The organism is Cryobacterium sandaracinum (assembly GCF_004403415.1).
In the GTDB taxonomy this organism is placed as follows: domain Bacteria; phylum Actinomycetota; class Actinomycetes; order Actinomycetales; family Microbacteriaceae; genus Cryobacterium; species Cryobacterium sandaracinum.
Genome location: NZ_SOGO01000020.1, coordinates 1 through 56,923 on the forward strand (window position 1 = coordinate 1; position 56,923 = coordinate 56,923).

The 56,923-nt window shown below is 65.5% G+C and carries 54 protein-coding genes, 1 tRNA gene, 2 rRNA genes and 3 pseudogenes; 47 read left to right on the top strand and 13 right to left on the bottom strand.

Going from position 1 to position 56,923, the window contains the following annotated elements; all coding sequences use genetic code 11:
- A 23S ribosomal RNA gene (locus E3T25_RS06145) occupies window positions 1-1,851 on the top strand; the annotation flags it as partial.
- Window positions 1,852-1,985: 134 nt separating this feature from the next.
- A 5S ribosomal RNA gene (gene rrf, locus E3T25_RS06150) occupies window positions 1,986-2,102 on the top strand.
- Between the two features lie 649 nt (window positions 2,103-2,751).
- On the opposite strand, the gene E3T25_RS06155 is transcribed toward rrf, so the two are convergent.
- Window positions 2,752-3,786, bottom strand: a complete 1,035-nt coding sequence (locus tag E3T25_RS06155) for a hypothetical protein (protein ID WP_134373076.1) — start codon at window positions 3,784-3,786, stop codon at window positions 2,752-2,754.
- Between E3T25_RS06155 and E3T25_RS17055 the strand changes: the two genes are divergently transcribed.
- The 9 genes from E3T25_RS17055 to xerD all read left to right on the top strand — a co-directional run bounded on the left by E3T25_RS17055 (window position 3,751) and on the right by xerD (window position 12,945).
- On the top strand, window positions 3,751-4,701 hold the full coding sequence (locus E3T25_RS17055; protein ID WP_241980679.1) for a hypothetical protein: 951 nt from the start codon (window positions 3,751-3,753) through the stop codon (window positions 4,699-4,701). The two genes, E3T25_RS06155 and E3T25_RS17055, sit on opposite strands and share 36 nt — an antisense overlap.
- On the top strand, window positions 4,676-5,707 hold the full coding sequence (locus tag E3T25_RS06165) for an HAD-IIA family hydrolase (protein ID WP_134373079.1): 1,032 nt from the start codon (window positions 4,676-4,678) through the stop codon (window positions 5,705-5,707). The genes E3T25_RS17055 and E3T25_RS06165 overlap by 26 nt, the downstream gene beginning before the upstream one ends.
- A gap of 10 nt (window positions 5,708-5,717) precedes the next feature.
- Complete coding sequence (locus tag E3T25_RS16695) at window positions 5,718-5,888, top strand: hypothetical protein (protein ID WP_158250237.1); 171 nt, start codon at window positions 5,718-5,720, stop codon at window positions 5,886-5,888.
- Window positions 5,889-5,983: 95 nt separating this feature from the next.
- A complete protein-coding gene (locus E3T25_RS06170) occupies window positions 5,984-6,790 on the top strand; it encodes a TlyA family RNA methyltransferase (RefSeq protein WP_134341968.1) in 807 nt (268 codons plus the stop codon).
- Complete coding sequence (locus E3T25_RS06175) at window positions 6,787-7,707, top strand: NAD kinase (protein WP_104100385.1); 921 nt, start codon at window positions 6,787-6,789, stop codon at window positions 7,705-7,707. The genes E3T25_RS06170 and E3T25_RS06175 overlap by 4 nt, the downstream gene beginning before the upstream one ends.
- 9 nt (window positions 7,708-7,716) lie before the next feature.
- Window positions 7,717-9,414 carry a DNA repair protein RecN gene (recN, locus tag E3T25_RS06180; protein ID WP_134373082.1) on the top strand — a complete coding sequence of 566 codons (1,698 nt, stop codon included), beginning with the start codon at window positions 7,717-7,719 and terminating at the stop codon, window positions 9,412-9,414.
- A gap of 11 nt (window positions 9,415-9,425) precedes the next feature.
- Window positions 9,426-11,147, top strand: a complete 1,722-nt coding sequence (locus tag E3T25_RS06185; protein ID WP_134373085.1) for a CTP synthase — start codon at window positions 9,426-9,428, stop codon at window positions 11,145-11,147.
- 84 nt (window positions 11,148-11,231) lie between these two features.
- Window positions 11,232-11,855 (top strand): NUDIX domain-containing protein, encoded by a 624-nt coding sequence (locus E3T25_RS06190; protein ID WP_174720203.1) that lies wholly within the window; start codon window positions 11,232-11,234, stop codon window positions 11,853-11,855.
- Between the two features lie 22 nt (window positions 11,856-11,877).
- Entirely contained in the window at window positions 11,878-12,945 is a 1,068-nt protein-coding gene (xerD, locus tag E3T25_RS06195) for a site-specific tyrosine recombinase XerD (RefSeq protein WP_420898230.1), read from the top strand.
- A 757-nt stretch (window positions 12,946-13,702) separates the two neighbouring features.
- On the opposite strand, the gene E3T25_RS06200 is transcribed toward xerD, so the two are convergent.
- The gene (locus E3T25_RS06200) at window positions 13,703-14,521 is read right to left on the bottom strand and encodes a PIG-L family deacetylase (RefSeq protein WP_166785960.1); all 819 of its coding nucleotides are present in this window, start codon (window positions 14,519-14,521) and stop codon (window positions 13,703-13,705) included.
- Window positions 14,518-15,789, bottom strand: a complete 1,272-nt coding sequence (locus E3T25_RS06205) for a glycosyltransferase (protein WP_241980681.1) — start codon at window positions 15,787-15,789, stop codon at window positions 14,518-14,520. The genes E3T25_RS06200 and E3T25_RS06205 overlap by 4 nt, the downstream gene beginning before the upstream one ends.
- A 207-nt stretch (window positions 15,790-15,996) precedes the next feature.
- Between E3T25_RS06205 and E3T25_RS06210 the strand changes: the two genes are divergently transcribed.
- From E3T25_RS06210 to der, 7 genes are all read left to right on the top strand, one after another.
- A complete protein-coding gene (locus E3T25_RS06210) occupies window positions 15,997-16,884 on the top strand; it encodes a ParA family protein (protein WP_233191344.1) in 888 nt (295 codons plus the stop codon).
- Entirely contained in the window at window positions 16,868-17,677 is an 810-nt protein-coding gene (locus E3T25_RS06215; RefSeq protein ID WP_134373093.1) for a segregation and condensation protein A, read from the top strand. Before E3T25_RS06210 ends, E3T25_RS06215 begins: the two co-directional genes overlap by 17 nt.
- Window positions 17,678-17,738: 61 nt before the next feature.
- Entirely contained in the window at window positions 17,739-18,362 is a 624-nt protein-coding gene (scpB, locus tag E3T25_RS06220; protein ID WP_134373096.1) for an SMC-Scp complex subunit ScpB, read from the top strand.
- The gene (locus E3T25_RS06225) at window positions 18,359-19,156 is read left to right on the top strand and encodes a pseudouridine synthase (RefSeq protein WP_104100394.1); all 798 of its coding nucleotides are present in this window, start codon (window positions 18,359-18,361) and stop codon (window positions 19,154-19,156) included. Before scpB ends, E3T25_RS06225 begins: the two co-directional genes overlap by 4 nt.
- A gap of 19 nt (window positions 19,157-19,175) precedes the next feature.
- Window positions 19,176-20,258: a prephenate dehydrogenase gene (locus E3T25_RS06230; protein ID WP_134373099.1), complete on the top strand. Its 1,083-nt coding sequence runs from the start codon at window positions 19,176-19,178 to the stop codon at window positions 20,256-20,258.
- A gap of 2 nt (window positions 20,259-20,260) precedes the next feature.
- Complete coding sequence (gene cmk, locus E3T25_RS06235) at window positions 20,261-20,947, top strand: (d)CMP kinase (RefSeq protein WP_104100396.1); 687 nt, start codon at window positions 20,261-20,263, stop codon at window positions 20,945-20,947.
- Window positions 20,944-22,461, top strand: a complete 1,518-nt coding sequence (gene der, locus E3T25_RS06240; RefSeq protein ID WP_104100397.1) for a ribosome biogenesis GTPase Der — start codon at window positions 20,944-20,946, stop codon at window positions 22,459-22,461. The genes cmk and der overlap by 4 nt, the downstream gene beginning before the upstream one ends.
- Window positions 22,462-22,543: 82 nt before the next feature.
- Here the strand turns inward: der and E3T25_RS06245 are convergent, their stop codons facing one another.
- Window positions 22,544-23,014, bottom strand: coding sequence for a hypothetical protein (locus E3T25_RS06245; RefSeq protein ID WP_134373102.1), 471 nt, complete (start codon window positions 23,012-23,014; stop codon window positions 22,544-22,546).
- A 174-nt stretch (window positions 23,015-23,188) separates the two neighbouring features.
- Between E3T25_RS06245 and E3T25_RS06250 the strand changes: the two genes are divergently transcribed.
- From E3T25_RS06250 to E3T25_RS17360, 5 genes are all read left to right on the top strand, one after another.
- Window positions 23,189-23,265, top strand: a tRNA-Pro gene (locus tag E3T25_RS06250).
- 177 nt (window positions 23,266-23,442) lie between these two features.
- On the top strand, window positions 23,443-23,706 hold the full coding sequence (locus E3T25_RS06255; protein WP_134373105.1) for a helix-turn-helix domain-containing protein: 264 nt from the start codon (window positions 23,443-23,445) through the stop codon (window positions 23,704-23,706).
- A gap of 21 nt (window positions 23,707-23,727) precedes the next feature.
- Window positions 23,728-24,900: a tyrosine-type recombinase/integrase gene (locus E3T25_RS06260; RefSeq protein WP_241980683.1), complete on the top strand. Its 1,173-nt coding sequence runs from the start codon at window positions 23,728-23,730 to the stop codon at window positions 24,898-24,900.
- 336 nt (window positions 24,901-25,236) lie between these two features.
- Entirely contained in the window at window positions 25,237-26,121 is an 885-nt protein-coding gene (locus tag E3T25_RS06265) for a pentapeptide repeat-containing protein (protein ID WP_241980687.1), read from the top strand.
- A gap of 455 nt (window positions 26,122-26,576) precedes the next feature.
- Complete coding sequence (locus E3T25_RS17360) at window positions 26,577-26,795, top strand: tyrosine-type recombinase/integrase (RefSeq protein WP_233194054.1); 219 nt, start codon at window positions 26,577-26,579, stop codon at window positions 26,793-26,795.
- Between the two features lie 596 nt (window positions 26,796-27,391).
- On the opposite strand, the gene E3T25_RS06275 is transcribed toward E3T25_RS17360, so the two are convergent.
- The 3 genes from E3T25_RS06275 to E3T25_RS17670 all read right to left on the bottom strand — a co-directional run bounded on the left by E3T25_RS06275 (window position 27,392) and on the right by E3T25_RS17670 (window position 31,404).
- Complete coding sequence (locus E3T25_RS06275; protein ID WP_198415641.1) at window positions 27,392-29,116, bottom strand: formate--tetrahydrofolate ligase; 1,725 nt, start codon at window positions 29,114-29,116, stop codon at window positions 27,392-27,394.
- Window positions 29,117-29,345: 229 nt separating this feature from the next.
- Complete coding sequence (locus E3T25_RS06280) at window positions 29,346-31,247, bottom strand: ABC transporter ATP-binding protein (protein ID WP_134373114.1); 1,902 nt, start codon at window positions 31,245-31,247, stop codon at window positions 29,346-29,348.
- Between the two features lie 31 nt (window positions 31,248-31,278).
- Complete coding sequence (locus tag E3T25_RS17670) at window positions 31,279-31,404, bottom strand: hypothetical protein (RefSeq protein ID WP_255408687.1); 126 nt, start codon at window positions 31,402-31,404, stop codon at window positions 31,279-31,281.
- Window positions 31,405-31,577: 173 nt separating this feature from the next.
- On the opposite strand from E3T25_RS17670, the gene E3T25_RS06285 reads away from it, so the two are divergent.
- The 8 genes and pseudogenes from E3T25_RS06285 to E3T25_RS06320 all read left to right on the top strand — a co-directional run bounded on the left by E3T25_RS06285 (window position 31,578) and on the right by E3T25_RS06320 (window position 41,060).
- Entirely contained in the window at window positions 31,578-32,222 is a 645-nt protein-coding gene (locus E3T25_RS06285; RefSeq protein WP_104194499.1) for a helix-turn-helix domain-containing protein, read from the top strand.
- Entirely contained in the window at window positions 32,219-32,947 is a 729-nt protein-coding gene (locus tag E3T25_RS06290; RefSeq protein WP_134373117.1) for a hypothetical protein, read from the top strand. Before E3T25_RS06285 ends, E3T25_RS06290 begins: the two co-directional genes overlap by 4 nt.
- 81 nt (window positions 32,948-33,028) lie before the next feature.
- Window positions 33,029-33,172, top strand: a pseudogene (locus tag E3T25_RS17675) (FAD-dependent oxidoreductase); the annotation flags it as partial.
- Between the two features lie 128 nt (window positions 33,173-33,300).
- Entirely contained in the window at window positions 33,301-34,551 is a 1,251-nt protein-coding gene (locus E3T25_RS06300; protein WP_241980685.1) for an ROK family transcriptional regulator, read from the top strand.
- A 164-nt stretch (window positions 34,552-34,715) separates the two neighbouring features.
- Window positions 34,716-36,086: an extracellular solute-binding protein gene (locus E3T25_RS06305; RefSeq protein WP_134373120.1), complete on the top strand. Its 1,371-nt coding sequence runs from the start codon at window positions 34,716-34,718 to the stop codon at window positions 36,084-36,086.
- Between the two features lie 54 nt (window positions 36,087-36,140).
- The gene (locus E3T25_RS06310; RefSeq protein WP_420898231.1) at window positions 36,141-37,091 is read left to right on the top strand and encodes a carbohydrate ABC transporter permease; all 951 of its coding nucleotides are present in this window, start codon (window positions 36,141-36,143) and stop codon (window positions 37,089-37,091) included.
- Window positions 37,092-37,094: 3 nt separating this feature from the next.
- Window positions 37,095-37,979 carry a carbohydrate ABC transporter permease gene (locus tag E3T25_RS06315; protein ID WP_134373123.1) on the top strand — a complete coding sequence of 295 codons (885 nt, stop codon included), beginning with the start codon at window positions 37,095-37,097 and terminating at the stop codon, window positions 37,977-37,979.
- Window positions 37,980-38,033: 54 nt separating this feature from the next.
- Window positions 38,034-41,060 carry an alpha-mannosidase gene (locus E3T25_RS06320; protein WP_134373126.1) on the top strand — a complete coding sequence of 1,009 codons (3,027 nt, stop codon included), beginning with the start codon at window positions 38,034-38,036 and terminating at the stop codon, window positions 41,058-41,060.
- A gap of 272 nt (window positions 41,061-41,332) precedes the next feature.
- Here the strand turns inward: E3T25_RS06320 and E3T25_RS06325 are convergent, their stop codons facing one another.
- The gene (locus E3T25_RS06325) at window positions 41,333-42,067 is read right to left on the bottom strand and encodes a DNA polymerase III subunit alpha (RefSeq protein WP_134373129.1); all 735 of its coding nucleotides are present in this window, start codon (window positions 42,065-42,067) and stop codon (window positions 41,333-41,335) included.
- Window positions 42,068-42,270: 203 nt separating this feature from the next.
- On the opposite strand from E3T25_RS06325, the pseudogene E3T25_RS17895 reads away from it, so the two are divergent.
- The 5 genes and pseudogenes from E3T25_RS17895 to E3T25_RS06345 form a co-directional block, all read left to right on the top strand.
- Window positions 42,271-42,408: pseudogene (locus tag E3T25_RS17895) on the top strand (helix-turn-helix transcriptional regulator); the annotation flags it as partial.
- Between the two features lie 141 nt (window positions 42,409-42,549).
- Complete coding sequence (locus tag E3T25_RS17370) at window positions 42,550-42,846, top strand: hypothetical protein (protein ID WP_158250240.1); 297 nt, start codon at window positions 42,550-42,552, stop codon at window positions 42,844-42,846.
- Entirely contained in the window at window positions 42,819-43,181 is a 363-nt protein-coding gene (locus tag E3T25_RS06335) for a hypothetical protein (RefSeq protein WP_134373132.1), read from the top strand. Before E3T25_RS17370 ends, E3T25_RS06335 begins: the two co-directional genes overlap by 28 nt.
- A complete protein-coding gene (locus tag E3T25_RS06340; protein ID WP_134373135.1) occupies window positions 43,178-43,474 on the top strand; it encodes a hypothetical protein in 297 nt (98 codons plus the stop codon). Before E3T25_RS06335 ends, E3T25_RS06340 begins: the two co-directional genes overlap by 4 nt.
- Window positions 43,475-43,553: 79 nt before the next feature.
- On the top strand, window positions 43,554-44,138 hold the full coding sequence (locus E3T25_RS06345; RefSeq protein ID WP_104100427.1) for a chlorite dismutase family protein: 585 nt from the start codon (window positions 43,554-43,556) through the stop codon (window positions 44,136-44,138).
- 110 nt (window positions 44,139-44,248) lie between these two features.
- Here E3T25_RS06345 and E3T25_RS06350 read toward each other — a convergent pair whose 3' ends face one another.
- Complete coding sequence (locus E3T25_RS06350; RefSeq protein ID WP_104169362.1) at window positions 44,249-44,641, bottom strand: hypothetical protein; 393 nt, start codon at window positions 44,639-44,641, stop codon at window positions 44,249-44,251.
- A 300-nt stretch (window positions 44,642-44,941) separates the two neighbouring features.
- On the opposite strand from E3T25_RS06350, the gene E3T25_RS06355 reads away from it, so the two are divergent.
- Both E3T25_RS06355 and E3T25_RS06360 read left to right on the top strand, forming a co-directional pair.
- A complete protein-coding gene (locus E3T25_RS06355; protein ID WP_134373138.1) occupies window positions 44,942-45,598 on the top strand; it encodes a histidine phosphatase family protein in 657 nt (218 codons plus the stop codon).
- A gap of 793 nt (window positions 45,599-46,391) precedes the next feature.
- Window positions 46,392-46,946 (top strand): SRPBCC family protein, encoded by a 555-nt coding sequence (locus E3T25_RS06360; RefSeq protein WP_134373141.1) that lies wholly within the window; start codon window positions 46,392-46,394, stop codon window positions 46,944-46,946.
- 405 nt (window positions 46,947-47,351) lie between these two features.
- On the opposite strand, the gene E3T25_RS06365 is transcribed toward E3T25_RS06360, so the two are convergent.
- Complete coding sequence (locus tag E3T25_RS06365) at window positions 47,352-47,600, bottom strand: hypothetical protein (RefSeq protein WP_134373144.1); 249 nt, start codon at window positions 47,598-47,600, stop codon at window positions 47,352-47,354.
- Between the two features lie 85 nt (window positions 47,601-47,685).
- On the opposite strand from E3T25_RS06365, the gene E3T25_RS06370 reads away from it, so the two are divergent.
- The gene (locus tag E3T25_RS06370) at window positions 47,686-47,979 is read left to right on the top strand and encodes a hypothetical protein (protein WP_134373147.1); all 294 of its coding nucleotides are present in this window, start codon (window positions 47,686-47,688) and stop codon (window positions 47,977-47,979) included.
- Here the strand turns inward: E3T25_RS06370 and E3T25_RS06375 are convergent.
- Window positions 47,945-48,529 (bottom strand): helix-turn-helix domain-containing protein, encoded by a 585-nt coding sequence (locus E3T25_RS06375; protein WP_134373150.1) that lies wholly within the window; start codon window positions 48,527-48,529, stop codon window positions 47,945-47,947. The two genes, E3T25_RS06370 and E3T25_RS06375, sit on opposite strands and share 35 nt — an antisense overlap.
- A gap of 102 nt (window positions 48,530-48,631) precedes the next feature.
- On the opposite strand from E3T25_RS06375, the gene speB reads away from it, so the two are divergent.
- The 4 genes from speB to E3T25_RS06395 are packed head-to-tail and all read left to right on the top strand — an operon-like array spanning window position 48,632 to window position 52,135.
- Entirely contained in the window at window positions 48,632-49,630 is a 999-nt protein-coding gene (gene speB / locus E3T25_RS06380; RefSeq protein WP_104100434.1) for an agmatinase, read from the top strand.
- A 42-nt stretch (window positions 49,631-49,672) separates the two neighbouring features.
- Window positions 49,673-50,068, top strand: a complete 396-nt coding sequence (locus E3T25_RS06385) for a YybH family protein (RefSeq protein WP_104100435.1) — start codon at window positions 49,673-49,675, stop codon at window positions 50,066-50,068.
- Between the two features lie 29 nt (window positions 50,069-50,097).
- Window positions 50,098-51,474 (top strand): purine-cytosine permease family protein, encoded by a 1,377-nt coding sequence (locus E3T25_RS06390; RefSeq protein WP_134373153.1) that lies wholly within the window; start codon window positions 50,098-50,100, stop codon window positions 51,472-51,474.
- Window positions 51,455-52,135, top strand: coding sequence for a cyclase family protein (locus tag E3T25_RS06395; RefSeq protein WP_134373156.1), 681 nt, complete (start codon window positions 51,455-51,457; stop codon window positions 52,133-52,135). The genes E3T25_RS06390 and E3T25_RS06395 overlap by 20 nt, the downstream gene beginning before the upstream one ends.
- A 461-nt stretch (window positions 52,136-52,596) precedes the next feature.
- On the opposite strand, the gene E3T25_RS06400 is transcribed toward E3T25_RS06395, so the two are convergent.
- On the bottom strand, window positions 52,597-53,220 hold the full coding sequence (locus E3T25_RS06400) for a TetR/AcrR family transcriptional regulator (RefSeq protein ID WP_198415646.1): 624 nt from the start codon (window positions 53,218-53,220) through the stop codon (window positions 52,597-52,599).
- Between the two features lie 137 nt (window positions 53,221-53,357).
- Between E3T25_RS06400 and E3T25_RS06405 the strand changes: the two genes are divergently transcribed.
- The 3 genes from E3T25_RS06405 to E3T25_RS17175 all read left to right on the top strand — a co-directional run bounded on the left by E3T25_RS06405 (window position 53,358) and on the right by E3T25_RS17175 (window position 55,045).
- Window positions 53,358-53,933 carry a DUF4386 domain-containing protein gene (locus E3T25_RS06405; RefSeq protein ID WP_104100439.1) on the top strand — a complete coding sequence of 192 codons (576 nt, stop codon included), beginning with the start codon at window positions 53,358-53,360 and terminating at the stop codon, window positions 53,931-53,933.
- Window positions 53,934-54,077: 144 nt separating this feature from the next.
- Entirely contained in the window at window positions 54,078-54,434 is a 357-nt protein-coding gene (locus E3T25_RS17170; protein WP_198412245.1) for an alcohol dehydrogenase catalytic domain-containing protein, read from the top strand.
- Complete coding sequence (locus E3T25_RS17175) at window positions 54,431-55,045, top strand: NAD(P)-dependent alcohol dehydrogenase (RefSeq protein ID WP_198415644.1); 615 nt, start codon at window positions 54,431-54,433, stop codon at window positions 55,043-55,045. Before E3T25_RS17170 ends, E3T25_RS17175 begins: the two co-directional genes overlap by 4 nt.
- Window positions 55,046-55,367: 322 nt before the next feature.
- On the opposite strand, the pseudogene E3T25_RS06415 reads toward E3T25_RS17175, so the two are convergent.
- Window positions 55,368-55,901, bottom strand: a pseudogene (locus E3T25_RS06415) (IS110 family transposase); the annotation flags it as partial.
- Between the two features lie 188 nt (window positions 55,902-56,089).
- Between E3T25_RS06415 and E3T25_RS06420 the strand changes: the two are divergent.
- Window positions 56,090-56,893, top strand: coding sequence for a LysM peptidoglycan-binding domain-containing protein (locus E3T25_RS06420; RefSeq protein WP_134373159.1), 804 nt, complete (start codon window positions 56,090-56,092; stop codon window positions 56,891-56,893).
- Window positions 56,894-56,923 lie beyond the last annotated feature (30 nt).

A 56,923-nucleotide genomic window follows, 5' to 3' on the forward strand; every position in this document is an offset into this window, starting at 1 on the left:
CCCTTGTGGTGTTGGTTCAGCCGTGTTGATGGGTAGGAGAGCGTCGTGTGGCCAGCGAAGCGGCGGTGTAAACCAGCCGTGGAGGCTACACGAGTGAGAATGCAGGCATGAGTAGCGAAAGACGGGTGAGAAACCCGTCCTCCGAAAGATCAAGGTTTCCAGGGCCAGGCTAATCCGCCCTGGGTAAGTCGGGACCTAAGGCGAGGCCGACAGGCGTAGTCGATGGACAACGGGTTTATATTCCCGTACTGGCGAAAAACCGCCCAAACTAATCCAGAAATGCTAAGCATCTGAATCCTCTAGATGGATCCCTTCGGGGTGAAGCGTGGGGCCTAGCGTGCGACCCTATGCTGGTGCGGTTAGCGTATTAACAGGTGTGACGCAGGAAGGTAGCTGAGCCGGGCGATGGTTGTCCCGGTCTAAGGATGTAGGCCGAGAGATAGGCAAATCCGTCTCTCATGAAGGTTGAGACCCGATGGGTAGTCCTCACGGACGAAATCAGTGATCCTATGCTGCCAAGAAAAGCATCGACGCGAGGTTTTAGTCACCCGTACCCCAAACCGACTCAGGTGATCAGGTAGAGAATACTAAGGAGATCGAGAGAATCGTGGTTAAGGAACTCGGCAAAATGCCCCCGTAACTTCGGGAGAAGGGGGGCCTGAGGCGTGAAGGGATTTACTCCTGGAGCGTTCGAAGGCCGCAGAGACCAGTGGGAAGCGACTGTTTACTAAAAACACAGGTCCGTGCCAAGTCGCAAGACGATGTATACGGACTGACGCCTGCCCGGTGCTGGAAGGTTAAGAGGAACGGTTAGCCGCAAGGCGAAGCTGAGAATTTAAGCCCCAGTAAACGGCGGTGGTAACTATAACCATCCTAAGGTAGCGAAATTCCTTGTCGGGTAAGTTCCGACCTGCACGAATGGCGTAACGACTTCCCAGCTGTCTCAACCGCGAACTCGGCGAAATTGCATTACGAGTAAAGATGCTCGTTACGCGCAGCAGGACGGAAAGACCCCGTGACCTTTACTACAGCTTGGTATTGGTGTTCGGTGTGGCTTGTGTAGGATAGGTGGGAGACTGTGAAGCTTGGACGCTAGTTCAGGTGGAGTCAACGTTGAAATACCACTCTGGTCATATTGGATATCTAACTTCGAACCGTGATCCGGTTCAGGGACAGTGCCTGGTGGGTAGTTTAACTGGGGCGGTTGCCTCCTAAAAAGTAACGGAGGCGCCCAAAGGTTCCCTCAACCTGGTTGGCAATCAGGTGTCGAGTGTAAGTGCACAAGGGAGCTTGACTGTGAGACTGACAAGTCGAGCAGGGACGAAAGTCGGGACTAGTGATCCGGCAGTGGCTTGTGGAAGCGCTGTCGCTCAACGGATAAAAGGTACCTCGGGGATAACAGGCTGATCTTGCCCAAGAGTCCATATCGACGGCATGGTTTGGCACCTCGATGTCGGCTCGTCGCATCCTGGGGCTGGAGTAGGTCCCAAGGGTTGGGCTGTTCGCCCATTAAAGCGGTACGCGAGCTGGGTTTAGAACGTCGTGAGACAGTTCGGTCCCTATCCGCTGCGCGCGCAGGAAATTTGAGAAGATCTATCCCTAGTACGAGAGGACCGGGATGGACGAACCTCTGGTGTGTCAGTTGTTCCGCCAGGAGCACCGCTGATTAGCTACGTTCGGAACGGATAACCGCTGAAAGCATCTAAGCGGGAAGCCGGCTTCGAGATGAGATTTCCATCCCTTCGGGGGAGAGGCTCGCAGCTAGACTACTGCGTTGATAGGCCGGATGTGGAAGAGGGGACTAAAGACCCTCGGAGCTGACCGGTACTAATAAGCCAATAATTTGATAACACACCAGTTTGAATAAGCTGCAAGCGTCCACTATGTGGTTCTCGATGTACGGTCGAGAACAACGCCCCACGGTGACTCATAAACACTGAGGGCTCTATAACTAAAAAATATAGATTCGATTCATCGAAAGATGTTTCGGCGGCTATAGCGAGAGGGAAACGCCCGGTCACATTCCGAACCCGGAAGCTAAGACTCTCAGCGCCGATGGTACTGCAGGGGGGACCCTGTGGGAGAGTAGGACACCGCCGGACTCAACGTAGCAACACACACAATGGCCACCCCAACGGGTGGCCATTGTGCGTTAACCACCACCGCCCCGCCCGGCGCCCACCAACAGCGACGCCCCCGCCCCATCCACCCCGCGGCGCACATCCAGCAGCGGTCGTGGCCAACTCAGGAGATCCAGCCGGGCCGTGCCGGGCATCCGCACCAATGCCGCACTAACCCGCGGCGGCCGTCTACTGCGGGCAACAGATGTCCTGAGTTAGCCACACACACACGGGCCCTGGCCAAGCCGCCCCGCGGCGCACGCTCTACCTGCGCCCACCTCCATACCGTGCGTCCACCTCCACACCTTGCGCCACGAACCACACCACCCCGTGGGAGGGCACACCTGCACCAACGACAGTTGGCCACCCCTCGAGGTGAATTCCATGTGGTGAGCGAGAGTGAATGTCTTCATTCCGGTCGAAAGTGCCCGGTAGAGCCACCACTCTCGACCGGAGAGGGACACTCGCCGCGACCCGGTATGACACCGCCGGACTCGATTCAGAATCAACCAAAATGGCCTCCCAGACGGGTGGTCATTTGGCGTTGAGTTACTGTTGATAGGTCTGTCGAAATGACAGGTCAAATTACACAGGAGACACAGTGAGCCCTTCAGGAACGCACGATAACGAATCACGCGACGGCGGACGAGACGATCGTCGTTCCAACGGGGGTTACCAGGGCCGGTCCGACCGTCCGCAGCGTGACGGTGAGCGTCCCCCTTACCGCGGTAATTCCGAGCGTCCGAAGCAGGGAGGCGAGCGTCCTCCCTACCGCGGGAACTCCGATCGTCCCTCCACGGGCGGTTACCGTGCAAATTCCGAGCGTCCGGCCAACGGTGGCGAGCGTCCTTCGTACCGTGGCGATACCGAGCGTCCGCAGCGTGATGGTCAGCGTCCCCCTTATCGTGGCAACTCCGACCGCCCGGCCACGGGTGGTTACCGTGGCAATACTGACCGTCCCCAGCGTGATGGTGAACGTCCCCCTTATCGTGGCAACTCCGAGCGTCCGCAGCAGGGTGGCGAGCGTCCCCCTTATCGTGGCAACTCTGTCCGCCCGCAACAGGGCGAGCGTCCTCCCTACCGTGGCAATTCGGACCGTCCCTCTACCGGTGGCTACCGGGGCAACTCTGAACGCCCGCAGGGTGGCGAGCGTCCTCCTTACCGTGGCAACTCCGAGCGTCCGCAGCAGGGTGAGCGTCCTTCCTCCCGCGGCAATTCCGACCGTCCGCAGCAGGGTGAGCGTCCCCCTTACCGTGGCAATTCGGACCGTCCCTCTACCGGTGGCTACCGGGGCAATCCCGATCGCCCGCAGGGCGGCGAGCGTCCCCCGTACCGGGGCAATCCCGATCGCCCGCAGGGCGGCGAGCGTCCCCCGTACCGGGGCAACTCCGATCGCTCCTCCGGCGGCGGGGAGCGCAAGCCCTGGGCCAAGGACGGCGCCCGTCCCGAGCGCACCGATCGCCCGCAGCAGGGTGGCGAGAAGCCCTGGACCCAGCGCGGCGGTTCGCCGAACCGTGCCGGAGCTCCGCGCGGAGACGCCGGTAAGAAGCTGTGGACCCGTGACGGTGCCCCGGCCCGCGGTGACCGCGATGCCCGTGTCGTCGAAGAGGAGATGACCGAAGAGCAGCGCATGCAGCGCGAGCTTCGTTCGGTGCGCCCGCGCCACGACGACCCCGAGCTGCCCGACGACATCACGTCGCAGGACCTCGACCGGATCGCCCGCAACGAGCTCAAGACCCTCAGCAAGGACAACGCCGAGGCCGTCGGCCGCCACTTGGCCATGGCCGCCCGCGTCATCGACGAAGACCCCGAGCTGGCTCACCGCCACGTCCTGTCGGCTGCCCGTCGTGCCGGCCGGATCGCCGTGGTGCGCGAGAGCCTCGCGATCACCGCCTACGCCACGGGCGACTTCGCCCTGGCGCTGCGGGAACTGCGCACCTATCGCCGCATCTCCGGTTCCAACGATCAGCTTGCGCTGATGGTGGACAGTGAGCGCGGCGTGGGCCGCCCGGACCGGGCGCTCGAGCTGGGACGCTCCGTCGAGCGCGCCTCGCTGCCGGCATCCGTTCAGGTTGCCCTGGCGATCGCCATGTCCGGGGCGCGTCTGGACCTCGGCGAGACCGAGGCTGCGCTCAGCGAGCTGGAGATCCCGCAGCTGGACCCGAAGACCGCGTTCTCCTACAGCGCCGAGCTGTTCGCCGCCTACGCCGAGGTTCTCGGCGAGCTGGGCCGCGACGACGAGGCCGAACTGTGGAACGAGCGGGCCGAACGGGCCGACGCTGCCGTGTCCGGCGTGACCGATTTCGACGAGACCATGGAGATCCTCGAGATCGACGAGGAGGAGATCGACGAGGAGGAGATCGACGAGAAGGAGTCCGACGACACCGACACCGACACCGACACCGACACCGACGACGACGACGCGACTGACGTCTCCGACGAAGAGTCCGCGAATGACGCCGACGACTCCACCGACGACGACGACGACGCGACTGACGTCTCCGACGAAGAGTCCGCGAATGACGCCGACGACTCCACCGACGAGGCGGAGCACGATGCTCAGGCGTCGCCGCGTGCTTGAGGCGGTCACCCCGCTGACCGGCGTCGACGTGGTTCTGGTCGACCTGGACGGCGTGGTCTACGCCGGTCCAGCGGCCATCCCGTTCGCGGTCGAGAGCCTGAACCGTGCGGCGGAAACTGTGCGGGTCGGCTACCTCACCAACAACGCGTCCCGCACCGACCAGTCCGTGGCGGACCACCTCTCCGAACTGGGCCTGCACACGGTGGCGACGGATGTCGTAACCTCACCGCAGGCCGCCGTGCGTCTGCTCGCGGATGAGGTGCCGGCCGGCTCGCGCATCCTCGTGATCGGCGGCGAAGGTCTTCTGACCGAGGTTGAAAAGGGTGGCTTCGTCGTCACCCGCTCGGCGGATGACGCTCCGGCCGCCGTGATCCAGGGCTTCTCGCCCGACCTCGGCTGGAAGGACCTGGCCGAGGCCGCGTTCGCCCTGCACCCGAACGAGGATGGCGTGGAGATCCCGTGGATCGCCACGAACACCGACTGGACCATCCCGGTGGCCCGGGGGATCGCGCCCGGCAACGGCACCCTCGTCTCCGCCGTGCACAGCGCCGTCGGTCGCCTGCCGATCGTGGCCGGCAAGCCCGAGGTGGCCATCTTCACCGAGGCCGTCACCCGCTTCGAGGCGCAGGCGCCCCTGTTCATCGGCGACCGCCTCGACACCGACATCCTCGGCGCGAACCGGGCCGGCATTCCGGCCGCGCTGGTGCTCACCGGCATCGACAAGGCCAAGCAGACCCTGGCCGCCGACGCCAAGTCGCGGCCGACGTATATCCTCGACGACCTGCGCCAGCTGCACGAGCCTTACCCGCAGACGGTGTTCTCCAAGGACGGCTCCTCCGCCACGGTGAACGGGGCGACGGTGCGCATTGTCGGCGCCGACGTCACGATCGTGGCCGAGGGTGACGGGGCGATCAACCTGCTCCGCGCCGCCTGCGCCGTGATCTGGGCATCCGGTCGGCCCATCTACGGGCTCACTGTTCCGGAGCGACTGTATCTCGGACGGTAACGTGGAGAGGGTGAATCAGCCCCACGTGACGACGGACGACGTAACCCAGGATCTTCCCGCGCGGCTCGCCGCGATCGAAGACCGGCCCCTCGAGGAGCGCGCCGCCGCGTACGTTCAGGAGCACGACGGGCTGCGGGGCCACCTCGAAGGTGGAGACGTTCCCCGGGCGAGCCACCCATGACCGACGTCGACGGAACCCCGATGGGCGCCCCCGATGACGTCGCCCCCGACACCAGTGCCAGCGACCCCAGCGACCCCGGCGTTGCCGGCGAGCGGATGCCCCACCAGCGCCTCGACTCGGCCGTCGCCGAGCGCGGTCTGGCCCGGTCCCGCACCGTCGCCGCGCAGCTGATCGTGGGCGGACTGGTCACGGTCGACGGCACGCCCGTCGTCAAGGCATCCGCCAAGGTGCGGGACACCCAGCTGATCGAGGTGGCGGCCACCGACCACTACGTCAGCCGCGGCGCCCACAAGCTCATCGCCGCCCTCGACGCCTTCGCGGTTCCGGCCCTGGGCCGCACGGTGCTCGACGCCGGAGTGTCCACGGGCGGCTTCAGCCAGGTGCTGCTCGAACGCGGCGCCGGCCAGGTCATCGGGGTGGATGTGGGGCACGGGCAACTGGCCCCTCAGCTGGCGACCGAGCCGCGACTCGTGCTGGTCGAGGGGTTCAACCTGCGCTACGCCACGGCCGAGAAGATCGCGGCCGCCTCCGGGGTGCCGCAGCGGGTGGACCTGGTCGTGGGAGACCTGTCCTTCATCTCCCTGACCACCGTGCTTCCGGCCCTGGTGGCGTCCGCCGCCGACGGTGCCGACTTCGTGCTGCTGATCAAGCCGCAATTCGAGGTCGGCAAGGGCAGCATCCGCGAGGGCGTCGTGCACGATCCGGGCCTCCGTGCCGACGCGATTGCCGGTGTGCTCTGGGCGGCGTGGGATCTCGGCCTCAAGACGAACGGTTTGATCGCCTCGCCCATCGCCGGCGGCGCCGGAAATCGCGAGTACCTGTGCTGGCTGTCGAGCGCGGTCGGCAGCAATCCGACAGAATGGATCGAACGCACAACGGCGCTGGTGGGAGTGACTAAATGAGTGCAGCACCACGCAACATCCTCGTCGTCGCGCACACCGGCCGCACGGATTCCCTCGAGGCCGCCGTCACCGTCTGCCAGCAGCTGCTGGCCGCCGGAGCCGTGCCGGTGCTGGCCCGCAACGAGCGCGCCGACCTGCTCGCGCACTGCCCGGACCTCGACGACCAGATCGCGATCCTGCACGAGTGCGTCGCGACCACCGAACTCGAACTCGTGATCGTGCTCGGCGGCGACGGCACCATCCTGCGTGCCGCCGAAGTCGTGCGCGGCTGTTCGGCCCCATTGCTCGGCATCAACCTCGGCCACGTAGGTTTCCTCGCCGAGAGCGAGCGCGACGACCTCGGTGAGGCCGTGCGCCGGGCTCTGCTGCGCGACTACCTGGTCGAGGAACGCATGGCCCTCGCCGTTCGGGTCAAGCTCGGCGATGAGGTGATCTACGAGACCTGGGCGTTGAACGAGGCCACAGTCGAGAAATCCAGCCGTGAACGGATGCTCGAGGTCGTCATCGAGGTCGACGGCCGCCCGCTCTCCTCCTTCGGTTGCGACGGCGTGGTCATGTCCACGCCCACGGGCTCCACCGCCTACGCCTTCTCGGGCGGCGGCCCGATCGTCTGGCCGACGCTCGACGCGCTGCTGCTGGTGCCGCTCAGCGCTCACGCCCTCTTCGCCCGCCCGCTCGTCGTGGGCCCGGACTCGTCGCTCGCCGTGGAGGTGCTCGCCCGCACCGGCGGGGCCGCGGTGCTCTGCGCCGACGGTCGCCGCGTGCACGACCTGCCGCCGGGCTCCCGTGTGATCGTGCGCCGTTCACCGATTCCCGTTCGGCTGGCCCGCCTGCACAGCGGCCCGTTCACCGACCGACTGGTCAACAAATTCAACCTGCCCGTCACGGGTTGGAGAGGCCCGGTCGGCCGTGAATAGGCGTTCCGCATGATCGAGGAGCTCGTCATCCGTGACCTCGGTGTCATTGCTGAGGCCACCCTGCCGCTCGGCCCCGGCTTCACCGCCGTGACGGGCGAGACCGGCGCCGGCAAAACCATGGTCGTCACCGCGCTCGGCCTGCTGCTCGGCCAGCGTGCCGATCCCGGTCTCGTGCGCCAGGGCCAGTCGCAGAGCTGGGTGGAGGGCCGCTGGCTGATCCCCGCCGACGGCACCGTCGCGACCCGCGTGCGGGACGCCGGGGGAGACCTCGACGGCCCCGAACTCATCCTCAGCCGCTCGGTGTCCGCGGAGGGACGCAGCCGGGCCGTGGTCGGCGGGCGCAGCGCCCCCGCCGGCGTGCTCAGCGACCTCGGCGGCGACCTCGTGGTCGTGCACGGCCAGTCCGACCAGGTGCGTCTGCGTTCGGCCGTCGCCCAGGCTGCAGCCCTGGACCGCTTCGCCGGGCCGACGCTCGCCGAAACCCTCGACCTGTTCCAGAGGGCCTACTACCGCTGGCAGGGCCTTCAGAGTGAGCTCGACCGACTCGTCGACGAGCAGGACCAGCGCGCCCGCGAGGCCGACACGCTGCGCGCCGCCATCGACGAGATCGAACTCGTCGCCCCCCAGCGCGGCGAAGACGAGTCGCTCAGCGAACGCGCCGAACGCCTCGGCAACCTCGAGGAGCTGCGCATCGCGGCCGCCCAGGCCCGGGAGTTGCTCTCGGCGGAGGAGAACCCCGACGAGATGCCCGACGCTGTCGCCCTGCTCGAGTCCGCCCGGCGCCAGCTCGAACGGGCCGGGGAGCACGACCCGGCCCTGCCGCCCCTTGCCGAGGCACTCGCAAACGCCGGCTTCCTGGTTGCCGACATCGCCGCGCAGCTCTCCAGCTACCTGGCCGGCCTCGACGCCGATGGCGCCCGCGAACTCGAGGTCGTGCAGGAGCGCCGCTCGGAGCTCACCGGCCTGGCCCGCAAGTACGCGGGCGGCCTTGACGAGGCCATCGACTTTCTCGACACCGGCAGTGCCCGTCTGCTCGAACTCGACAGCGACTCCGACCGCATAGACACGCTCCACACCGAAACGGATGCCGCACGCCAGTCGACTGACGGCCTCGCCGACCAGCTCACCGGCATCCGTCGCGCTGCCGCAGAGGCCCTGGGCGCGGCCGTCACAGCCGAACTGGCCGCCCTGGCCATGCCGAACGCGTCGCTGCTGGTCGAGGTCGACGGCCGGGCCGAGATCACCGCCACCGGACGCGACCTCGTGAAGATTCTCCTGCGCCCGCACGCGGGGGCGGAGCCACGGTCGCTGGCGCGCGGGGCCTCCGGTGGCGAACTGTCCCGGGTGATGCTTGCGATCGAGGTCGTCATCAACCAGGCCGACCCGGTGCCGACCTTCGTCTTCGACGAGGTCGACGCCGGCGTGGGCGGCGCCGCGGCGATCGAGATCGGCCGCCGGCTGGCCCGGCTCGCCGAAACCGCCCAGGTGATCGTGGTCACCCACCTTGCCCAGGTGGCCGCGTTCGCCGGCAACCACCTCAGCGTCGTCAAGGACAGCGACGGCTCCGTCACCGCCAGCAGCGTGCGCCAGCTGCACGGCGACGAGCGTGCCGCCGAAATGGCCCGCCTGCTCTCCGGCCTGCCCGATTCCGCGAGCGGACTCGAACATGCCCGGGAGCTCATGAACCTCGCCCGCGCCAACCGATAGGTCAGCCCTCAATGCTAGAGTCGAAGCCCGTGGTGGAAAATAAAAGCACGGACGAATCAGTACGCAACGACACGACACGACACATTTTTGTGACCGGTGGTGTCGTTTCTTCTTTGGGCAAGGGCCTGACGGCGGCAAGCCTCGGCAATCTCCTCACGGCCAGCGGTCTCCGCGTGGTCATGCAGAAGCTCGACCCCTATCTCAATGTGGACCCCGGCACGATGAACCCGTTCCAGCACGGCGAGGTCTTCGTGACCGACGACGGTGCTGAGACCGACCTGGACATCGGACACTACGAACGGTTCCTCGACATCAACCTCAACCAGGCCGCGAACGTCACGACCGGTCAGGTCTACTCGCAGGTGATCGCCAAGGAACGCCGCGGCGAGTACCTCGGCGACACCGTGCAGGTCATCCCGCACATCACCGACGAGATCAAGCGCCGCATGCGCCTGCAGGCCAGCGACGAGCTGCGCCCCGACGTGATCATCTCCGAGATCGGCGGCACGGTCGGCGACATCGAGTCCCAGCCGTTCCTCGAGGCGGCACGCCAGGTGCGCCACGAACTCGGCCGGAACAACGTCTTCTTCGTGCACGTCTCGCTGGTGCCGTTCCTCGGCGCCGCGGGGGAGCAGAAGACCAAGCCCACCCAGCACTCCGTTGCCGCCCTGCGTTCCATCGGCATCCAGCCGGATGCGCTCGTGCTGCGCAGCGACCGGCCCGTCTCCGACTCGAACAAGCGCAAGATCGCGCTGATGTGCGACGTCGACGAAGACGCCGTGGTCAACGCGGTCGACGTGCCGAGCATTTACGAGATCCCCACCATGCTGCACGATCAGGGCCTGGACAAGTACATCACCGACCGCCTCGGCCTGCCCGTCACCAGCGTCGACTGGACCGGTTGGCAGAAGGTGCTCGACGCCGTGCGCGAGCCCCAGCACACCGTCACCATCGGGCTGGTCGGCAAGTACATCGACCTGCCCGACGCCTACCTGTCGGTCACCGAAGCGCTGCGCGCCGGCGGATTCGCCAACCAGACCAGGGTCCAAGTCACCTGGATCGCCTCCGACGACTGCGAGACCGAGGAGGGCGCGAACCGCCTGCTCGGTGAGCTCGACGGCATCTGCGTTCCCGGCGGCTTCGGCGTGCGCGGCATCGAGGGCAAGCTCGGCGCCCTCAAGTTCGCCCGCGAGAACGGCATCCCCGTGCTCGGCCTCTGCCTTGGCCTGCAGTGCATGGTCATCGAATACGCCCGCAACAAGGCCGGCCTCACCGGCGCATCCTCCTCGGAGTTCGACGAGGACACCGAGTTCCCGGTGGTCGCGACCATGGAAGAGCAGGTCGAGATCATCGCGGGCGGCGACCTGGGTGGCACCATGCGCCTGGGTCTCTACCCGGCCGTTCTGGCCGAGGGATCCATCGTGGCCGAGCTCTACGGTGCCTCCGAGGCGTCCGAACGTCACCGCCACCGCTACGAGGTCAACAACGCGTTCCGCTCTCAGATCGCGGATGCCGGACTGTGGTTCTCGGGCACCTCACCCGACCGCCACCTGGTCGAGTACGTCGAGCTGAAGCGCGAGGAGCACCCGTTCTACGTGGGCACGCAGGCGCACCCGGAGCTGCGCAGCCGGCCCAGCCACGCGCATCCGTTGTTCCGTGGCCTGATCAGCGCGGCCCTGGACCGCCAGCAGGCCAGCCGCCTGTTCGAGGTCGAAGCCAAGGAAGATGCCTGAGCCGTGACCCACCCGTCTGTGCCCGCCGCCAATGTGACCGCTCCTGTGACCGCCGAGAAGTCCGGCGAATCGGCCTCCGCCCCGCTGGCGGATGAGCCGGCCTTCGCGGCGGTCTCGGACAGCGCGATCGTTTTCGACGGCAAGGTGTGGGATGTCCGCCGCGACACCTTCGGCTATAACGGCTCCCGCATCAATCGCGAGTACCTGGACCACCCGGGCGCCGTGGCGATCCTCGCCCTCGACGAGCACAACCAGGTGCTGCTGATCAAGCAGTACCGGCACCCCGTGCGCACGCGCGACTGGGAGCTGCCGGCCGGGTTGCTCGACGAAGACGGCGAGCATCCACTCGTCGGAGCGCAGCGCGAGCTGGCCGAGGAGACCGACCTCGTCGCCACCGAGTGGAATGTGCTCGGTGAGTTCGCCACCTCGCCCGGCGGCAGCAACGAGGTCATCCGCATCTACCTGGCGCGCGGCCTCGCCGCGGCTCCGGAGATCTTCGAGCGCACCGAGGAGGAAGCCGACATCGAGGTGCGCTGGGTGCCGCTTGATGACTGCGTCGATGCCGTGCTGGCCCGCCGGGTGCAGAACCCGTCGCTGGTGATCGGGGTGCTCGCCGCCCAGGCAGCCCGCGCGCGCGGCTGGAGCACCCTCGGGGCGGCGGATGAGCCGTGGCCGCGGCATCCGGTCAATTGGGACCACACGGTGTGACCGGTTGGCCTCGTCTGGTGGTGTGAGCGGTGCGGCTGGTGTTCCTGCTGGCCGGGGCGTCGCGGGTTTGGGCGGTCCGCCTGCACCGGGAGTTGCCGGTGGGGTCGTCGCGGCGGCCGTGGACTCGTATCTGCGGCACGTCGCGATCGAGCGCGGCCTGAGCACCAATACGGTGTCCGCCTACCGGCGTGACCTGGCCATCTACAGCCGGTGGCTTGCCGCGGTCGGGTTGACCGGACTTGCCGACGTCACCCGGCAGCACGTCTCCGACTACGTGCGGTTCTTGGGATCCCGCGAGGAGTCGCCGCTGACGGCGGCGTCGATCGCGCGCATCCTCTCGACCGTGCGCGGGTTTCACCGATTTCTGCTCGAGGAGGGCGTGGTCGACACCGATGTCGCCCACGAGTCCAAGCCGCCCAAGCTCGGCACCCGGCTGCCCAAGGCAATTTCGATCGAGCAGGTCACACTGTTGCTCGCGGCGACTGACGGCGACGAGGTGCACAACCTGCGCGACAAGGCGCTGCTCGAGCTGCTCTACGCCACGGGCGCCCGCGTCTCGGAGGTGGTCAACCTCAATGTGGACGATGTGCTCGACCCCGAGGTGGTGCGCCTCACCGGCAAGGGCGACAAACAGCGCATCGTGCCGGTCGGCAGTTACGCGCGCGCGGCCATCGACACGTTTCTGGTGCGGGGGAGACCGCTGCTCTCCGCCCGTGGACCGGCGACGCCGGCCCTGTTCCTGGGCCTTCGCGGCAAGAGGCTCAGCCGGCAGAACGCGTGGTTGATCATCCGGGCTGCGGCCGAACGCGCCGGCCTCGAGGGGCATGTTTCGCCGCACACGCTGCGGCACTCCTTCGCGACGCACCTGCTCGAGGGCGGGGCCGATGTGCGCGTGGTGCAGGAGTTGCTCGGCCACTCCTCGGTGGCCACCACCCAGATCTACACGCTCGTCACCGCGGATACCCTGCGCGACATGTACACGACGGCGCATCCGCGGGCGCGGGTGTCCCGTTCCGTCCCCCCGGTGGTTGAGTCACCCACGGTGGTGGTTGAGCCCCCGCCGGTCCTGGACGAGCTCAACCCCGCCTGACTGTTCCCGTTTCGGACAACTGTTGCCCGTGTACCGGCAACAACTGTCCGGAACGGCAACAGTGGCGGCCGGGGCCGCCGCGCGCCGTTGACGTTTGAGCTTTCCGGGGCATTCCGTTCGAGCGGCCACCGAAGGCTGCGTCTCGCGTGTTTTCCGAAGTTACGTGACGACGGATGCCGAGAGCCGCCCACGCTCGCGGCTGCGGCGGCCCCGCCGGTGGTTGAGCCTCCCGAAACCCGGTGACCTGGCCCTCGAACCCGCCCATCGGCATCCGTCACCGTCGCTAGCTTCGGAGTTTTTCGGAACCCGCTGGTCGAGCGGCCACCGAATGCGGCGTGTCGCGATTATCCCCGAGGTTACGTGACGCCGGCTGTCGAGAGCCGCCCCCGCTCTGGGCTGCGGCGGCCCCGCCGGTCCGGGATGCGTAGCCAAACCCCGCCTAACTGTTGCCGCTCCGGACAACTGTTGCCCGCGTACCGGCAACAATTGTCCGGAACGGCAACAGTTGCGGCCGGGTCCGCCGCGCGGGGCATCCGTCACCCGCGTCGTCACCCGCGTCGTCACCCGTCGGAGTCTCGGCGCCCTCCCTGGCATAGCTCCTGCAATTTGGCTGCTGGGAGCCGGTTCCACCGTGTTTTCGGGCCTATTCTGCAGGATTTGCAGGAGTTATGCACGAGGGGCTACACACCAGGCCGGCGGCTGACCAGCGGAAGCCAGTGCAGATCCCGCAGACGGGCGCAGGTCGGTGCGGCCGACCTCAGAGCAGGCGCAGCCCCATCACAGTGATGATCGGCTCGCGCTGCCCGCCGGAGTGCACGATGTGGCCACCGCCCTCGTCGACGGTGAGCTGGCTCGCGTGGCAGCGCAGGGCAGCCGTGACCGTCGCGAGGTGCGCCGACAGGTCGAACCACTCGGCCGCACCCGCACCCGCACCCGCACCCGCACCCGCACCCGAACCCGCAACACCCCCAACACCCGCACCCGATGTAGCACCATCCACCCCCACCTGCACCACCTCGGCAAACGCGACCTCCGCCGCCCGGCTGCCGGCCAGCGCCGCTTCATGCATGCGCACGTGATCCGGATGCCCGTACCCGCCACCGTTGTCGTAGCTGATCACGAGGGCAGGCCGAAGCCGCCCGATCAGTGCGGCCACATCCGCGGCCACTTCGGCCAGGGGCGCCCGCACCAGGGCGTCGCCGTCGATGTCGTCGGCCGGCCCGGCCAGCCCCGGACGAATCCAGGTCATGCCCGAGTCCCGGTACGCGCGCGGCGCGAGGCCCGCGGCGCGCGCGGGCGGCGTGCCCAGCCAGAACCGATCCGCGAGACCGATGCCGAGGGCCGCCGCGGCGCAGGCGAGCTCCCGCTCGCGTTCCCGGGTGAGCGCATCCGTGCCCTCGAGCACCGACAGCGGCCCGCGCACGACCTCGCCTTGCTCGCCGCGCGTGGCGGTCAGCAACGACACCCGGATGCCCCGGGCCGCCATTTCCGCAATCAGCGCACCCGTCGCAATGGTTTCGTCATCGGGATGAGCGTGCACGAACAGAACAGTGGGAACACCGTCCAGCAGACTCACGCGCTGAGCAGCGAGGGGCGGCGGTCGCCGGCACCGGGGCGCACCAGCGACCGGTACACGGTCACGAGGCCTTCTGCCGACCGCGGCCAGTCCAGGTGCTCGGCCCGCTCGCGCGCGGCGAGCGACAGACGCCGGGCGAACGCGGGGTTCGAGAGAATCTGCGTGAGCGCGCCGGCCCAGACCTTCGGATCGCGCGAGTCCAGCACCACGCCGGTGTCGCCGTCGAGCACCGCCTCGCGCAGTCCGCCGGCCGCCGCGGCGACGACGGGAACACCGCTCGCGGCCGCTTCCAGCGCCACGAGCCCATACGTTTCAGAGTGCGAGGGTACGAGCACGACCCGGGCGCCGCTCAGCAGCAGGGCCAGGTCCACGCGGGACCGCGGACCCACGAAACGCACGTTGCGTTCGATTCCGTGCCGGGCCGCGAGGGACCGAAGCTCGTCGATATAGCCGTCGTAGTCGGCTGACGCGTCGCCGGCGATCACGAGTTCGGGCCGGATCGGCTCCGGCACGGCCGCGATCGCCTCGATCGCGAGGTCGAGGCCCTTCAGCGGCTGCAGGCGCCCCGCGACGATCGCGTACCCGCGGATGTCGATCGGTCCAGAAAGTTCGGCAGCCCCAACCGCGGCGGCACCGACACTCCGGATGTCCGTGGGCCGGAACAGAATCCCGTCCACCCCCGGCAGCACGATCGAGATGCGCTCGGGCGCACCGCCGAGCCGCTTCACGATGGTGTCGGCCTCGGACTCGCTGATTGCGACCAGGGCATCCGACTCTTGCGCCAGCCAGGCCTCGCCAGCCATGCGCCCGGGGGACTCGGGGCGTTCGCCGGCCGACAACGGCGTCGACGCGTCGGCCGCGATGCTGTGGAAGCTCTGCACGTGCGGGATGCCCCGGCGGCGCGCGAGCGGGAGCGCCGCCATACCCGAGAACCAATGGTGCGAGTGGATGACGTCGTAGGGTCCCAGCGCATCCATCTGCACGCGGAACGCCTCGATGAACTCCTCGTGGTCGCCCTTCGGCACGGGACGGGCCGGTCCGGCCTCGAGAAAGCGGAGCGTCACCCCGGGGCTCAACTGCATCGTCTTCGACACGGGGGAGGAGCGACGGGTGAGGATATCGACGTGGTGGCCGGCGGAGGCGAGAGCCTCCGCCTGGTGCCGCACGACCACGTTCATGCCCCCGGCGTCACCCGAGCCCGGCTCAGCTCCTGGGGACGTGTGCAGGCAAACGAGCGCGATTCGGAGGGGCGTAAATGGCTGAGGCACTTGAAAATCTTAACGCAAGAGCCTGTGACTCACCCGGTTCCACAGATCAGAGACCGATGACGGACCGATGACAGGCCGATGACAGGCCGAGACACGCCGGGTTCACGCGGCAGACCTGCGGTTTTCGGCGATCCGTGCGGCAACATGCCCGATCCGATCGCTACAGTGGGGACAGTGACAGGTGTAAGACGGATCGAGGGCATCTCAGTGGCGCGCAAGCAGGATGACCGGACACGACTTTCCGGTTTAGACGAGGTACCGGTCGGTGCGACCGGTCGACCCAAGCGCGACTTCGACGAACCCGCGGTTCTGCCCAGTCATGGCCCAGCGCGCATCATTTCGCTGTGCAACCAGAAGGGCGGCGTCGGCAAGACGACGACCACCATCAACCTGGGTGCCGCCCTCGCCGGCTACGGCCGCCGCGTGCTGGCCATCGACTTCGACCCGCAAGGCGCCCTCTCCGCCGGTCTCGGTGTGCCCACCCACGACGTCACCACCATCTACGACCTGCTGCTGAGCGGCTCGGTCAGCCCGCACGACGCCATCCAGAAGACGTCGGTGCACAACCTCGACATCATCCCGGCCAACATCGACCTGTCCGCCGCGGAGGTGCACCTCGTCAACGAGGTCGCCCGCGAGCAGATCCTGGCCCGCGTGCTGCGCAAGATCTCCGGCGACTACGACGTCATCCTGATCGACTGCCAGCCGTCGCTGGGTATCCTCACCGTCAACGCGCTCACGGCCAGCCACGGCGTGCTCATTCCGCTCGAGTGCGAGTTTTTCGCCCTCCGCGGTGTGGCGCTCCTGATCGAGACCATCGACAAGGTGCGTGACCGGCTCAACCCGGCCATCGAACTCGACGGCATCCTGGCCACCATGTTCGACTCCCGCACCCTGCACTCCCGCGAGGTGCTCGAGAGGGTCGTCGACGCGTTCGGCGACAGTGTGCTCGAGACGGTCATCGGCCGCACGGTCAAGTTCCCCGACGCGAGCGTCGCCGGTGTCCCGATCACCGAATTCGCACCCGAGCACGCGGCCGCCAAGGCCTACAAGCAGGCGGCGCGGGAACTGATCCAGCGTGGCGCCGTCGCCTGACGCGGACGCACCGAAGTCGTTTTCGGTCGCCCTCGGCAACTTCGAGGGTCCGTTCGACCTGCTCCTGTCCCTGATCGGCAAGCACGAACTCGACATCACCGAGATCTCCCTGAGCCGGGTCACCGACGAGTTTATCGCCTACCTGCGCGGCCTCGACCAGGACGAAGAGCTCGACCAGGCCACCGAATTCCTGGTGGTCGCTGCCACCCTGCTCGACCTCAAGGTCGTCGGGCTGCTGCCGCAGGGTGAGCTTGTCGACGCCGAAGACGTGGCTCTGCTCGAGGCCCGCGACCTGCTGTTCGCCCGGCTACTGCAGTACCGGGCCTTCAAGAGCGCGAGCGCCTGGTTCCAGGGCCGGCTCGACGCCGAGTCCACCCGGCACGTGCGGGCGGTGCGGCTGGAGGAGAAATTCCGCCGCCAGACTCCCGAGCTGGTCTGGACTCTCTCCCTCGGCGACTTCGCCGCCCTGGCCGCCCTCGCACTCACCCCGCGGGTTCTGCCCGGCGTGGGGCTCGACCACCTGCACGCGCCGCTGGTCAGCATCCGTGAACAGGCGGCCTACGTGGTACGGATGCTGCGCGCCGCCGACACGCTCACGTTCCGCGAGCTGATCGTGGGCGCCGAGGTGAAGGGCGTCGTGATCGCCCGTTTCCTGGCCGTGCTCGAGCTGTACCGCCTCGACGCCATCTCTTTCGACCAGCTCGTGCCGCTCGGCGACCTCAGCCTGCACTGGAGTGCCGAGACCTGGACCGATGACACCCTCGCCAACCTCGGAGCCGACTATGAGCATTGACACGACTATGAGCAGTGACACGACTATGAGCAGTGACGCGACTATGAGCAGTGACACGACTATGAGCAGTGAAACCGCCCCCGCAGCAGAGAACGCAGAGAACACAGAAAACACAGAGGGCACGGATGCCCCGCGCCCCCCGCTCGAGCGCACCCTCGAGGCCATCCTGATGGTCGCCGACGAACCGCAGGGGCTGCTGCAGCTCGCCGCGGCCGTCGACGCCACGCTGGGCGAGGTGCGCGCATCCGTCGCCCGGCTCGTGGCCGACTTCGACGGCCTCGCCGGCACCGTGCGCCGCGGCTTCGAGCTGCGCGAGGTGGCCGGCGGCTGGCGCATCTACGTGCGGCCCGAGCACGATGTGACCGTGGCCGACTTCGTGGTCACCCAGAACCCGAGCCGGCTTTCGCAGGCGGCCCTGGAGACCCTCGCCGTGATCGCCTACAAGCAACCGATCAGCCGCGGGGCTGTAGCCTCGATTCGTGCCGTTAATGTGGATTCGGTCGTGCGCACACTGCTCGGCCGCGGTCTGATCACCGAAGCGTTCACCGACAGTGAGACCGGTGCGATCAATTACGGCACCACAGACCTTCTGCTAGCCCAGCTCGGAATCAACTCGCTCGACGAGTTGCCATACCTATCGCCGTTGCTCAATGACGGCGCGAACGGATTTGAGGAATTGCCATGACAACCGACAACCAGGGGATTCAGGGGACACCCACCAATCTCGAGGCCGCCGCCGACGGCGTGCGCCTGCAGAAGGTCATGGCCTCCGCGGGCGTCGCGTCCCGACGGGTCTCCGAGGAGATGATCGCCGCCGGCCGCGTGCGCGTGAACGGCAAGGTCGTCACCGAGCTGGGCCGCCGGATCCACCCCGACTCCGACCTGATCATGGTCGACAACGTCGCCGTGCAGCTGGACACCAGCCGCCGCTACGTGATGCTGAACAAGCCCGTCGGCGTCGTCTCGTCGATGCAGGACGAGAGTGGACGCCCCGACCTGCGCGAGTTCACCGACCAGTTCGAGGAGCGCCTGTTCAACGTGGGCCGCCTCGACGCGATGACGAGCGGCCTGCTGATCCTGACCAACGACGGCGATCTCGCGCACGTGCTCGCGCATCCGTCGTTCGGGGTCTTGAAGACCTACATCGCCAAGGTCGAGGGCCGCGTGTCGGCGCAGACCATCCAGCTGCTGCAGAGCGGCATCGAACTCGACGACGGGCCCATCTCCGCCGACAAGGCGCGCATCCTGACCAGCCCTCCCGGCGACGGCTTCAGCCTGGTCGAGCTCACCCTGCACTCCGGCCGCAACCGCATCGTGCGCCGCATGATGGAGTCCGTCGGCCACCCCGTCGTCGACCTCGTGCGCCGCCAGTTCGGCCCGCTGCACCTCGGCACGCTGCGCGTGGGCGCCGTGCGCGACCTGACCAAGGTCGAACTCGGGCAGCTGCTCACCGTGTCGCGGGCCGAAACCAAGATCTAGGCCCAGGTCAGGAGTTCCAGTGGTTGCATCTCGCCTGATCGGGCCCGTGCGCGTCGTGGGCACCGGCCTGCTCGGCACCAGCATCGGCCTGGGCCTCCGCGCGCGCGGCATCGACGTCATCCTCGCCGACGCGTCGCCGACCAACCTCAGCATCGCCGTCGACTACGGCGCCGGCCGCGCCGCCACTGCCGGCGACCTGCCGCAGCTGATCGTGGTGTGCGTGCCGCCCGACGTGACGGCCGAGATCGTCGCGCGCGAGCTGGCCGCCCACCCGCAGGCGATCGTGACGGATGTCGCCAGCGTCAAGCTCGCCCCGCTACAGGAGCTCCGCGCACTGGGCGCCGACGTGTCCCGCTACATCGGCGGTCACCCGATGGCCGGCCGCGAACGCGGGGGACCCCTTGCCGGCCGCGCCGACCTCTTCGTCGGCCGCCCCTGGGTGGTGGCCGCGCACGACGCGATCAGCTACCAGCAGGCCACCGCGATCGACGACCTGATCCTCGACCTCGGCGCGATCCTGGTCGAGATGAGCCCCGAGGAGCACGACAGTGCGGTGGCGCTCATTTCCCATGTGCCGCAGGTCGTCTCCACGATCATGGCTCGCCGGTTGACGGATGCCGCCGGCTCGGCCCTGAACCTCGCCGGCCAGGGTCTGCGCGACGTGACCCGCGTCGCGGCCAGCGACCCCGAGCTGTGGGTGCAGATCCTCGGCGCGAACGCCGAACCCGTGCGGGACATCCTGCTGGCCTACCGCGACGACCTCGACCGCTTCATCGACGCCTTGGAAGCCCCCGCCGCACCGGGCGCGCGCCGCAAGGTGGCCGAGGAACTCGCCGGCGGCAACGCCGGGGTGGCCCGCCTGCCCGGCAAGCACGGCCAGGACCGCCGCTTCGTGTCGCTCAGCGTGATGGTCGACGACACCCCCGGGCAGCTTGCCCGACTCCTCAACGAGGTCGGCGAGGTCGGGGTCAACCTCGAAGACCTCCGCCTCGAGCACTCACCGGGCGCCCAACTGGGCCTGGCCGAAATTTCTGTACTCCCTGAGGCCGTTGGTCGCCTCACCGAAGAGCTGGCCGCCCGCGGCTGGCGGATTGCTGGTTAATCATGGGTCGTCACTCAAGCCCCCACATCGTCGCCATCGACGGGCCGGCCGGCAGCGGCAAGTCCAGCGTCAGCCGCGCCGCCGCCAGGCGCATCGGCTTCGACTACCTCGACACGGGCGCCGCGTACCGGGCCTTCGCCTGGTTCGTCAGCGACCGGGGCATCGACCCGGAGCACACCGACGCCGTTGTGGCCGCCCTGGGCGACTTCGACTACTCCATCGGCATCGCCCCCGACGAGCACGTCGTTCGGGTCGGCCGGGCGGATGTCACCGACGCGATCCGCGACCCCGCCGTCTCCGCCATCGTCAGCTCCGTGGCCCGCATCCCGGAGGTGCGCACGCACCTGACGGAGCTGTTTCGCGCCATCGCGGCAAGCTCCAAGCGCACCGGAATCGTGATCGAGGGCCGGGACATCACCACTGTGGTCGCTCCCACCGCCGAGATCCGCATACTGCTCACGGCTTCCGAGGAGGCTAGAATGGCTAGGCGCTCTGCGGAAATATCGACCCAATCGGCTGAAACCGTGGCGGAGCAGCTGCGATCGAGGGATCGCGCTGACTCACAGGTTGTCGAATTCATGAGCGCCGCAGACGGTGTGACCACCGTCGACTCCACCCATCTCGACTTCGAACAGACCATTGACGCGGTCCTCGACGTCATCAATACCTACCGCGAGGCCATCGCATGACCAACAACAACGACTTCGACGACACGATCCCCGACCCCGACACCGAACTGGTGACGCGCCTGGACGATCTCGACGACGACCTGGTGACGCAGCGCGCCGCCGCCCTCCGCACCGGATTGAACGAGTACGACCTCGCGGACGAGGACTTCGACGTTCTTGACACGGTGACGGAAGACCCCGACGCCATCCAGTACCTGCCGGCCCTGCCGGTCATCGCCATCGTCGGCCGCCCGAACGTGGGCAAGTCCGCGCTCGTGAACCGCATCCTCGGCCGCCGCGAGGCCGTCGTGGAGGACACCCCCGGCGTGACCCGCGACCGCGTGACGTATAAGGGTGAATGGCACGAACGCCGCTTCAGCCTCGTCGACACCGGCGGCTGGGAGCCCGACGCCAAGGGCATCGACGCATCCGTCGCCGCCCAGGCCGAACTGGCCATCGAACTCTGCGACGTCGTCATGTTCGTCGTCGACGCCAACGTGGGACCGACCTCCACCGACGAGGCCGTCGTGCGCCTGCTGCGCAAGGCCGGCAAGCCCGTCTTCCTCGTCGCCAACAAGGTCGACGACATCCGCCAGGAGCCTGAGGCCGCGAGCCTCTGGGCGCTCGGCCTCGGCCAGCCCTGGCCCGTCTCGGCCCTGCACGGCCGCGGCGTCGCCGACCTGCTCGACGCGATCCTTGAGGAACTCCCCGAGATCTCCGCCGTCGCCAAACAGGAAGTCGGCGGACCACGCCGCGTCGCGATCCTCGGCCGACCGAACGTGGGCAAGTCGAGTCTTCTGAACAAGGTCGTCGGCGAGGAGCGCGTTGTTGTCAACGAGCTCGCCGGAACCACGCGCGACCCCGTCGACGAGCAGGTCGAGCTCGGCGGCAGGGTGTGGCGCTTTGTCGACACGGCCGGCATCCGTCGTCGCGTGCACCTCTCGCAGGGCGCCGACTTCTACGCTTCACTGCGCACCAGCGCCGCACTGGAAAAGGCCGAGGTGGCCGTGGTCCTGATCGACGTGACCGAGGTGATCAGCGAGCAGGACGTGCGCGTGATCGACCTGGTGCTCGAATCCGGTCGCGCCCTCGTGCTGGCATTCAACAAGTGGGACCAGATCGACGACGACCGTCGCCGCTACCTAGAACGTGAAATCGAGCAGGACCTGGCGCACGTCTCCTGGGCTCCGCGCGTGAACATCTCGGCCAAGACCGGGCGCCACATGGAGAAGCTCGTTCCGGCCCTCGAGACCGCTCTCGAAGCCTGGGACACCCGCATCGCCACCGGCAAGTTCAACGCGTTCCTCGCCGAGCTGGCCGCGTCGCACCCGCACCCCGTGCGCAGCGGCAAGCAGCCGCGCATCCTGTTCGGCACCCAGGCCTCCAGCCGCCCGCCGACCTTCGTCATCTTCACCACCGGGTTCCTCGACCCGGGCTACCGTCGCTACATCCAGCGTCGCCTGCGCGAGGTCTACGGCTTCGAGGGAAGCCCGATCAACATCAGCATGCGCGTGCGCGAGAAGCGCAAGCGCTAGCCGCTCCGCGCTGAACGTTCTGCACGAAACAAGGCCTCGAGCTGGAGATATTCCATCTCCCGCTCGTGGCCTTTTCGGTCGTTTAAGCCACCAGCTCCATTACGACCCATTCTTTCCGCACCCGCGCCGCGGGCCTGGGCGACAGCCGCGCACAGCAGCGCCGCCGCAACTCCGCGCCGCCGATTCCGACCCGCGCCACGAAGCATGTGACCGGCCACACGGATGCGTCGTCAGGCTTCTGCCGTTTGCCCACGGTGACCACCGTCGCCCGTTGCAGCCGCGAATACGCCGGCTTCGGCTCAACCGCGCACCAACCGACCGGCTCTCCGTCGCGAAACGCGATGACGCCCGGCCCGGGCGCGCTGGCCTGCACCTGCTCCCGCAGCATCCCGGCGCACGCTTGCGCTGTAGCGTTCTGGAACTCCCGGTTCGGTAGCTTGAAGTACTGGCACCAGCATCGTGCCGCGTCGTCGCGGGTGGCGAACACCTGGCTCACGTCTCCCCGCAGCACGGATGCGGCGGCTTCGATCCTGATCTCGCTGTCTGCCGGCATGCGCTCACGCTCCGCCCGCGCCGTCGCTGTGTCACTGCATCGGTCGCCCGTGCTCGGTTCAGCACCGCGACTTTCCCTCCGCGGCCCAGACGGTGCGCGAGTGGTTCCCAGACGCGGTAAGATATTCAAGTTGTCTCCTGCTGGTTCTGTTCGCTGGAATCGTTGCAGGAGCGGCGGGCTGTGGCGCAGCTTGGTAGCGCACTTGACTGGGGGTCAAGGGGTCGCAGGTTCAAATCCTGTCAGCCCGACCAAATGTCCCGGAAACTCAAGGGTTTCCGGGACTTTTTTGGTTAGAGATTTGACTTCCCCATCACAAACCCATCTTTTACTCCTCTCTGGAGCCGCTGAGACGGCCTTCCCATCCGGGGCGGCGACGTCGTTCTCGGTCCAGCCCGGTCGTCCGGGATTGCGGTGCGCACCTTCTGGGTATGAGCATCCACGACGACTACCCAATCTCCTCCTCTACCCCCTCCACCGACGCGTGGGGCCTGGAACCCCTGATCGACATCAACGAGCTGGCGACTTACCTGGGCATCCCGATCTCCACGGTCTACGACTGGCGTGTGCGGGGCAAAGGTCCAACGGCCTACCGGTTCGGCAAGCATCTGAAGTTCGCCATCTCCGATGTGCGGGCCTGGATTGCCGAGCAGCGGGAGCCATCCAGCCCGCCGCGGCGCACCGATCGGCGGTGAGCTGAAGTGTCGCGGCCACGGTTGACGATCAGTACCTTCGGCGATATCACCATCCGGGTGGCGCCGTCCGGCCGATTTGAGGCGCGGACCCGCTACCGGGACTGGGACGGCCAGACACGCCAGGTTCAGGCCACCGGAGACACCGCCAGGGCGGCTGAACGATCGCTGAAGAGCAAGCTCGCGACGAGATACCTGCAGCAGCCGACGAACACGTCGCTGACGCCGGACAGCTCGTTCGAGGACTTGGCGACGTACTGGCTTGAGGACATCGACATGGAGAATCGAATCTCGAGGACGACGCGGAATCTGTACGAGCGCAACATGCGCACGCTCGTGCTCCTGGTGTTCCGCAGTCTCACGCTGCGAGAGATTGGTGTCGCTCGCTGCGATCATTTCATCAAGCAGCTGGCGAAGCTCTCCCACAGCCGGGCCAAGCAAGGTCGTGCCGTTCTGCGGCTGGCGCTGGAGTTGGCAGTGCGGCATGAGATTCTCCCGAGCAATCCGATGGACCACGTGTCCCGCCTGTACCGCGAACCGCATCTCCCCGATGCGCTCACGGCCCCCGAGGTGAACGTAATCCGCGCGGCGATCGCCCAGTGGGAGAGCGCCGCCGATCACATCTCCGGCCCCAAGCCCGACGGGCAACTGGGTGCGATCATCGAGGTCATGCTCGGCACCTCAGCCCGAATCGGCGAGGTGCTGGCCATCCGCCGCCGGGACATCGACATCACCAGCGCCATACCGTCCATACGCCTGGCCGGCACCATTATCAGCCGCAACGGCGAACAGACCTTCCGGCAGGACCACCCCAAAACCGCCGAGTCGCGTCGCGTTGTGGCACTACCCACGTTCACCGCCGACGCGGTTCGCCGGCGTCTTGCCAATGCCGGGAGCATGGGCCTGGATGATCTGCTGTTCCAGTCCCGGGACGGTACCCCTTTAACCACCGCGAACGTGCGTCGTCAATTGCGTCACGTGCTCGGGGGAGCGGGAATCGAGGGTGTGACCCCGCACATGTTCCACCGCACGGTCGCGACCGCGGTCAACGCCAACGCCAACATCGAACTCGCCGCAGAGCTGCTCGGCCACACGGACACGAAGATCACGGTGCAGCACTACATCCAACGGAGCGAGCTGGTGAACCCGGCGACCGCGGCTCTCCTCGACAGAGCATTCGCAAAAGACGAGGACTAAACGCGGTGCTGCCACCGAGGCGGCTCCCTCTCATCTGGGGTTCTGCGTGCCTCATGCTCGAGTTCGTCATCGCACGGGTGGGGCGCCCGGAACTGGATGCGGAGCCGAGCTGATCGAGGTCGTACCGATGGACCAAATCAAGACGCGTCAGCGCGATCTGACTTGGGGGTGGATGTCGTCGCTTGAAGAGTACGACCCATCGCGCACCTGTGCATGCGCTTGTATATTCGAGCGCAACTTGGTATCAGTTGCATCAATGATGCCGGCTTCGATTTATCGGCGACTTCAAAGAGTCGCCGGGCGACGTGAGAGGGCATGGTGGCGGTGGTGAAGCGGATGCTGAAAGCCGATGATTCGAAGTGGTGGGTGAGGGATCTTGTTATAGCCTTCACGGTAGCAATTTTGGTTGGCGGCCTGTCGCTACTGGGGCAGAAATTGATTGACGACGAACGAGCATTGCGGGATGCGCGGGTCGAGAACCTTCGCTTCATTAGGGATATTTCTGTCTCGGCCACGTTGGCTGAAACCAGGGCGGCGGCCGACGTTGTCGACGAAGAAGCCGCGGCAGACGTTTTCGAGGCACGGAGGTATACGCCCCTCAGCGGGCTCGACCTGCAGGATCAGAACCTGGCCGGGCTAACCCTTCCGCGAGCCGATTTATCCCGTTCGATGTTGTCCGGCGTGGACTTCACAAGCGCAGATCTAACCGACGCCGACCTGAGCAATACGACGATGACCTCCGCCCGCATCGTCAGTGCGACGATGCCAGAGGCAGACATTAACTATGCAAATCTCGACGACGCCGAACTGATTAGCAGCAACTTTCGCAAGGCGCAGTTCAACCTAACCTCAGCCCGCAACTTGAATCGAGGCCTCGAGTCTTATTCGAAAAATGACTTCTCCGGCGCACAGTTCCTGGGATCGGACTTCACCGGCTCTGATTTGTCCCAGTCGGACTTCACGGCCGCTTTTTTTGATGGGACGGTTATGCGAGAGGTCAACTTGCGCGGAGCGATCTTCGCCGGCGCGCTCGTAAGGGATGTAGACCTGACTGGTTCGAATCTTGATGATGTCGATTTCAGTACCGTCGATTTCCAGGGGGTCGTGCAGCAAACGGGCGTTTGTTGGACCGAGACGACCCGATGGCCTGAAGGATCGGAGCTGCCGCCGGGCAAAGTCGACAGCTGCGATCCGCTGGCGGGGAACGCGTGGCGGCCTTAACTCTTTCGCCCTTTTGTCTTGCCCGAAGGCCAACCAGCAGCCCTCGCATTGGGCTGCTGCGCGAGAAGGTGATAGCACCTTCTGGCGATGAAAAGAACACTATCTCGCCATGGACAGCGGGGATATTCGGGAAGAGCTGAGTCCAGAAGCCGGCCACGAGCACTGCGGCAGAAGGCGACGCCGCGTCGGGCGCAGGGACGTCGATATCATGAGCGCCGTACCGTCCATCCGCCTCGCCGGGACGATTGTCAGTCGCAACGGTGAGCTGACCTTCCTGCAGGACCACCCCAAACGGCCAAATCCCGTCGCGTCGTGGCATTGCCCACGTTCACCGCCGACGCCGTTCGCCGACCGCTCGCCAAAGTCGGCAGCATGGGTCTGGATGAACTGCTGTTCCAGTCCCGGGGACGGGCACCCCGCTGACCACAGCGAACGTGCGTCGTCAGTTGTGTCACGTGCTCGGGGGAGCAGGAATCGAGGGCGTTACCCCGCACATGTTCCGCCGCACGGTTGCGACTGCGGTCAACGCCAACGCCAGCATTGAACTCGCCGCAGAGCTGCTCGGCCACATGGACACGAAGATCACGGTGGAGCACTACATTCAGCGGAGCGAGCTAATGAACCCGGCGACCGCGGCTCTCCTCGACCGGGCATTCGCAAAAGACCAGGAATAGACAGATGTCGCGAGCAGCGAGCGTCCCGTGCATAGCCGTGTGGCGCAGGCAGGTAATCATGGCCGGACTCGGTCCTTTTGTGCGGAACAGATTCGATCGAGCAGTGGTCATTGACCTGCGCTGACTAATGTGGCAGGCGCGCATGGAAGAAAGTGAGTCGTCAATCGACGGCTCCATTGTCTTCCCGTAAGAAGAACCTTCAACGTACGATGCGGTCTCGTTGGTCCAGATTGCCGGAGATCGTGGCGTGCTGCTTCTAGTCTTGCGGCATGTCGACACAGCCGCGAGAAGCAAAGAATTGCCTTCGGTCCATGCGGAATTAATTTGGCCGATACAGTCTGCATCTCTTCTGGACGATGCCGCTCGCCTTTGGTTCCGGGTGTGTGGCGGCCCGCTTGGTCGGCTTCGACGGGTGCCTCGGTGACCCTGGTGGGTTCGCGTCGTCGAGAGCCTGGGCCGCGGCAAACGTGGAACTCGGCGCAGGGATTCTCATGATCGCGGCTGTGGGGCTCACGCCTTGACTTGGATAGTTCTGGCTGCGACCGAGCGCCGGCCTTGGAACCTCCGTCCTCCGGGTGCCCGGCCGGGTCCGCCGATCAGGACAACCCGACGATCTCGCCGTTGTCGTCGATGTCGATGCGTTCGGCTGCCGGTGCGGACGAGAGACCAGGCATGGTGCGCATGTCGCCGCAGATGGGATAGATGAACCCGGCCCCGATCGACGCACGCACCTCACGCACCGGCAGTCGCCACCCGGTGGGTGCTCCCTTGATTTTGGGGTCGGCCGACAGGGACAGGTGTGTCTTGGCGATGCACACCGGCAGGCTGCCGAAGCCTGCCCGCTCGTACTTGTCGAGTTGCCGAGCTGCCAGAGGCGAGAGGTCCAAGCCGTCGGCGCCGTACATCTCGCGCGCGATCACATCGATCTTGTCGACCAAGGGAAGTTCGTCGGGATAGAGCCGGTGGAAGCTCGACGGTTCAGCGCAGGCCTCCGCAACCGCCTCGGCCAGCTCGACCGCACCCCTGCCGCCTTCGGTGAAGTGGTAGCTGACCGCCGCGCGCACACCTTCCTCTGCCGCGACGTCCATGATCGCCTGATGCTCACTGTCGTAGTCGGTGGGAAATGCGTTCACCGCAATGACCGGCGTCACTCCGTGCCGTCGGATGTTGGCGATCTGCCGGCGCAGGTTCGCTGCCCCGGCGATGACGTCGTCGGGATTCTCGGCGAGCATCTCCGGTGGCAGCGGTCGGCCGGCGACGACCCGGTACTTGTTTGAGTGAGTTTTCAGGTCACGCACGGTCGCGACGATGACGGCGGCATCCGGCGCCAGCCCGGAGGCGCGGCACTTGATATTGAAGAACTTTTCCGCGCCGATGTCTGCACCGAACCCCGCCTCGGTGATGAGGTAGTCGCCGGCATGGATGCCGATCAGATCGGCGACGACCGAGGAGTTACCGGTGGCGATGTTCCCGAACGGACCGCTGTGGACGAGCACTGGCGTCTGCTCCACGGTCTGCATCAGGTTCGGCTTGATGGCGTCCTTGAGTATCGCGGTCATGGCGCCGGCCGCCTTGAGCATCTCGGCGGTCACCGGTTCGCCGCCGCGGTTGTAGCCGACGACGATTCTTCCCATCCGTTCACGGAGATCCCGCAACGACGTGCACAGCGACAACAACGCCATCACCTCGCTGGCTGCGGAGATGTCGAAACCGGATTGGAACGGATTGCCGTCGTCAGGACCGCCGAGCCCGGTGATGATGGTGCGCAGCTCGCGATCGTTGACGTCGAGGACACGTCGCCAGGTGATCTCATGGGGGTCGAACCCGAGACGGTTTCCCTTGTGGATGTGGTTGCCGATCATCGCCGACAATAGATTGTGGGCCGCGGTAACGGCGTGCGTGTCGCCGGTCAGGTGCAGGTTCAGTGCCTCCATCGGGACCACCTGAGCGTAGCCGCCACCAGCGGCTCCGCCCTTGATGCCGAACGTCGGCCCCATCGACGGCTGCCGTATCGCGACGATCCCGAGCTTGTCGATGTGCCGGAAGCCCTGACCGAGCCCGACCGCGGTGGTCGTCTTGCCCGACCCGAGTGGAGTCGAGGTGATTGCGGTGACGACGACATACTTGGCCCGTGGACGGTCACGGAGCTCATCGATCGCATCGAGGGAGATCTTCGACGCTGCACTTCCGTGCGGTTCCAGCAGGTGTGGACCGATGCCCATGTCGGCTGCAACCTCTTCAAGCGGGCGACGGGCCGCAGCGCGCGAGATAGCGAGATCCGACGGCATGGCCGTGGTGATTGATCGAGATGGCTTGAACATGGTGCCTCCTCAGCGCCTCTGGGGCCTGGTGACCCAAGCGTACTGTCAGGCCACGGGCTCGTGCCGGCGTGGCGTGGAGCAGTTCGAATGGGGCGTGCGGTACTGCCCCGGGTCCAGTTGACTCGTTGGAGCTCGTCAGAGCCAATCAAGTCGTCATCAGTCCCCATTAAACGAAACATGATGAGACGACTTTCCGAGGCGCTCGGGGCAGGGATACCGAGCCCAGCGACTAGGTCCGGCTCAGTGCTTCCTCATCGGCCGCATCATTCTTCTGCACGGCGAATTGGGTCCGGTGCAATTCCTCGTAACGCCCACCCACAGCCAGCAGTTCCTCGTGCGTACCGCGCTCCACGATCGAGCCGTCCTCAACCACGAGGATCAGGTCTGCGCTGCGGATGGTGGAGAGGCGGTGTGCGATCACCATCGCCGTCCTTCCCTCGAGCGCCTCGCTGAGCGCCGCCTGCACGGCGGCCTCAGACGTCGAGTCCAGCGCCGCCGTCGCCTCGTCGAGGATGACGACGCGCGGCTGGGCGAGCAGGAGCCTCGCGATGGTCATCCGCTGGCGCTCGCCCCCGGACAGTCGGTAGCCGCGCTCACCGACCATGGTGTCCAGCTGGTCCGGCAGGGACCGGATGAGCGGCTCGAGCCGCGCACGGCGGACGGCGTCCCACACCTCGTCGTCGGACGCCTCCGGTCTCGCGAGGCGCAGATTGGAGAGGATGGTCTCGTGGAACAGGTGGCCGTCCTGCGTCACCATGCCCAGGGTGTGCCGCATGGAGACGAAAGTGACATCGCGGACATCCGTCCCCGCGAGGCGCACGGCGCCGCTGTCGACGTCATACAGGCGCGAGAGGAGCTGCGCAATTGTGGACTTGCCGGCACCGGACGTACCAACGAGGGCAACGGTCTGCCCCGGCTCGATCCTGAAGGACACGCCGTGCAGCACCTCCTCGCCGCCTCGGGTGTCCAGCGTGGCAACCTCCTCGAGAGAGGCGAGGGAGACTTTGTCCGCGGACGGGTAGGCGAAGCGGACGTTGTCGAACTCGACGGCCACTGGGCCTTCGGGGACGGCGACGGCGTCGGGCTTCTCCTTGATGAGCGGGTCGAGGTCCAGCACCTCGAAGACGCGCTCGAAGCTGACCACCGCGCTCATGATCTCCACCCGTGCGTTTGCGAGGCTGGTGAGCGGCGCGTAGAGGCGGGTGAGGAGGAGCGCCAGGGTGACCACGTCACCGGTATTCAGCTGGCCGGCGAGTGCGAGGAAGCCGCCGAGCCCATAGACGAGCGCGAGGGCGAGAGCGGAGACGAGCATCAGGGCGGTGAAGAAGACGAACTGCAGCATCGCGGTCCGGACACCGATGTCGCGGACGCGGGCGGCGCGGACGCGGAACTCCTCGGCCTCCTCGTCGGGCCGACCGAACAGCTTGACGAGGGTGGCGCCGGGCGCCGAGAAGCGCTCGGTCATCTGCGTGCTCATGGCGGAATTGTGATCGGCGGCCTCGCGGCGCAGCGCGGCGAGGCGGCTGCCCATGCGGCGGGCGGGTACCAGGAAGATGGGGAGCATGATCACGGCGAGAACCGTCACGAGCCAGGACGTGCTGAGCATGACGATCAGGGTGAGGATCAGCGCCACGAGGTTCGTAACCACGCCGGACAGCGTGCCGCTGAAGGCCTGCTGGGCGCCGATCACATCGTTGTTGAGGCGGCTCACGAGGGCGCCCGTCCGCGTGCGGGTGAAGAACGCGATCGGCATCTTCTGCACGTGGTTGAAGACGGAGGTGCGGAGGTCCAAAATCACGCCTTCGCCGATCCGCGCCGAGTACCAGCGCGTCACGAGTGACACGGCGGCGTCGGCCACGGCCACGAGGGCGATGACGACGGCGAGCCAAACGATCGTGGTGACCTCGCCCTGGGCGACGATGACGTCGACCACCTGGCCGGCGAGTACCGGCGTCGCGATCGCGAGGAAAGCTCCCACGATAGAGAGGGCGATGAAGATCAGCAGCTTGGACCGGTAGGGCACCGCGAACGTCATGATCCGCCGCACGGACTCACGGGAGAAGCCGCGCTTGCCGTCCCTGGCGGTCGAGATCTTGTGCAGCGAGCTCCAGGCCGCGCCTTCCATGCTCATTGAGGTTCCTTCCGTGGGTACCAAACTCAGTTTAGATGGCGACTTGCCCGAGCTTGGCGACGCTGCTGCCGAGGTGACGCGCGGTGCGCCGGTCAGCGTCATGGACCGCGTCGGGTCCGCGGTCATTCCACGACTGTGCGCCGGTTCCCCCCGTCATGACCCAGAAACCTCGTGTGACAGGACTGCACAGGGGCTTGGCGGACCAGGGCGCGACGGAGGTGGTCGCGCTGCGGGGCCGTCAGTTGGGCCGTCCCTCATCTGGACGAGCCTGACACATTCATTTGGTGCTGTCGCTTGTCACAAGAGTTTCAGCGGTTGTACCCTTGTAACATGTTGAGTGTAAAAGAGTACGCCGCCCGCCAGGACATCTCTGTCGCGCGCGTGCACCAGCTGATCCGCGAGGGCAAGGTCGATGCCGAGAAGATCGGCTCAAGCTGGGGAATCGACGAGTCGGAGCTCCGTCGACAGCCTCCGCTCTCCCGCCCGCTGAGCCCGGCCAACTCATGGTCGCTCATCGCTCTGCTGTCGGGCGTCGAACCCGAGAACATGGAGGCGAAGGCTCGCTGGCTCCTGAACCGCAAGTGCGCTGCCCTGGCAGAAAGCAATGCGCCGGCCCTCCTCCTTGCCAGCTGGCTCCGGAATCGCGCACCGGTCCGTGCCTTGCACGCGAACGCCGATGATCTCGGTGACCTCCGCAGCGACAAGCGAATAGTCCTCTCCGGAATCAGTGACGACCGCGCGGGGCTTAGCAGCGAACATGAGGTTGAAGCGTATGTTGACCCCGAGATCGCCCAGCAGCTCATCAACGAGTACCTGTTGGTGAAGGCGAAGAATGCGAATGTCTGGCTCCACCTGGCTCGTGTCCAAGCTGACGCCGACGGGCGAGCGCCGCTGGGCCTTGTCCTCGCTGACCTCGCCGACCACGCCGGGCCACGCGAAAGTCAGCGGATCAAGGAACTGCTGAGCAACCGATGACCGTCATCGACATGCCGGTACTCGGTCAGCGGTCCTCGCTGGCTTGGCACGCCCTTTTCGACCTATCCGAGAAGGTGCCGAATAACTGGTGCCTGGTTGGCGGCCAGATGGTGCACCTCTGGTGCGTCGAACGCGACACTACGCCGAATCGGCCGACCGACGACGCGGATGCTGTTTTGGATGTGCGCGCGCAGCCGACCATCCTCCATCAGGTCACCAAGGCCCTCGTTGACATCGGATTCGAGTCCGCCGGTGAAAGCCCAGAAGGCCATCAGCACCGGTGGACCCGCGGCGATGCCACCATCGACCTCCTCATCGCAGAGCACGTCCGTGGGAAGGCCGCAGCACGACGAGGAGTCACAGGCGGCACCACCCTGGAAGCCCGAGGATCCAACCAAGGAATCGACCGAGCCGAGCTGGTCGCCGTCAACCATGACGGGCGCCAGGCCCAGATCTGGCGGCCGAACCTGCTCGGAGCACTCGTCCTCAAAGCTGCCGCATTCACCGCACCGCTTGACCAGGGCGTCAAGCGGCATCTCATAGATTTCGCCGTCCTCAGCACCCTGGTCACCCGTGGAGACCAGCTGGCCGTGCAGATGAGCAAGCGGGACCGCCAGCTGCTCGGTAACGCGATCGGGGCCATCCGCATAGATGGGACAATCATCCCCGTCATCGACGGGGCTGACCTCGGAATCGAACGGCTGACCATCGCGCTGAACGCGTAGCAGCGAGGCCGGTGGCCGGATGGCAGACTCAGACGCTTCGGCCATGGCGTTGTCGTAACTGTCGCCCGTGGAGCTGGCCTTGCTGGGTTGAGCGCTGCCCGGGACCTGATGAACGCCGGGTCGGATGTTGTTGTGTTGGAGGCTCGCGCGCGGCCCGGCGGGCGGGTCGAGCAAACCAGGACTGCCGCTGGCCGCGTCGTGCAATTCGGCGGCCAGTGGCGGCATCCAGATGGCCCCCTACGGCCAGCTACTAACATCGAGTTCATGCCGACCAATAGAGACTGCGCTCTGCTCAACAAGGCTGAGAAGCTTCTCGTCATCGAAGATCTGCGTCGACGCGTTAACGTCGTGACATGAGCGACCAGAAGGACGTGACGGCGCGTCGGGGTACGAACCTCCCGGCGATGGCCGATTTCAATCAGTCGGTTATTCTCGACGCCATCCGTCGATCCGCCACCGGCCTGAGTCGCGTCGAGCTCGTGACTGCTACCGGGCTTTCTCCCCAGACCATTTCAAACATCACCAGGCGCCTGCTTGACAGCGGGTTCATCGAGGAAGCCGGCAAGGCGGGCACGGGGCCCGGTAAACCCCGCACGATGTTGCGGCTCAATCCCGGCGGGCGCTACGCGCTCGGAGTTCACGTCGATCCGACGGTCGTGACCTTCGTAATGCTTGATCTCACCGGCAGCGTCGTGAGACGGTCGAGTTTTCCGACCCCAGCGGTGATGGACCCGACCCTCATCATCGAACGGATCGTCGAGGCGCTCGAGCAGCTAATCGACGACTCAGGAGTGCCGCGGGAACGGATCGGCGGGGTAGGCATTGCGGCCCCCGGGCCGATCGACAATGTGCTGGGTACGGTGGTCGACCCGCCGCACCTGGTCGGATGGCATCGGGTTCCGCTGCGGGACGCGCTCCAGTCGGGCGTCGGGCTTCCCTCGATCCTCGACAAGGACGTAACCGCGTCGGCGATCGCCGAGATGTGGGCCGGTGGGGAATCCGGATTGGGCAGCTTTGCCTTCTTCTACCTTGGCACCGGCATCGGGGTCGGTCTCGTAATGCACGACGAAGTAGTCCGGGGAAGCTCCGGAAACGCAGGAGAGGTCGGGCACATCGTCACCGATCCAGCAGGCCCGAAGTGCTTGTGTGGGTTGCGCGGGTGCATCACTGTGACCTGTACGCCCCAGGCACTCGTCCAGGAAGCAGAGCGCTTGGGCGTCCTCGACGATGCTTGGGGCGCCAACGACACTCGCACTGTCGATTCGCGGTTCACGGAGCTGTGTGCGGCCGCTGAGGCGGGCAACGCGACCGCGATCGAGATCGTGGAGCGCTCAGCCGTACGGATGTCGAAAGCGGTGGCTATCATCGCGAACCTACTCGACGTCGATCGCGTGGTATTCGGCGGCCCGTTCTGGGCACGCCTTTCAGGATATTACCTCCGCAGGATCCCCGAGTTGCTCGAAGAGCTCCGCGCCACGCGAAGCATCCACCGAATCTCAGTGGCGGGATCAACGGTGGGGGAGGACGTAGGGGCGATTGGGGCAGCCTGCCTGGTGCTGGATCGCGCACTCGCTCCGAATCCCAGAGCGCTCCTTCTGTCCTGAGCGAGTGCGGAACTCGGCAAGACACGCCCGGTCAAACCTTGATGCTGGTTTATCTAATCGATGTACTATTAGATCGAGGCACGGCAGCGAGGCATCCTCTTCTCTCCAGTGCGTCGGCACCACATTCCGCATGACCATCTGTACTTGGAGCAAAGGGGAGCACCATGAAGAAAAGAGCAGCAATCGCCCTATCGGCATTCGCGATCGGCGGACTGGTAGCACTCACCGGATGCACGGCCGGATCGGCGCCATCCGAGGGCGAAGACAAGGTCCTCAAGGTCGCCTACATCAAGACCGACGCCTTCACCGCTCTCGACACGCTTTTCACAACCGCCAAGGCGGACTTCGAGGCCGCCAACGAGGGCGTGACCGTCGAATTGCAGCCCATCGCAGCAACAGATGACGACTACAAAACCAAACTCGCCCTCTCACAGCGCTCGGCCGAGACCGCACCGGACATCTTCTACGAAGACACCAATGCGTTGCGAGCGGACGCGGATGCCGGGTACCTCCTCAACCTGGATGAGTACGTCTCCGAGTGGGAGGACTGGGACCAGTTCACCGACGCCGCCAAGGTGGCAGGCGAGGGCGACGACGGAAGCATCTATGCCGTCTCCCTCGGTACCGATACTCGTGCGATCTGGTACAGCAAGCCCGTCTTCGAGGCGGCCGGAATCGCTCTCCCTTGGGAGCCGAAGAGCTGGGACGACGTCATGGAGGCCGCACGCCAGATCAAGGCGAGCAGTCCTGACGTCGTGCCGTTCAACTTCTACGCTGGAACAGGCACCGGCGAGGGCTCGAACATGCAGGGCTTCTACCAACTCCTCTATGGCACCGAACTCGGGGGAGATTCGCTCTACGACTCGAAAACCTCGAAGTGGGTCACTGGCTCGCAGGGGTTCATCGACTCCCTCACCTTCGTCGACGAGCTCTACTCCGAGGAACTCGCTCTGACTCCGGCACAGGCGCTCGATCCCAACATCTGGAAGAGCATCTTCGGGGAAATGTTCCCAAACGCGACTCTCGGCGCAACGATCGAGGGCTCCTACACGCCTTCGTTCTGGCAGACCGGTGGCTCTTACGAGTGGCCCGAGTACGTCGACGACATGGGCGCAACGGTGTTCCCGACCCAGAACGGCCAGAAGCCGGGCGGCGTTAGCATGTCAGGCGGCTGGACACTCGCAGTCGGAGCTAAAACTGCCGACCCGCAGCTTGCCTTCGACTTCATGGCGATGGCGCTGAGCAAGGACAATGCACTCGCATACGACAACGAGAACTCGCAGATTGCCGTTCGCAAGGATGTCGCCGCCGACGAGAGCTACATTGCCGCCAACCCCTTCGTCCAGACCGTCACCGACATCGTCGAGGTGACGAACTTCCGTCCGGCGACGGCTGACTACAACCAGATCTCAGCCGAGGTCCAGAAGGCCAACGAGGCAGTCATCACCGACAAGGCAACTCCCGAGGAAGCGGCCGCAGCCTACGACAAGGCAATCGAAGAGATCGTCGGTGCCGAGGGCGTCATCCAGAAGTAGCAGTACCGAGACACCCAGGTGCGCGCCCACAGATAAAACGGGAACAGGAACACAGTGACTGCAGAAGTGCTCGCACCGCAGGACACACACGTGCGGCGGCCGGAACCGAACTCGGGTTCCCGCCGCCGCCGGGTGCGCGGAATTGTCAAGGCCGTGCGGATGATCCCGCTCGTGCCGGCGATTCTCATCATGATCACGTTTCTCGCCGGACCGATCATCTGGTCGGTTTACGGGTCGTTCACGAATGCGTCGCTCACCGGTGTCAACGCGAGCAACCCCCAGTGGATCGGCTTCGACAACTACGTCAAGCTCGTCAACGATCCCGTTTTTCCCCTCTCGCTCTGGCTGACCGCGATCTTCACTTTCGGCTCCGCTGTGATCTCACAGAACATCCTTGGCCTTGGTCTCGCGCTTCTCATGCACAAGGCCAATAAGAAGGTAACCTCTTCCGTCGGCACGATCATCGTCGCCGCGTGGATCCTGCCCGAGATCGTCGCCGCCTTCGTCTGCTACGCCTACTTCAGTGCTGACGGCACCCTCAACCAGGTTTTGGCGAACTTCGGTATGACCGGCCCCAACTGGCTGTATAGCTTCCCCATGTTCGCGATCATCCTGGCGAACCTGTGGCGTGGCACGGCGTTCTCGATGATGGTCTACCAGGCCGCCCTCAACGACGTACCGCCGGAGATTACCGAGGCGGCAATGATCGACGGAGCCGGCGGCTCCAAGCGCCTCTTTCTCGTGACCATTCCCATGATCAAGAACACGATCGTGACGAACACCATGCTCATCAGCTTGCTCACATTGTCGGTCTTCACCCTCATCTACGTGATGACCGCGGGAGGGCCCGGCAACGACAGCACAACGTTGCCGATCCTCGCTTACAAAGAGGCATTCCGATTCAGCAACATCGGCTATGGCACAGCCATCGCCACCGTCATGCTCATCATCGGCGCGATCTTCTCCGTCGTCTACATTCGGGCACTGCGTCCGCAGAAGGATTAGCCGATGTCAGTCATCGCCGCACCGCCCGAGGCCCGGAAGTCCGATCGGCCCGTCTCGGTAGCCTCCCCCAAGAAGAGCGTGATCGGGTTCCTCGCCAATGCCGTTCTCGTCCTGATCGGCGCCTGTTTTCTTCTTCCCCTGTGCTGGCTCATCTTCGCGTCCGTCGACAACAAGGCCACCTACCAGACCAAGTTTCCTGAAGAGTTCTCGCTGGACAACTTCGCGGCTGTTCTCACTCCCGAACTCACGTTCCTTCCGCTGTGGAATAGCCTGATCATTTCCGTCGGTACGGCAGGTATCACGATCGTCGCCGCGCTGCTCGCGGCCTATCCGCTGTCCCGCTACCAGGCGAGATTCAACAAGCCGTTCATGTACGGGGTGCTGTTCGCGACCGGGCTGCCGATCACGGCAATCATGGTGCCGGTCTACAGCCTTTTCGTCCAGTTCAATCTGCTGGACTCGATCCCGGGCACGATCCTTTTCATGGCCGCTTCGTCTCTGCCGATCGCGATCTTCATGACCAAGAACTTCATGGATTCGGTGCCGATCACCCTCGAGGAAGCAGCTTGGATCGACGGCGCATCGGCGATGGGAGCCCTGCGCCTGATCGTGGTTCCCTTGATGAGACCGGGCATCGCCGTGGTCGCTATCTTCGTCTTCTTTCAGGCCTGGGGCAACTTCTTCGTGCCGTTCATCCTGCTCCTCTCGCCGAGCAAGCAACCCGCCGCGATCAGCATCTACAGCTTCTTCGGCCAGTACGGCGCGATCGCCTACGGACAACTCGCAGCGTTTTCGCTGGTCTATGCGGTGCCCGCCATCGTTCTGTACGTTCTCGTGTCCCGCGGCATCGGCGGCTCGTTCGCCCTCGCGGGCGCAGTCAAGGGATAACTCACCATCACGCCTCGCCGCGCGGCGAGGACCATCGCGGGCTAAGGAGCCACCATGCATGACAATCGAGTCCTCCTCGAAGCGCGAATCGAGCGCGTCATCCGGGAACGGATCAAGCCCGCCGTCTATCGCCGAACCGCCCCGCTGACAATCGCTTCCTGGACCGTCGATGACGAGCCGGTGCCTTTCGACGCGGCCATCGGGCAGAGCTACGAGCCTTTCGCCGTCGGCGGTGCGTGGGGCAAGCCCTGGGGTACCGTCTGGTTCCATCTCACTGGAGGTGTGCCCGCCGAGTGGGCCGAGGATGGCACCCGGGCTGAGGTCGTCGTCGACCTCGGGTTCTCCGCCACGCTCCCGGGCTTCCAGGCCGAGGGCACCGCCTACACGGCGGACGGCGTGATCATCAAAGCGATCGAACCCCTCAACAGCTACATCCCGGCGGGAAACGCTGGGGAGCCCGTCGACATCTACCTCGAGGCGGCCGCCAATCCGAATATCGCCGGTATTTTCACCTTTGGCGTTACCGAGCTCGGCGACAAGGCCACAGCGGGCGACTCGACCAGTTACGTTCTGCGTCGGCTCGAACTCGGACAACTTGACGTCGCCGTATGGGAGCTCCTGCAGGACACCTGGACCCTTATCGGCTTGATGAATGAGCTTCCGCACAGTCTTCCGCGACGGGCCGACATCCTGCACGCGCTCGGACGGATGGCCGATGCTCTCGATCCCGACAACGTTGCGGGCACGGCGGCGGCCGCCCGTGCGACGCTCGTCGGCGTGCTCGCCAGTCCCGCCTACGCGAGTGCCCACCGCCTTGCCGCCGTCGGTCACGCCCACATCGACTCCGCCTGGCTGTGGCCGGTGCGCGAGACCGTGCGCAAAGTCGCGCGAACCTTCTCGAACGTTCTGGCGCTCATGGACGAGGACCCGGACTTCACCTTCGCTGCCTCCTCGGCGCAGCAGTACGCGTGGCTGCAGGTTTACTATCCGGAACTGTTCGAGCGGGTGAAGAAGCAGGTGGCGGCGGGCCGATTCATTCCGGTCGGCGGGATGTGGGTCGAGTCCGACACGAATATGCCCGGCGGTGAAGCGCTCGCACGGCAATTCGTCGCCGGCAAGAAGTTCTTCATGGAGGAGCTCGGCGTCGAGCCGCTCGAGGTGTGGCTTCCGGATTCGTTCGGTTACACCGCATCTCTGCCGCAGATTGTGGCAGCGGCGGGATCTCGCTGGCTCCTCACGCAGAAGATGTCGTGGAACGAGACCAATCGGATGCCGCATCACACCTTCTGGTGGGAGGGCATCGACGGCACGAGAATCTTCACTCATTTCCCCCCAGTCGACACCTATAGCGCGGAAATCTCCGGTAAGGAGCTCGCCAAGGCGGAGCGGCAGTACGCCGAAAAGGGGGTCGGCACTACTTCGCTCCTTCCATTCGGGTGGGGCGACGGCGGTGGAGGCCCAACCCGCGAGATGCTGGCCGCTGCGGCCCGTACGCGTGACCTCGAGGGATCGCCACGCGTCACCATGACGACGCCGGAGCAGTTCTTCCAGAGCGCGCACCGCGAGTACATCGAGGCGCCGGTCTGGTCGGGGGAGATGTACCTCGAATTCCATCGCGGCACCTACACCTCCCAGGCCAAGACGAAGCGCGGCAATCGTCGCAGCGAACACCTGCTCCGAGAAGCAGAGCTTTGGGCCACTGCTGCGACAGTCCTTCGAGGTACGGAGTATCCGTACGACGCCCTCGACGACGTCTGGAAGACTGTGCTCCTACAGCAGTTCCACGACATCCTTCCCGGCACCTCGATCGCCTGGGTGCACCAGGAGGCTGAGCGCAACTACGCGGCCGTCGCGAAGACTCTGGGTGAACAGATCACCCGATCCCTCGAGGTCCTGGCCGGCAGCGGCAGTCATCCGCTCACATTCAACGCCGGACCGAACTCACGCGACGGCGTCCCGGGCCTCTCTGCCGCGACCGCGGCGAGGGCGGGTGCGGCCAAGGTCACCGAAAGCGGGGCCGGTTTGGTGATTGCCAATGACCGGGTGCGTGTCGTCATCGACGATCGGGGACTCATCGTGTCGATGCGCGACCTCGTCGCCGACCGAGAAGTCATCCCCGCCGGCGAGACTGCCAACCTGCTGCAGCTGTTCCGGGACACCCCGATCCAGTGGGACGCCTGGGACCTCGACGAGACGTACAAGAACGTCGGGCGCGACTTGACCGAGGCTTCCAGCGTCGCTGTCTCGGACGACGGATTCGGGGTGCGGGTCAACCGATCCTTTGGTTCCTCATCCGTGGTCCAGACCCTTCGACTCAACGGCGCGACCGGTGCCCTCGACATCCACACAGCGATCGACTGGCACGAGTCTCAGAAACTCCTGAAGCTCGCCTTCCCCCTCGCGATTCATGCCGACCGCGCAGCATCCGAAATGCAGTTCGGACATGTCTACCGGCCGACCCACGCGAACACCTCCTGGGACTCCGCCCGGTTCGAGACTGTTGCCCACCGCTGGGTTCACGTGGGCGAGCCGGGCTACGGTGTCGCCGTCGCCAACGACGCAAGCTACGGGCACGACATCCGCCGCGCCGCATTGCCTGGTGGCGGCACGAGCACCGTCGTACGCGTCTCCCTCCTGCGCGCGCCCCTCTTCCCCGACCCGGCCTCGGATCAGGGCCAGCAGGAGTTCGTCGTCTCGCTGCGCGTCGGTGCCGAGATCGCGGATGCCGTCGACGAGGGTTATCGAGTTAATCTGCCCTTGCGCGAGGTAAGGGGAGCCGGCCCGGTGGCACCCCTGGTCGTCGTGACCAATCCGGCGATCGTCGTCGAGGCTGTAAAGCTCGCGGAGGACCGTTCCGGCGACGTGATCGTGCGGCTCTACGAGTCACTGGGCGCGCGTGCGCGCGGTGATCTGGCTCCGGGATTCGGCTGGTCGGACGTCACGGAGACCGACCTGCTCGAGCGGGAGACTGAGCCAAGCGCCGTGATCGGGCGCCCAGACCGAACCATCTCGCTTTCGCTCCGCCCGTTCCAGCTCGTCACACTGCGCCTTCACCGCACCACGACAGAGAATCTCGAATGATGACACCTCGGCTGACGAGACTGTCGGCGGTCCGGGAGTCGGCACCACACTAATCCTTTATCCAGCGGTCAGATTGAGGCTTAGCGCGGTGCCGTTCACGACCACACCCACCCAAGGCGTCGCCGCAGCCGCCGGCGGGCCACTGTGGCCGGCGACTGAAGGCCGGACTGGTCCATTCCGATGGGCATCGCGCAGAAGAGTCCCGCTAAGCGAAGTAACAGTGCTGATTGGTTCTCAGAGAACGTCAACGCGCTGACCCGTCCGCAACTCTGTCAATCATGCCCTCCGCCTCCACATCTGAATGACGTTGTCCGCGGCCTCTGCCTCGACCACAGCCCGTTCCCGTGCCCGTTCCGCAGCCTGACGTGCTCGGACTTTCCCTGCCACGTCGAGCAGGTCCACATCTGCTCGCCGGTCATTGAGACGCCGCGGGCGCCGGTGCGCCGGGTCCGGCCGCGGATCAGCGCGTAGTGGGTGCGGAACACGGACGCCCCGATCGCAGCCTGGGCATCGTGGAAGAACACCACGTTGGATACCGGTCCACTGCCGTCGTCGAGTGAGAGGAAGACGACGCGTTTGCCGCTTCGCATTGGGGGTGTGTGGGTGGCGAGGCGTACTGCGGCGACGAGGGCTTCGGTGCCGCCCGGCAGGTTGACGAGTTCTGAGGCGGGGGTGACTCCGAGTTTTTTGAAGAGGGGGTAGAACCGGGTCATCTGGTGCTGGCTGACGGCGAGGCCGAGGTCACGGAGTTCCACGTCCGTTTGGGTGCGGCCGCGGAGGTCGAGGGCAGTGACCGACCGGTAGAAGTCAGGCAGCGGCAGGTCGATGTCGAAGGCGAGCTGGTCGGGGCAGAAGGGGAGGGCGCGGCTGCCGAGGCCCTGGATGTGGGCAAGGAGGTCGCCGCGGCGGGCCCGGTCGTAACCGACAAGGCTGGGGTTCGCTTCGCCTTGCTCAATATTCACCAGTTGGCGGCGGCTGACGCCGGCTGCCGCATCGAAGTCATCCACCGTCCACTCACGTGCCAGGCGCCCCGGCGGATTCGCGAGCCGATCGTCGAGGCGAGGGCAAGTGTGTCCACAGCCAATCCAGGCCGATGTTGTCCCTGCAGGCCGATCCTGCCGGTGTAGGCCAGACCTTCAGGCACGGGTTGCATCGAGTGCGCACTAGAATATGATGCACAAGTCATATTGGAAATAAGGAGGAGACGATTGTGGCAGCTTCATCTACTCTCGTCCGCGCCGCTCGCCGGAGCAAACACCTCACTCAAGCGAGACTCGCAGAGCTAACCGGCATTGACCAGGCCAGCGTCTCCCATCATGAGCGTGGACGGGATGCTGCCTACAGCACGGTCGATCGGCTGCTCGCCGGCGCCGGACACCGCCTGTATGCCGCTCCCACGCGTCGTGATGACGCTGCCAGCTCCGCAGAGGCGATCAGAGAGCATCTTCGAGCGAAGGATACAGACCGCGCGCTCCGGGCTTTGCTTCAGTTGAACGATAATCTCATCGCCGAACACGGACTCGTTCGAGGAATCCTTGGGCTGACGGAGCCGGAACCCACCGGCGATCATATGTGGGATGCCGCCATCGCGGCTCTCGTGGCATGGCGACTCAATCAAGAGAACATCCCGCTGCCTGGATGGGTCAACAACCCCGATCGCGCACTGACCGAACCTGTCGTGTTTCGGGTCGACCCGGCCGACCCCGCGCCCGAACGTGATGACGTGCCGAACGAGTTCGCCGAACGCGGCGTTCTTGCATGGGCAGATACCTTCGCGAGCGTCTGATGTCCGGCACCGCGCTGGACCGCAACGCGATCATCATCGGCCTCCGTGATCTCGTCGCCGAGCTTCGTAATTCGGGTGAGGTGGCCGGCATCCGGCTCGTGGGCGGTGCGGCACTCGCCCTGTGCTACTTCGATCGGGGGACCACGCAGGACCTGGATGTCCTTCACGTCCGCCCCGGCTCGGACGATTCCGTCGCTGCCGCCGAACGAGTCGCACTGAAGCATGGGTGGGACGCGAAGTGGCTGAACTTCGAGGTCACGAAGGCCGACGCCGTCCCGACCCTCGGCCGCGTCGTCGAGTGGGAGACAATTGACGATGAGGACGGCATCGTTTGACTAAAGCTCCCGTTGACGTCGGCTTCGAGTCCGCCGGTGAAAGCCCAGAGGGCCATCAGCACCGGTGGACCCGCGGCGGTGCCACCATCGACGTCCTCATCGCAGAGCACGTCGGTGAGAAGGCCGCAGCACGACGAGGAGTCACAGGAGGCACCCCCCTGGAAGCCCGAGGATCCAACCAAGCAATCGACCGGGCTGAGCTGGTCACCGTCAACCATGATGAACGCCAGGCCCAGATCTGGCGGCCGAACCTTTTTGGGCTGACGCTGGGGCGTCGACCTGAGGATGCCTGATCGCACGCCATCAGAGCCTGCTGGGGCGGTTTTCAAGATGATGTTAGCGTCGAAGTCGCCGATACCGTCAGGAGTTCCAATGACCGACGCCCTACCCGTCACTTTCACTGCAGGCGATGCTGGCCAGTGGCGTATTGATCGCATCATCGCGGTGACCGGTGACGGGCTCCCCGCCGCCGCGCGTCTGCTGATTCGTGAAGGAGCGGCAGAGGATGAATCATGGTTGTCGGGGTCATCGGCCACGGACGCCCCGGGGTGGACCCTGCGCGGCACCGTTAGTCATCAGCGTTACACGACCGCTGCCGAACTGGCCGAGTTGACGGCGCGGTCACCGGCTCTGGGCCGACCCGGCGCGACCGTCGCCTCCTTTATCCCCATCACCAAGTCAAAGGAGTGGTGGGAACTGGCCCAAGACGAACGCCGGCAGATTTTCGAGGAAACCAGTCACCACATCCGACGTTCCATGAACTCGCTGCCAGCTGTGGCCCGGCGGCTCCATCACAGCCGTGATGGGGGTGGGCCGTTCGATTTTTTGACCTGGTTTGAGTACGCGCCCGAAAGTGTCGCGGATTTCGACGAGCTGCTCGATGAGTTGCGGAGCACCGAGGAATGGATCTTCGTCGAACGCGAGGTCGAGGTGCGCTTGTCGCTCGGTTCGCAGTGACGAGCGCCTCGACGCCGGTCAGTTAACCGCAGATGATGAGCAACGGGCGAGAATGTCCCTCCGGTTCTGGCCTTGGCGTGGTGTCCGGTGGCTGGGGCGTTGGTGGGTCGTTAGTTGCTCCGGGACGGTCCCCGTTCTGGAGCCGGCGGGGCTGCGGGCGGTGAGGCCACCCACCCGGACACAAAGTCATCGTCGTAGAGGGATTCCCAGCCGGGGTTCTTCGCTATGGGTATGTATGTCTCGGCGTGGGCGTTGAGCCAGTCGCCACCCCGCCCTCGGTTGTCGGCGATCTCGAGGGCGTACTCAAGCGCTCGGGAAGAGGGACGAATCTCAGCGTCGATATCGTCGGTGAGACCACGATCAGGGATGTATCGAAGGGACAATGCGGCGCCTCCAATGAAGTAGACACCGGTGCTCAAACCGTCGCCCTGCAGACGTTGGACAAGGTCCCGGAGGCCGTCGATCAGGTCGGCTCGGCCAAGACGGTTAGCACTCTGCGGCATTTTTAGACACTCGCCAGGACGGACTTGTCTAGTACTATGTTGCGACGGGAGAACCCTGCCGGCACGTTCTCATCCCGAATCGTCCTCGTGTAAGTGCTGCCTGAAACATCCGTTGTTCCGGGGTGGGCGAGCAGCTCTTCGCTTTCCGAGCCGTCTGCGCTCACCATGAACGGCCGTAGCCGCGTGATGGCTGGGATGCCCGTTCCCCCACCCGCTTCGAACACCCGCAGGGGTGAACGTTGGCCTTTCCAGCAATCAAGAACCTCCATCGAAACGGGGGTGCGATACTACTGTTGCCGTATGTTCACGATCGAGCCGCTGCCCAGCCACCCCGCTCCGGATAACCCGTCGGGGAAGCTGATTCTCTTGCGCCATGGGGAGACGGAGTGGTCAAAGGCTGGCAAACACACTGGGCTCACGGATGTTCCGCTCACTGCCCGGGGAGAGGGACTTGCCCATGGCGCGGGCAAATTAGTGGCCGGTTACGATTTCTCCCTCGTGCTGACCTCGCCGCTGCAGCGTGCGCGACGCACCGCTGAGCTCGCTGGCCTTCATGCTGAGGTCGATCCGTTTCTCGTTGAGTGGGACTACGGCGGGTACGAGGGGCGTACGACGCGGGACATCCGCAGTGAACTCGGCTACAACTGGAGCGCATTCACCCACGGTGTGATTCGTGGTGACACGCCTGGTGAGACGGTGGAGGAGGTCGCCGCCCGCGCGTCGCGGGTGCTCACGCGGGTGCTGCCTGCCATGGAGGAGGGAGATGTCGCCCTGATCGCGCACGGACATTTCCTGCGCATTCTCACCGCCGTGTACCTGAGGATGGCCCCTCGATTCGGTGCTCAAATCAGCCTGGATGCTGGATCAGTCTCCGTGCTGAGCTATTACCGAGAGCAGCCGGCCATCTTGTCGTGGAACTACGGAGCCGAACTGCCCTTGGTGCCCTCAGAGTCCTAAGTCGCGACCCAAGGTGCTGAAGGACGTGGGATCACGATGCCGACCGCGACGGTTCAAATGGTCATCATTTACTCATCACATTCATCTCGATTCGACCCAAATTGACAAAGTACAATTGCAGGTAGTGAACCGCCCGGTTCCCTGTCAACACAGGGGCATCCGCGAGTTTTTCGAGATATTCGGCGAAGACAAAGTTAAGGCCTGAGCCTTCAAGGGGTCGCGGGTTCAAATTCTGTCAGTCCCACCAAAGGGCCATTTGCGAAACTCATTACGAAACGGTCCGGTCGAAACAAAAAGAAATCGCTCCTGAGGCTTCTCGGGAGCCATTTCTGGATTATGGGGTTCTCGCGTCCGTTTCCGGTCGCGATTCTTGAGTTGTGTGCGAGATCTGCGGCGACGGCCAGTCCGGGAAACCGGTGCTTCCCAGGGGTTTCGGAGTCGACGCGGACGGCGATATTGATTTCCCAGCCCCAGCGGAAGTTTGCGTTCCGGGCCTTCTTGATGGGTGTGTTTTTATCGACCTGCCCTTTGGGCGTCGACACCGCTGAGCAGCGAATGAATTTGCCCCTCGCGCTGGGTCCGATCCGAGTCAGTGTCCGCCGGACTATTGCTCGAGCGTCGTTAGTCCATGAGGTCGGGCGCGCGCCAGACGCCAGTGCGGCGGCATCCGTTGCCCTCGATTTGCACGGGTGGGATAGTGACCTCATGGTGTGGATGCGAGGGCTAGCCGGCGCGATGGCGATCGCCGCGGCGGGCATCGCTGCGGTGGGGAGCGACCGACGACGAGCTCCGCATGACGCTGGCGGGGGATGATCTGCTTCCCAACCCCAACCTCACAGCGACCCGCGGTATCTCGATCGCTGCGACACCTTCCGAGATGTGGCCTTGGCTTGCGCAGCTCGGCCAGAACCGCGGCGGCTTCTACACCTATGACTGGGTCGAGAACCTCGCCGGCGTCGAGATTCACAGCGTCGACACTGTCGAGCCCGAACTTCAGATCCGCTCCGTCGGCGACGATGTGAATCTTGCTCCCGAGGTCGTGTTGTCGGTTGTCCATCTCGAGGATGAGCACCATCTCGTGTTGCGCGGAGCGGTCGCCCTCGACGGCACGGGCGCCGGAGCGCCCTACGATTTCACGTGGGCGTTTGTCCTTCAACCTCGAACCGACGGGTCGACGCGGCTTGTCGTTCGCGAGCGGTACGCGTACCTCACCGACTGGGCCAAGGTGCTCGTGGAGCCGATCGAGATGGTGAGCTTCCTCATGACCGAGCGGATGCTCCGGGGCATCCGGGACCGTGCGGAGCATTCTCCCTCGCGCACCTCCTTGCGGTCGCCGAACCATCGTTGAGCGATTCTTATTGAGATCCCTGTTCCTGGCGATACTCGGAAGGGGACGGGACGACCCCCTTGCTGATGAAGCCGGGAGAGAGTTAGAGGTCACTCGCTCCCGCTTCTGGCATCCGACCGCGTCGACGCGGTGGAGAACGGGTGGCCGCCTCGATGGGCAGTAACCCCGATCCGCTCGCCGAGAGTGGGGTGACCGAAGAGGCTCGCACCCAGGCCGCCCCGTCCAGATTCCGCCGTCGCGATGAGGACTCGCACATGTCGAGGGGTGCTCGGCCGGTAGCGGCGACGCTACTGTTTGTCGCTAGCCTGGGTCCGCGGTTCTGATCCGGTTCCTACGCCGTTCCTGAATGCCCACGCAGAACCCTGTCGGCATCCGCGATGGTGGCGCTGCATCGTCGTTAGGAAGTCACCGTGTTTTGCTGGAGAAATCGTTCGGGTCGAGGCCGGCGATTCGACGCGCATGCTCGTGGAGTGCTTCTTCGCTCACGGTGTGTCCAGCATCTGCGAATCGTTCACGCAGCGCGTCGAGGACTTGGGGCTCACTGTGGCCGGCGAGGTCAGCTTCCTCCTGTGCGAGAATCCCCGCCACCTTGTCCTCGTCCGATTGAGAATGCTGGTCTTGGATCGGTTCACTCTGTGTGCCGTCACCATTCATGCTGCTCCTCCGATCTCAAGGGTTGTGTTAGCAAGCCTAACGTTCAGAGTGAGACGCGGACAGGCTTTAGTGTGAAGCGGTCGACGTGGACCCGGATGTGCTGCGGGCGGCCGAGTTCGACTTCGCCGGCCCGAGCGTCGCCTTCCAACGCGTCGACGAAGCTGTGGCGGACCACCGCGCTGCGGAAGGGACGAAGTGGATGACCGGCCTCGGTCCCGACCTGGACAGGGTTCTATCTGCCGGGCTCCTGGATGCCATCAGCGGATTCCTCAACGATTTCGGGGCGGCCGCGCCCCTGCCTGCGCTGATCTGGACGCTGGGGTTCGAATACGACGCGGTCTCGGTCAGGCCGAGCCGCTCCACGGCGCGGGCACGATGACCCACAGCACGACGGCTGGCTCGCCGCCCTCGACCTGCCAGGTGTGCGGCTCTCGACCGGGGAAGGTCAGTGCGTCGCCGGCGTGAACGGCCACGGTGCGACCGGCGAATCGCACGGTGAGTGATCCCGAGACGATGTGGAGCGCTTCGACGTCGCAGTTGATCGTGTACAGATCGGTCCCACCGTGCGCGTCCGGCTCGAGTTCTGATCGCAGCAGCTGAACCCGCTCCTCGCCGCGCGGCGACATCAGTCGCTCGTCGGCGTGCACTCCGCCCAAGTTGATCCGCGGAGCGTCGGCGTACGCGACATGGTGAACGTCGGGCTCGGCGAAGAGCGCTCCGACGGGCAACGAGAGCACCTGACACAACTGGACAAGCGTTGCCACGCTCGGTGACGTCTCGTCGCGCTCGACCCGGCTGAGGAAGCCCTTGCTGAGGCCCGTCGTCTGAGCGACCTGGGCGAGTGACATGCCCTGAGCGGTGCGCGCGGAGCGCAGCTTGGCGCCGATGGGTGTCGCGGTGCCTTCGGCGGTGGGGTGGATGGCGCGCACAGTTCCTCCTCGAAGCTGCTCACACATTCGTCCTTGACGATCTGCACGGGGCAGCGTACGGTTGCGCTGTAGTTGTCTATAGCGTACCGAAAGTTGTCAAATATGCAACCGTTCAGCAAAGATGCGACGGATGAGCCCCGCGGGCCGGTGGACGCGAGTGTCGTGCCCCGGTTTGCCGGAATCGCGACCTTTGCGCGACTCCCGCGGCTCGACGAGGTCGAGCGGGCAGACATCGCGATCGTCGGGATTCCCTTCGACAGCGGAGTGAGCTACCGACCCGGTGCTCGGTTCGGCCCCGCTCATGTGCGCGAGGCCTCGCGCCTACTGCGACCGTACAACCCTGCGCAGGACGTCTTCCCGTTCGACGCCCAGCAGGTCGCCGACGCCGGCGACATCGCCGCGAACCCGTTCGACATCGCTGCTGCCGTGGCCGAGATCGAGGCGGGCGCGCGCCAGCTCAGCGAGCACGCCGACCGACTAGTCGCCATCGGCGGAGACCACACGATCGCTCTGCCGCTGCTTCGCGTCGCGCACGCGCAGCACGGGCCCGTCGCGGTATTGCACTTCGATGCCCACCTCGACACGTGGGACACGTACTTCGGGGCGCCGATGACTCACGGGACCCCCTTCCGGCGGGCGTCCGAAGAAGGCCTCATCGACCTGACCGCGAGCATGCACGTTGGAATTCGAGGCCCCCTGTACTCGAAGGACGACCTCGAAGACGACGCCCGGCTCGGCTTTGCGATCGTCACGAGCGAATTCGTCGAAGAGCACGGCGTCGCGGCCGCCGTCGAACGCATCCGCGCCAGAGTCGGAGACGCGCCGCTCTACATCTCGATCGACATCGACGTACTTGACCCCGCCCACGCGCCGGGAACTGGAACTCCGGAGGCGGGCGGGCTCACGAGTCGAGAACTACTACGGATGCTGCGTGCCCTGGCCGACCTGCGCATCATCGGCGCCGACGTGGTCGAAGTCGCCCCCGCGTACGACCATGCCCAGCTGACCGCTGTCGCGGCCAGCCACGTCGTCTACGAGCTGCTGAGCGCGATGGCGCCTGGGGTGACCCACCCCGACCGACAAAGCCCCGACCTGACGTAGAAGTCCCGAACCCGACCGACAAGCCCGACGCAGGAGACACCCATGACACTGCCCACCCCAACGGACGAAGAAGTCCGTGCCGCGGCATCCGCCATCGTCGAGGCGTTCGCCGCCACCGACGGCCCGCGCTACTTCTCACTCTTCGCACCTGACGCAACCTTCGTCTTCCACACCGAACCTGCGCGAATCGAGGACCGGGCTGCCTACGAAGCCATGTGGGAGGAATGGGTGGGTGGCGGCTGGAGCGTGCAATCCTGCGCATCGAGCGCGGCCGCGGTGCAGGCGTTTCCCGGCGGAGCCGTCTTCACCCACTCCGTCAGCACGAGCGTGAGCACCGCGGACGGACCCATGTCTTACCGGGAGCGCGAAACGATCGTCTTCCGGTCTGATTCTGCCGGTCTCATCGCCATCCACGAACACCTGTCACCCCAGCCCTGACCAGTCCCTATTCATCGAGGAGCCCAAAGATGTCGCTCTACACCCGTCTCGACCGCCGACTGGACACCAACTCAGATGACGCGGGCCCGGTTCGCGGAACCTACTCGCTCGGCCGCGTACTCATGATCTGGCTGGCCGCGAACCTTGTGGTCACCACCCTTCTGACCGGCACGCTCTTCGTGCCGGATGTGCCGTTCGGCCTCGTCATCGCTCTGATCGTGGGCGGAACGATCGTCGGAGCAGCAGTGCTCGTGACGGTCGGTGCGATCGGAACGCGCACCGGCCTGCCGACGATGGCAATCACGCGCGGACCGTTCGGGACGCGCGGGAGCCTGCTGCCGGTGGCCGCCAACGTGGTCATCCTCATGGGCTGGAGCTGGGTGCAGGCGATGCTCGCCGGGATCGCCCTCAACTACATCGTCGCGTCGATGACCGGGTTCTCGAACCCCGTCATCTTCGCGGTGCTCTGCCAGACGATCGTCGTGATCCTTGCGATCTTCGGCCACGCCGGAGTCGCTCGGGTGGAACCGTGGTTCGCCGCGGTCATCCTCGCGATCGCCGCCTACATCTTCGTCGTAGCGTTCTCTACGTTCCCGCCGGCAGAGTTCGCGGCCATCCCGGCGACGCTCGAGCCGTTCTACTCCCCGGGACTGGCGTTCGATGTCGTGGTCGCGACCGCCATATCGTGGACGGTGCTCTCGGCCGACTTCAACCGCTTCGCATCGACGACCCGCGCGGGCGTGGTCGGCTCGGGAATCGGTTACACCCTGTCGACGGTGATCTCGATGACGCTCGGCGCTAGCGCGATCGGCTACGTCGTCCTGCGGGGCGGCGACGCGATGGCGTTCGACCCTGTGACGATCATCGAACCCTTCGGCGCCCTGTTCGCGGTCGCGATCTTCCTATCCGTGATGGCGACGAACACGATGGTCGTCTACGGCATGGTCACAAGCGTGGTCAACGCGCTCCCCGGCCGCCGGGTGAAGTTCCTGCCCACCGCGATCGTCCTCGGGCTCATCTCGATCATCGGTTCGACCTCCTTCGGTCTGCTGGCCCAGTTCACGACCTTCTTGGTCACGATCGGTGCCCTGTTCGCACCGATCTTCGCGATCATGATCGTCGACTACTACATCGTCGCACGCGGCAGCTACAGCGCCGACATCCTGAAGGCTCAAGGCGGTCGCTACTGGTACACCGGCGGCATCAATTGGCTCGCTGTCGCGTCGTGGGTGGTCGGTGCGGTGTCCGCCTACGTGTGGGCGTACGTGTGGCCGCTTCCGTTCGGTGCGACCGTTCCCGCATTCCTCCTGACCTTCGCCGTGTACTTGGCCTTCTCGCTCGCGCGCCGCAGCAGGACGCCTTTCGAGCCCAGCCAGCACCTCGCCGATGCCGACACCTCTCGCTGACGGCCCTGGAGCGCCGCCGCGCGCGGCACTCCGGGACCTCAGTCACCCGATCACCGACGGGATGCCGGTGTATCCCGGCGACCCGGCGGTCCACGTCGAAGCCGCGCTGGTCCTCGACCGCGACGGGGTGGCCGTGACAGGGCTGCGAATGGGGTCTCATACCGGGACGCACATAGATGCGCCGTCCCATACCGTCCCCGGTGGCCGGACAATGGCCGATGTGGCCCTCGACGAGCTCCTCGGCGATGCGCTGGTGGTGCGGGTGCGAGCGCTCGCCGAGGGCGAGGTATACGGGTGGGACCGGCTGAATGCGGAGCATCCGCTACCGGATCGATTGCCCCCGATCGTCGTGATCGACACGGGCTGGGCGCGGTGGTTCGGCGACGCACGCGCAGTGCGGCATCCGGCCCTCGATGCCGGTGCCGCGAGCGAACTCGTCGCTCGCGGGATGCGGATCCTCGCGGTCGACACGCTGAGTCCCGACCCGACCGGCACGTCGTCGGCCGCCTTTCCCGTGCACGAGGTCGTGCTGGGCCGCGGCGGGCTGATCGTCGAGAACCTCTGCGGCCTGGATGACCTGCCGTCACAGGTGCGGATCGGCTTCTTCCCCCTGCGACTCGGCGGCGACGGGGCGCCGGTGCGCGCGGTCGCCTTCGTCTGAGGCCGAGCAGCGAATGAATTCGCGCCTCGCGCTGGGTCAGATCGGGAGTCAGTGGTCAGGCGCTGGCCTTCCGGGAGGAAAAGAATGAGGGCTGCGGAGGAACTGGAGTTCAACCCTCACCGCCGATCCGCGCCCTGCTAGCTTTCGTAAACAGCCCACCAAGGGCCGTTCACGAAACTCTTCACGAAACGGTCCGGTCGAAACAAAAGGAAATCGCTCCTGAGGCTTCTCAGGAGCGATTTCTGGTTTAAGCGGATCTTGCGGCTCTTCGTGGCTGCGAATTCGTGTTCAGCGACGCCGCTCAAGCTGTTTTGTCTGTTTTCACGCGCGTCGGATTGTCTCGAATGCTGGGTGTTTTGTCCTCTCGGGCAGTACGTTGACCGTCGCGGGACGGTTAGGTCCGTAGCGGTGGTCCGCCGGTCTCATCCGATGGAAGGTGTTTGGCCTTGTCCGGCCGAACGTTACTGACTAGGAGGAACGGAGTCGCTGAGAAGGGCTACTTCGAGACCGTCGAGAATCAGTTCGAGACCGAAGTCAAATTCGTTGCCGAAGGCGTATCCGGGTTGCAGGATCAGCGATACTGCCATCGCGGCGAGGTTCTTAAAGGAGTCGGCCATGGCTTCCTGCTGCGCCATAATGGCTTCGGTCGCGTCGCCGATGTCGCCGGACGGGTCGAGCGGCAGCGAGGCCTCCTGCTGGGCGAAGCCCAGCACGTAACTGTCCAGGATCGACATGGCGTGGCCCGTCATGGCCATCGAGAAGCCCGCAGCCGTTAAGCAGCCGATGACCGAATCGAGGTGACCGAGGGTCGCCGGTCCAGGGGATGTGCGGGCCTTCATGCTGATGGCCCAGGGATGCAGTGCCAGGACACTGCGCGTCGACCCCGCCCGCTTCCGCATGGCCGCCCGCCACTCGTCCCCAGCACTCGGCGTCTCGAATTCGGAGTGCACGATGTCGAGCATCCCGTCGAGAAGATCTTCCTTGTCCTTCAAATGGTAGTAGAGCGACATGGCCGTTATGTCGAGTGCGGCGGCCAGCTTGCGCATGCTGAGCAACTCGATCCCGGCGGCATCGGCCAGCGCCATGGCGACCCTGATCGCTCGCTCACGGGTGACCGGTGTTCTATCTTCAAGCTTCGCCATAGACATCACCATACGCCGTATGGTACTTTCGCACTGTTCACCATACACCGTAAGGTGCGACGACTGGAGATGAGAAACGTATGAGTAATACACGCACAATTGCCCGCACCGTCGGCGCGCTGATGCTTGCCGCCTTTTTCCTTTACGGCACTGGAAGCTCTATCGCGACGACCGCTTCCCCCGGCGGCCTCCTCACCGCAGGAGTGGTGCTCATGGTGTTGAACTCGGTGGCCGTGATCGCGATCGGAGCTGTCATGCTTCCTGTCCTTTGGCCACACGCTCCCGGAATCGCGGCCAGCTACCTCGCCACCCGGATCTTCGAGGGTGGGTTTTTGGCGGTCGGCGCGGTCGCGCTACTCGCAGGAATGGGCGGCACCAACTTCCTTGCATACAACATTGCGATGGCGGGCCTTGGCGTCGGTAGCCTGCTGTTCTGCATTGCGCTCTACCGCTCACGCCTCGTGCCACGGTTCCTGGCCGTGTGGGGATTTATTGGCTACGCGTTATTCGCGGGCGGGTGCTTTCTCGAACTCGCCGGCGTAGTGGGTGCCAGCCTCGTTTTCACCGTTCCGGGTGGCCTGTTCGAGCTGTTCTTCGCCATTTGGCTCATTGTGCGGGGCTTTGGCACGACCGCAGCCGTAACGGCTCGGGCATGACCGTCTCCTGTCCCACAAAAGGCCAGCGGTGATTGGGCACCGCTCCGGCCCGGCCACCGGTCGCGTCACCGCCGCCCGGCTGTGCGCAGCGCCGAAAGACGTTACCGGTAAGCGGTACCCTGCAGCCGAACTAGGAGGCACATCTTGAAGGCAATAGTTCAGCGGGACTACGGCGATGTAGAAGTGCTCAAAGTGGAAGACATCGACCATCCGGTCGTTGGTCAAAACGACGTTCTCGTCCGCGTGGTAGCCGCGAGCCTCAACCATGCCGACTGGATTCACATGTCGGGCACACCGCTTGTCGCGCGATTGGCCTTCGGCACTCGAAGACCGAAAGCGATGACGCGGGGCAAGGATGTCGCGGGCGTCGTCGAGTCGGTCGGCACCAACGTCACGGCCTTCCGCCAGGGCGACGAGGTCTACGAGAGCTCAGTTCAGGAACCTTTGCGGAGTACGTCGCCGCACCCGCCTCCCTTCTGGCGCGAAAGCCGGTCAATTTGACCTTCGAGCAAGCCGCCGCGGTGCCTCTGTCCGGGATGACCGCTTTGGTCGGCTTGCGCGATGCCGGTTCGGTGACGCCCGGTCAGCGGGTGCTGGTCAATGGGGCATCCGGGGGAGTGGGGACTTTCGCTGTGCAGATCGCGAAGGCGCTCGGCGCCGAGGTCACCGCCGTGAGCAGCGCCGCCAACGCTGCGCTCGTGCAATCACTCGGTGCCGACCACGTCGTCTATTACGGCCGCGACGACTTCACCCGTGGAACCGCTCGGCACAACGTCATCTTCGATCTGATCGGGAACCACACGCTGACCGAATTGCGCAGCGCACTCATTTCCAAGGGAGTCCTCGTGCTCTCCAGTGGCACAGGCGGACGCGTGGTCGGGCCTACGGGGCGCATCCTCAAAGCCGTTGCCATATCGCCATTCATTGGCCAAAAACTCAAACCATTCACCCAGAATGGCAGCACGAAAACGCTGAACGAGCGACGCGACCTGATTGAGGCCGGGCGGGTGACCCCCGTAATCGATCGCATCTATGGGCTTGCCGAGGTGTCCGCTGCCATGCGGTACTTCGTCGACGAGCACGCCCGTGGAAAGGTCGCGATAAGCGTCTGATCTCGGAAGCGGATGGACCCGACCTCATTTAGCCGTTGGACCGGAGGGCTTCGATGAGCAGCGCGGTGAGCCCCCCCATCGGTCGCGAGCCAGGTGCGCCACGCATCCCACTGAGCGGGCGTCAGCAGCCCAAGGAACCAATCGACCATTGCGAGTAACCATACTCAGCCAATATGCAAACGTGGTGCTGGCCGTTGCCCCTCACCATGTGCTCGTCAACCTCACTAGTGCCATCGCTTTGTAGCTGTCATCGGAGTGGCCAGGGACCCACTCAGGCTCCGAGCTAGAGCGGCGGTCGGAAGTCGGTTCGCGTCTGCGAGTGCCGGCGGAGCGCGGCGAGCTGTTCGGCACGCTTGGGGAGCACGACGCTGGTCGCGTTCGTGCCCGTCACCACGACGGTCTGCTCGCCCAGCGCCCGGGTGATCTCGTCCGCGAGGCGCCGGCCCATTCGCGGTGCCAACTTCAGCAGCTGGTTGCCAAGTCGAGTTGGGCCAGCGGCCTTCATCGCCGCTGGCGTTGGGTAGCGCTGCAGCAGATCCAGCACCGCCGGATGGTCCAGGTGCGGGCCCAGGACCCGCTCCAAGGCAGGGTGGATCTGGGCGAGCAGGCCCCGGATACGGTTGCTCGTGGCCGTGATCTGGCCGACGATATCGTCGTCGAAACCGCAAAGCATCGAGAGCTCAGCGACCTGCTCATCGGCCAGCTGCAGCGACCGCAAAGCGTGCGGGAGGCTCCTCGCGGCTTGGGCGATGATCGCGGCATCGCGGGCGTCGGTCTTGGCTTCGCCCGCGTGCAGGTCCGCGACGCGCCTCATTGCCAGCCCCGGCAGGTAGCCCACGAGCACGTCTGAACCGCGGCATCCGGGCAATTCAGGCGACTGAAAAGTCCCCCTGCTTCGCCCGCAAGCCCAACCGCCAACGGGAGGGTTCATAGCGACCGGTGCGTCCGGTGGCGACGTCGGTCGAGCCATCTCGTTTCTCGGGCCCGCGGCTGGACCGGCGACGCGGCCGACTGCCATACTGGGCCCGGCGGGGAGGGGACCTGATGCCACGACTGACGACATCCGTTCTGGGGAGCATCGCTCTGGTGCTCGGACTGGTGGCTTGCTCGCCGCCGACAACTGAGACTCCACCGCTCGACACGGCCGTTCACACTGATGCGTCGGCCCCGCCCGACGGCGCGGTCGACGTCGTCATCCCCGACGGTGTCATCGGCACGGCCGAGCTCACGTCGGCCTCGGGGGACGACACCGTCTCCGGAACCGTCGTCGTCACGGCCGCAGGCGGCGGGTTCGACGTCGCACTGAAAGACTTCCACTCGGACGTTCCCGGAGGCTTGCAACTGTTCTTCAGTCCCTGGTCGGAGACCACGACTTGCCTGGCCGACATGTACAACTTCTCCTTCGGCAACCTATCCACGGACGCCGATCAGCCCGGGCTGAGTTTGGGAGACAGAGACTACTCCCGGGGCAACCCCAGCTACTTCCTGACTGCCGTCATCACGGAGACCGACCCGAGCACGACCGATCCTGACGGCTGCGTGCTCACTCCCCGGGCGGTCGGCACGATCACCTGGGACGTGCCGGACACCCGGCCCGGGCTGCTCGCCGTTGACACCGGTTCCCGGTTCGGCGCCGGCGGCGCCACCGCCACAACCGATGGTGCCCCCATCTCCTACCGGGCGGTCGCTGGCGACACGCTCAACGACATCGCCGACCGCTTCGGCATCACGGTCGACGATCTCGGCTTCCTCAACCCACTCACTAGCCGCCAGCTCCAGGCCGGTGACGATTTGAACCTCCAGGTGGCACTGCGTGGCGGCGCCTCGGTCCCGCCGCCTTGGGCCTGAACGCCGCTTCAGGGCATGAACCGCCGCCCA

Bases quoted from the DNA above. Each gene is read 5' to 3' on its own strand.
- E3T25_RS17055 (WP_241980679.1), top strand. From the start codon at position 3,751: ATGCAGCGCGAGCTTCGTTCGGTGCGCCCGCGCCACGACGACCCCGAG.
- E3T25_RS06165 (WP_134373079.1), top strand. From the start codon at position 4,676: ATGCTCAGGCGTCGCCGCGTGCTTGAGGCGGTCACCCCGCTGACCGGC.
- E3T25_RS06170 (WP_134341968.1), top strand. From the start codon at position 5,984: ATGCCCCACCAGCGCCTCGACTCGGCCGTCGCCGAGCGCGGTCTGGCC.
- E3T25_RS06175 (WP_104100385.1), top strand. From the start codon at position 6,787: ATGAGTGCAGCACCACGCAACATCCTCGTCGTCGCGCACACCGGCCGC.
- recN (WP_134373082.1), top strand. From the start codon at position 7,717: ATGATCGAGGAGCTCGTCATCCGTGACCTCGGTGTCATTGCTGAGGCC.
- E3T25_RS06185 (WP_134373085.1), top strand. From the start codon at position 9,426: ATGCTAGAGTCGAAGCCCGTGGTGGAAAATAAAAGCACGGACGAATCA.
- scpB (WP_134373096.1), top strand. From the start codon at position 17,739: ATGAGCAGTGAAACCGCCCCCGCAGCAGAGAACGCAGAGAACACAGAA.
- E3T25_RS06225 (WP_104100394.1), top strand. From the start codon at position 18,359: ATGACAACCGACAACCAGGGGATTCAGGGGACACCCACCAATCTCGAG.
- cmk (WP_104100396.1), top strand. From the start codon at position 20,261: ATGGGTCGTCACTCAAGCCCCCACATCGTCGCCATCGACGGGCCGGCC.
- der (WP_104100397.1), top strand. From the start codon at position 20,944: ATGACCAACAACAACGACTTCGACGACACGATCCCCGACCCCGACACC.
- E3T25_RS06245 (WP_134373102.1), bottom strand. From the start codon at position 23,014: ATGCCGGCAGACAGCGAGATCAGGATCGAAGCCGCCGCATCCGTGCTG.
- E3T25_RS06255 (WP_134373105.1), top strand. From the start codon at position 23,443: ATGAGCATCCACGACGACTACCCAATCTCCTCCTCTACCCCCTCCACC.
- E3T25_RS06265 (WP_241980687.1), top strand. From the start codon at position 25,237: ATGCTGAAAGCCGATGATTCGAAGTGGTGGGTGAGGGATCTTGTTATA.
- E3T25_RS06275 (WP_198415641.1), bottom strand. From the start codon at position 29,116: ATGTTCAAGCCATCTCGATCAATCACCACGGCCATGCCGTCGGATCTC.
- E3T25_RS06280 (WP_134373114.1), bottom strand. From the start codon at position 31,247: ATGAGCATGGAAGGCGCGGCCTGGAGCTCGCTGCACAAGATCTCGACC.
- E3T25_RS17670 (WP_255408687.1), bottom strand. From the start codon at position 31,404: ATGACGGGGGGAACCGGCGCACAGTCGTGGAATGACCGCGGACCCGAC.
- E3T25_RS06285 (WP_104194499.1), top strand. From the start codon at position 31,578: ATGTTGAGTGTAAAAGAGTACGCCGCCCGCCAGGACATCTCTGTCGCG.
- E3T25_RS06290 (WP_134373117.1), top strand. From the start codon at position 32,219: ATGACCGTCATCGACATGCCGGTACTCGGTCAGCGGTCCTCGCTGGCT.
- E3T25_RS06300 (WP_241980685.1), top strand. From the start codon at position 33,301: ATGAGCGACCAGAAGGACGTGACGGCGCGTCGGGGTACGAACCTCCCG.
- E3T25_RS06305 (WP_134373120.1), top strand. From the start codon at position 34,716: ATGAAGAAAAGAGCAGCAATCGCCCTATCGGCATTCGCGATCGGCGGA.
- E3T25_RS06315 (WP_134373123.1), top strand. From the start codon at position 37,095: ATGTCAGTCATCGCCGCACCGCCCGAGGCCCGGAAGTCCGATCGGCCC.
- E3T25_RS06320 (WP_134373126.1), top strand. From the start codon at position 38,034: ATGCATGACAATCGAGTCCTCCTCGAAGCGCGAATCGAGCGCGTCATC.
- E3T25_RS06335 (WP_134373132.1), top strand. From the start codon at position 42,819: ATGGGCAGATACCTTCGCGAGCGTCTGATGTCCGGCACCGCGCTGGAC.
- E3T25_RS06345 (WP_104100427.1), top strand. From the start codon at position 43,554: ATGACCGACGCCCTACCCGTCACTTTCACTGCAGGCGATGCTGGCCAG.
- E3T25_RS06350 (WP_104169362.1), bottom strand. From the start codon at position 44,641: ATGCCGCAGAGTGCTAACCGTCTTGGCCGAGCCGACCTGATCGACGGC.
- E3T25_RS06355 (WP_134373138.1), top strand. From the start codon at position 44,942: ATGTTCACGATCGAGCCGCTGCCCAGCCACCCCGCTCCGGATAACCCG.
- E3T25_RS06360 (WP_134373141.1), top strand. From the start codon at position 46,392: ATGACGCTGGCGGGGGATGATCTGCTTCCCAACCCCAACCTCACAGCG.
- E3T25_RS06365 (WP_134373144.1), bottom strand. From the start codon at position 47,600: ATGAATGGTGACGGCACACAGAGTGAACCGATCCAAGACCAGCATTCT.
- speB (WP_104100434.1), top strand. From the start codon at position 48,632: ATGCAACCGTTCAGCAAAGATGCGACGGATGAGCCCCGCGGGCCGGTG.
- E3T25_RS06385 (WP_104100435.1), top strand. From the start codon at position 49,673: ATGACACTGCCCACCCCAACGGACGAAGAAGTCCGTGCCGCGGCATCC.
- E3T25_RS06390 (WP_134373153.1), top strand. From the start codon at position 50,098: ATGTCGCTCTACACCCGTCTCGACCGCCGACTGGACACCAACTCAGAT.
- E3T25_RS06395 (WP_134373156.1), top strand. From the start codon at position 51,455: ATGCCGACACCTCTCGCTGACGGCCCTGGAGCGCCGCCGCGCGCGGCA.
- E3T25_RS06400 (WP_198415646.1), bottom strand. From the start codon at position 53,220: ATGGCGCTGGCCGATGCCGCCGGGATCGAGTTGCTCAGCATGCGCAAG.
- E3T25_RS06405 (WP_104100439.1), top strand. From the start codon at position 53,358: ATGAGTAATACACGCACAATTGCCCGCACCGTCGGCGCGCTGATGCTT.
- E3T25_RS06420 (WP_134373159.1), top strand. From the start codon at position 56,090: ATGCCACGACTGACGACATCCGTTCTGGGGAGCATCGCTCTGGTGCTC.